The organism is Peribacillus kribbensis DSM 17871 (genome assembly GCF_000430765.1).
GTDB lineage: Bacteria > Bacillota > Bacilli > Bacillales > DSM-1321 > Paraperibacillus > Paraperibacillus kribbensis.
Map to the genome: position 1 here is coordinate 110459 of NZ_KE387237.1, position 57671 is coordinate 168129.

Annotated in this window: 57 protein-coding genes and 2 other annotated features (1 of these 59 cut by a window edge); of the genes, 49 read left to right on the forward strand and 8 right to left on the reverse strand. The window is 44.6% G+C overall.

Annotated elements, in window-relative coordinates; translation table 11 throughout:
* Window positions 1–204: 204 nt before the first annotated feature.
* The 6 genes from H539_RS0111635 to H539_RS0111660 all read left to right on the forward strand — a co-directional run bounded on the left by H539_RS0111635 (window position 205) and on the right by H539_RS0111660 (window position 5421).
* Window positions 205–819 (forward strand): DUF2953 domain-containing protein, encoded by a 615-nt coding sequence (locus H539_RS0111635; protein ID WP_026693653.1) that lies wholly within the window; start codon window positions 205–207, stop codon window positions 817–819.
* 33 nt (window positions 820–852) lie between these two features.
* Entirely contained in the window at window positions 853–1359 is a 507-nt protein-coding gene (ytfJ, locus tag H539_RS28400) for a GerW family sporulation protein (protein WP_035322490.1), read from the forward strand.
* Window positions 1360–1511: 152 nt separating this feature from the next.
* Complete coding sequence (locus tag H539_RS0111645; protein ID WP_026693654.1) at window positions 1512–2504, forward strand: class I SAM-dependent methyltransferase; 993 nt, start codon at window positions 1512–1514, stop codon at window positions 2502–2504.
* A 307-nt stretch (window positions 2505–2811) separates the two neighbouring features.
* Window positions 2812–4002: an acetate kinase gene (locus H539_RS0111650; protein ID WP_026693655.1), complete on the forward strand. Its 1191-nt coding sequence runs from the start codon at window positions 2812–2814 to the stop codon at window positions 4000–4002.
* A gap of 73 nt (window positions 4003–4075) precedes the next feature.
* The gene (locus tag H539_RS0111655) at window positions 4076–4918 is read left to right on the forward strand and encodes an EcsC family protein (RefSeq protein ID WP_342664010.1); all 843 of its coding nucleotides are present in this window, start codon (window positions 4076–4078) and stop codon (window positions 4916–4918) included.
* On the forward strand, window positions 4915–5421 hold the full coding sequence (locus tag H539_RS0111660) for a MogA/MoaB family molybdenum cofactor biosynthesis protein (protein WP_026693657.1): 507 nt from the start codon (window positions 4915–4917) through the stop codon (window positions 5419–5421). The genes H539_RS0111655 and H539_RS0111660 overlap by 4 nt, the downstream gene beginning before the upstream one ends.
* A gap of 29 nt (window positions 5422–5450) precedes the next feature.
* Here H539_RS0111660 and H539_RS0111665 read toward each other — a convergent pair whose 3' ends face one another.
* Window positions 5451–5750 (reverse strand): hypothetical protein, encoded by a 300-nt coding sequence (locus H539_RS0111665; protein ID WP_026693658.1) that lies wholly within the window; start codon window positions 5748–5750, stop codon window positions 5451–5453.
* 226 nt (window positions 5751–5976) lie between these two features.
* On the opposite strand from H539_RS0111665, the gene H539_RS0111670 reads away from it, so the two are divergent.
* From H539_RS0111670 to H539_RS33100, 3 genes are all read left to right on the forward strand, one after another.
* Window positions 5977–7182, forward strand: coding sequence for an argininosuccinate synthase (locus H539_RS0111670; protein WP_026693659.1), 1206 nt, complete (start codon window positions 5977–5979; stop codon window positions 7180–7182).
* The gene (gene argH, locus H539_RS0111675) at window positions 7179–8576 is read left to right on the forward strand and encodes an argininosuccinate lyase (RefSeq protein ID WP_026693660.1); all 1398 of its coding nucleotides are present in this window, start codon (window positions 7179–7181) and stop codon (window positions 8574–8576) included. Before H539_RS0111670 ends, argH begins: the two co-directional genes overlap by 4 nt.
* A gap of 148 nt (window positions 8577–8724) precedes the next feature.
* Window positions 8725–8856 carry a hypothetical protein gene (locus H539_RS33100; protein WP_281171414.1) on the forward strand — a complete coding sequence of 44 codons (132 nt, stop codon included), beginning with the start codon at window positions 8725–8727 and terminating at the stop codon, window positions 8854–8856.
* Window positions 8857–8902: 46 nt separating this feature from the next.
* Here the strand turns inward: H539_RS33100 and H539_RS0111685 are convergent, their stop codons facing one another.
* Window positions 8903–10000, reverse strand: coding sequence for a M24 family metallopeptidase (locus H539_RS0111685; RefSeq protein ID WP_026693662.1), 1098 nt, complete (start codon window positions 9998–10000; stop codon window positions 8903–8905).
* Window positions 10001–10247: 247 nt separating this feature from the next.
* On the opposite strand from H539_RS0111685, the gene H539_RS0111690 reads away from it, so the two are divergent.
* From H539_RS0111690 to H539_RS0111705, 3 genes are all read left to right on the forward strand, one after another.
* Window positions 10248–10928 (forward strand): metal-dependent hydrolase, encoded by a 681-nt coding sequence (locus tag H539_RS0111690; protein WP_026693663.1) that lies wholly within the window; start codon window positions 10248–10250, stop codon window positions 10926–10928.
* A gap of 186 nt (window positions 10929–11114) precedes the next feature.
* Entirely contained in the window at window positions 11115–11351 is a 237-nt protein-coding gene (locus tag H539_RS30775) for a hypothetical protein (RefSeq protein WP_081415862.1), read from the forward strand.
* Window positions 11352–11421: 70 nt separating this feature from the next.
* Complete coding sequence (locus H539_RS0111705) at window positions 11422–12741, forward strand: CBS domain-containing protein (RefSeq protein WP_026693664.1); 1320 nt, start codon at window positions 11422–11424, stop codon at window positions 12739–12741.
* A 68-nt stretch (window positions 12742–12809) separates the two neighbouring features.
* Here H539_RS0111705 and H539_RS0111710 read toward each other — a convergent pair whose 3' ends face one another.
* Window positions 12810–13115 carry a YtpI family protein gene (locus tag H539_RS0111710; protein WP_026693665.1) on the reverse strand — a complete coding sequence of 102 codons (306 nt, stop codon included), beginning with the start codon at window positions 13113–13115 and terminating at the stop codon, window positions 12810–12812.
* A 128-nt stretch (window positions 13116–13243) separates the two neighbouring features.
* On the opposite strand from H539_RS0111710, the gene H539_RS0111715 reads away from it, so the two are divergent.
* On the forward strand, window positions 13244–14188 hold the full coding sequence (locus H539_RS0111715; RefSeq protein WP_026693666.1) for a DHH family phosphoesterase: 945 nt from the start codon (window positions 13244–13246) through the stop codon (window positions 14186–14188).
* A gap of 478 nt (window positions 14189–14666) precedes the next feature.
* Here the strand turns inward: H539_RS0111715 and ytrI are convergent, their stop codons facing one another.
* Together ytrI and ytrH are read right to left on the reverse strand one after the other, a co-directional pair.
* Window positions 14667–15173, reverse strand: a complete 507-nt coding sequence (gene ytrI, locus H539_RS0111725; RefSeq protein ID WP_026693667.1) for a sporulation membrane protein YtrI — start codon at window positions 15171–15173, stop codon at window positions 14667–14669.
* Entirely contained in the window at window positions 15170–15511 is a 342-nt protein-coding gene (ytrH, locus tag H539_RS0111730; protein WP_026693668.1) for a sporulation membrane protein YtrH, read from the reverse strand. The genes ytrI and ytrH overlap by 4 nt, the downstream gene beginning before the upstream one ends.
* A gap of 169 nt (window positions 15512–15680) precedes the next feature.
* Between ytrH and dnaE the strand changes: the two genes are divergently transcribed.
* The 8 genes from dnaE (at window position 15681) to H539_RS0111775 (ending at window position 25550) form a co-directional block, all read left to right on the forward strand.
* On the forward strand, window positions 15681–19028 hold the full coding sequence (gene dnaE / locus H539_RS0111735; RefSeq protein WP_026693669.1) for a DNA polymerase III subunit alpha: 3348 nt from the start codon (window positions 15681–15683) through the stop codon (window positions 19026–19028).
* Between the two features lie 91 nt (window positions 19029–19119).
* Complete coding sequence (locus tag H539_RS0111740; protein ID WP_026693670.1) at window positions 19120–19338, forward strand: hypothetical protein; 219 nt, start codon at window positions 19120–19122, stop codon at window positions 19336–19338.
* Window positions 19335–19985, forward strand: a complete 651-nt coding sequence (locus H539_RS0111745) for a FadR/GntR family transcriptional regulator (RefSeq protein ID WP_051348552.1) — start codon at window positions 19335–19337, stop codon at window positions 19983–19985. The genes H539_RS0111740 and H539_RS0111745 overlap by 4 nt, the downstream gene beginning before the upstream one ends.
* A 112-nt stretch (window positions 19986–20097) precedes the next feature.
* Window positions 20098–20970 (forward strand): acetyl-CoA carboxylase, carboxyltransferase subunit beta, encoded by an 873-nt coding sequence (gene accD / locus H539_RS0111750; RefSeq protein WP_026693672.1) that lies wholly within the window; start codon window positions 20098–20100, stop codon window positions 20968–20970.
* Window positions 20964–21941 (forward strand): acetyl-CoA carboxylase carboxyl transferase subunit alpha, encoded by a 978-nt coding sequence (accA, locus tag H539_RS0111755; RefSeq protein ID WP_026693673.1) that lies wholly within the window; start codon window positions 20964–20966, stop codon window positions 21939–21941. The genes accD and accA overlap by 7 nt, the downstream gene beginning before the upstream one ends.
* Window positions 21942–22233: 292 nt before the next feature.
* Window positions 22234–23202 carry a 6-phosphofructokinase gene (gene pfkA, locus H539_RS0111760; protein WP_026693674.1) on the forward strand — a complete coding sequence of 323 codons (969 nt, stop codon included), beginning with the start codon at window positions 22234–22236 and terminating at the stop codon, window positions 23200–23202.
* A 93-nt stretch (window positions 23203–23295) separates the two neighbouring features.
* Window positions 23296–25056: a pyruvate kinase gene (pyk, locus tag H539_RS0111765; RefSeq protein WP_026693675.1), complete on the forward strand. Its 1761-nt coding sequence runs from the start codon at window positions 23296–23298 to the stop codon at window positions 25054–25056.
* A 110-nt stretch (window positions 25057–25166) separates the two neighbouring features.
* On the forward strand, window positions 25167–25550 hold the full coding sequence (locus tag H539_RS0111775) for an FxsA family protein (RefSeq protein ID WP_026693676.1): 384 nt from the start codon (window positions 25167–25169) through the stop codon (window positions 25548–25550).
* A 5-nt stretch (window positions 25551–25555) separates the two neighbouring features.
* Here the strand turns inward: H539_RS0111775 and ytvI are convergent, their stop codons facing one another.
* On the reverse strand, window positions 25556–26674 hold the full coding sequence (ytvI, locus tag H539_RS0111780) for a sporulation integral membrane protein YtvI (RefSeq protein ID WP_026693677.1): 1119 nt from the start codon (window positions 26672–26674) through the stop codon (window positions 25556–25558).
* 131 nt (window positions 26675–26805) lie between these two features.
* Between ytvI and H539_RS0111785 the strand changes: the two genes are divergently transcribed.
* From H539_RS0111785 to coaE, 11 genes are all read left to right on the forward strand, one after another.
* The gene (locus H539_RS0111785) at window positions 26806–27267 is read left to right on the forward strand and encodes a DUF441 domain-containing protein (RefSeq protein WP_026693678.1); all 462 of its coding nucleotides are present in this window, start codon (window positions 26806–26808) and stop codon (window positions 27265–27267) included.
* A 363-nt stretch (window positions 27268–27630) separates the two neighbouring features.
* Window positions 27631–28746 carry a citrate synthase gene (citZ, locus tag H539_RS0111790; RefSeq protein WP_026693679.1) on the forward strand — a complete coding sequence of 372 codons (1116 nt, stop codon included), beginning with the start codon at window positions 27631–27633 and terminating at the stop codon, window positions 28744–28746.
* 127 nt (window positions 28747–28873) lie between these two features.
* The gene (icd, locus tag H539_RS0111795; RefSeq protein ID WP_026693680.1) at window positions 28874–30145 is read left to right on the forward strand and encodes an NADP-dependent isocitrate dehydrogenase; all 1272 of its coding nucleotides are present in this window, start codon (window positions 28874–28876) and stop codon (window positions 30143–30145) included.
* A gap of 73 nt (window positions 30146–30218) precedes the next feature.
* Window positions 30219–31157 (forward strand): malate dehydrogenase, encoded by a 939-nt coding sequence (gene mdh / locus H539_RS0111800; RefSeq protein WP_026693681.1) that lies wholly within the window; start codon window positions 30219–30221, stop codon window positions 31155–31157.
* Window positions 31158–31291: 134 nt separating this feature from the next.
* Window positions 31292–31765, forward strand: coding sequence for a MaoC/PaaZ C-terminal domain-containing protein (locus tag H539_RS0111805; protein WP_026693682.1), 474 nt, complete (start codon window positions 31292–31294; stop codon window positions 31763–31765).
* Window positions 31766–32025: 260 nt separating this feature from the next.
* Window positions 32026–32742 (forward strand): response regulator transcription factor, encoded by a 717-nt coding sequence (locus H539_RS0111810; protein WP_026693683.1) that lies wholly within the window; start codon window positions 32026–32028, stop codon window positions 32740–32742.
* Complete coding sequence (gene pnpS, locus H539_RS0111815; protein WP_026693684.1) at window positions 32739–34517, forward strand: two-component system histidine kinase PnpS; 1779 nt, start codon at window positions 32739–32741, stop codon at window positions 34515–34517. Before H539_RS0111810 ends, pnpS begins: the two co-directional genes overlap by 4 nt.
* Window positions 34518–34869: 352 nt before the next feature.
* The gene (polA, locus tag H539_RS0111820; RefSeq protein WP_026693685.1) at window positions 34870–37497 is read left to right on the forward strand and encodes a DNA polymerase I; all 2628 of its coding nucleotides are present in this window, start codon (window positions 34870–34872) and stop codon (window positions 37495–37497) included.
* A 14-nt stretch (window positions 37498–37511) separates the two neighbouring features.
* Window positions 37512–38342 (forward strand): DNA-formamidopyrimidine glycosylase, encoded by an 831-nt coding sequence (gene mutM / locus H539_RS0111825; RefSeq protein ID WP_026693686.1) that lies wholly within the window; start codon window positions 37512–37514, stop codon window positions 38340–38342.
* A 63-nt stretch (window positions 38343–38405) separates the two neighbouring features.
* Window positions 38406–39044 (forward strand): sporulation membrane protein YtaF, encoded by a 639-nt coding sequence (ytaF, locus tag H539_RS0111830; RefSeq protein ID WP_026693687.1) that lies wholly within the window; start codon window positions 38406–38408, stop codon window positions 39042–39044.
* 16 nt (window positions 39045–39060) lie between these two features.
* Window positions 39061–39663 carry a dephospho-CoA kinase gene (coaE, locus tag H539_RS0111835; RefSeq protein WP_026693688.1) on the forward strand — a complete coding sequence of 201 codons (603 nt, stop codon included), beginning with the start codon at window positions 39061–39063 and terminating at the stop codon, window positions 39661–39663.
* 221 nt (window positions 39664–39884) lie between these two features.
* Here the strand turns inward: coaE and H539_RS31470 are convergent, their stop codons facing one another.
* Window positions 39885–40037, reverse strand: a complete 153-nt coding sequence (locus tag H539_RS31470) for a hypothetical protein (RefSeq protein WP_155890017.1) — start codon at window positions 40035–40037, stop codon at window positions 39885–39887.
* 498 nt (window positions 40038–40535) lie between these two features.
* On the opposite strand from H539_RS31470, the gene H539_RS0111845 reads away from it, so the two are divergent.
* The 15 genes from H539_RS0111845 to H539_RS28415 all read left to right on the forward strand — a co-directional run bounded on the left by H539_RS0111845 (window position 40536) and on the right by H539_RS28415 (window position 55089).
* Complete coding sequence (locus tag H539_RS0111845) at window positions 40536–41567, forward strand: glyceraldehyde-3-phosphate dehydrogenase (RefSeq protein ID WP_026693690.1); 1032 nt, start codon at window positions 40536–40538, stop codon at window positions 41565–41567.
* A 683-nt stretch (window positions 41568–42250) separates the two neighbouring features.
* Complete coding sequence (gene speD, locus H539_RS0111850; protein ID WP_026693691.1) at window positions 42251–42631, forward strand: adenosylmethionine decarboxylase; 381 nt, start codon at window positions 42251–42253, stop codon at window positions 42629–42631.
* A gap of 149 nt (window positions 42632–42780) precedes the next feature.
* On the forward strand, window positions 42781–43164 hold the full coding sequence (locus H539_RS0111855) for a hypothetical protein (protein WP_026693692.1): 384 nt from the start codon (window positions 42781–42783) through the stop codon (window positions 43162–43164).
* A 59-nt stretch (window positions 43165–43223) separates the two neighbouring features.
* Window positions 43224–43682 carry a transcriptional regulator NrdR gene (gene nrdR, locus H539_RS0111860; protein WP_026693693.1) on the forward strand — a complete coding sequence of 153 codons (459 nt, stop codon included), beginning with the start codon at window positions 43224–43226 and terminating at the stop codon, window positions 43680–43682.
* Between the two features lie 115 nt (window positions 43683–43797).
* Window positions 43798–45192 (forward strand): replication initiation and membrane attachment family protein, encoded by a 1395-nt coding sequence (locus H539_RS0111865; protein ID WP_026693694.1) that lies wholly within the window; start codon window positions 43798–43800, stop codon window positions 45190–45192.
* Between the two features lie 8 nt (window positions 45193–45200).
* The gene (gene dnaI, locus H539_RS0111870; RefSeq protein WP_026693695.1) at window positions 45201–46133 is read left to right on the forward strand and encodes a primosomal protein DnaI; all 933 of its coding nucleotides are present in this window, start codon (window positions 45201–45203) and stop codon (window positions 46131–46133) included.
* A gap of 138 nt (window positions 46134–46271) precedes the next feature.
* Window positions 46272–47147 carry a sporulation protein YtxC gene (gene ytxC, locus H539_RS28405; RefSeq protein WP_051348553.1) on the forward strand — a complete coding sequence of 292 codons (876 nt, stop codon included), beginning with the start codon at window positions 46272–46274 and terminating at the stop codon, window positions 47145–47147.
* Between the two features lie 93 nt (window positions 47148–47240).
* Window positions 47241–47481 (forward strand) — a binding site (T-box leader).
* 475 nt (window positions 47482–47956) lie between these two features.
* Window positions 47957–49888, forward strand: coding sequence for a threonine--tRNA ligase (thrS, locus tag H539_RS0111890; protein ID WP_026693697.1), 1932 nt, complete (start codon window positions 47957–47959; stop codon window positions 49886–49888).
* 699 nt (window positions 49889–50587) lie between these two features.
* Window positions 50588–51793 (forward strand): threonine--tRNA ligase, encoded by a 1206-nt coding sequence (gene thrS, locus H539_RS28410; RefSeq protein ID WP_051348554.1) that lies wholly within the window; start codon window positions 50588–50590, stop codon window positions 51791–51793.
* 260 nt (window positions 51794–52053) lie between these two features.
* Window positions 52054–52186, forward strand: a sequence feature (ribosomal protein L20 leader region).
* Window positions 52187–52297: 111 nt separating this feature from the next.
* On the forward strand, window positions 52298–52801 hold the full coding sequence (gene infC, locus H539_RS0111910) for a translation initiation factor IF-3 (protein ID WP_035322497.1): 504 nt from the start codon (window positions 52298–52300) through the stop codon (window positions 52799–52801).
* 21 nt (window positions 52802–52822) lie between these two features.
* The gene (rpmI, locus tag H539_RS0111915; protein WP_026693700.1) at window positions 52823–53014 is read left to right on the forward strand and encodes a 50S ribosomal protein L35; all 192 of its coding nucleotides are present in this window, start codon (window positions 52823–52825) and stop codon (window positions 53012–53014) included.
* A gap of 44 nt (window positions 53015–53058) precedes the next feature.
* Window positions 53059–53418, forward strand: coding sequence for a 50S ribosomal protein L20 (rplT, locus tag H539_RS0111920; protein ID WP_026693701.1), 360 nt, complete (start codon window positions 53059–53061; stop codon window positions 53416–53418).
* Window positions 53419–53546: 128 nt separating this feature from the next.
* The gene (locus H539_RS0111930) at window positions 53547–53816 is read left to right on the forward strand and encodes a DUF1294 domain-containing protein (RefSeq protein ID WP_281171415.1); all 270 of its coding nucleotides are present in this window, start codon (window positions 53547–53549) and stop codon (window positions 53814–53816) included.
* Window positions 53817–53891: 75 nt separating this feature from the next.
* Window positions 53892–54380 (forward strand): dUTP diphosphatase, encoded by a 489-nt coding sequence (locus tag H539_RS0111935; RefSeq protein WP_026693703.1) that lies wholly within the window; start codon window positions 53892–53894, stop codon window positions 54378–54380.
* A gap of 67 nt (window positions 54381–54447) precedes the next feature.
* The gene (locus H539_RS28415; RefSeq protein ID WP_035322499.1) at window positions 54448–55089 is read left to right on the forward strand and encodes a M50 family metallopeptidase; all 642 of its coding nucleotides are present in this window, start codon (window positions 54448–54450) and stop codon (window positions 55087–55089) included.
* A 297-nt stretch (window positions 55090–55386) separates the two neighbouring features.
* On the opposite strand, the gene sspI is transcribed toward H539_RS28415, so the two are convergent.
* Window positions 55387–55596 (reverse strand): small acid-soluble spore protein SspI, encoded by a 210-nt coding sequence (gene sspI / locus H539_RS0111945; protein WP_026693704.1) that lies wholly within the window; start codon window positions 55594–55596, stop codon window positions 55387–55389.
* A gap of 118 nt (window positions 55597–55714) precedes the next feature.
* Here sspI and H539_RS0111950 point away from each other — a divergent pair, with 118 nt between their 5' ends.
* Window positions 55715–56470: a TrmH family RNA methyltransferase gene (locus tag H539_RS0111950; protein WP_026693705.1), complete on the forward strand. Its 756-nt coding sequence runs from the start codon at window positions 55715–55717 to the stop codon at window positions 56468–56470.
* Between the two features lie 374 nt (window positions 56471–56844).
* Window positions 56845–57671: the 5' portion of a phenylalanine--tRNA ligase subunit alpha gene (gene pheS, locus H539_RS0111960; RefSeq protein WP_026693707.1), read on the forward strand. It continues 214 nt past the right edge of the window; 827 of the gene's 1041 nt are visible here — the first part of the coding sequence; the start codon lies at window positions 56845–56847; its stop codon lies off the right edge, out of view.

Sequence of the window (57671 nt, forward strand, 5' to 3'; positions counted from 1 at the left end):
CTTATGACTCGAGGGTCTCAGTCCGGAGCTTGCCAATAGAAGAGCGCAGGACGGTGCCTTCCAGCATAAACCGAATGAGAACACCATGATCATCAGATGAATTTTTTACTAAATCCATGGGAAGGCAAGCTGTACCCGGAGAAATCCGGGTTTATTTTTTTGCCTTTTAGGTCATAATGAGTCCCTGAAAGGATGGTAGAAACTATGATCTGGGTTCTTTTAATAATAGGACTGATTCTATTATTCATCATTATGGTTTTTTCAAAAATAAGGGTTGATGCAGGATGCGTGTTAAACAGCACAAACCGAAAGATTCAGTTTTCCATTTCTGCTTTTTTGGGCCTGGTGCGCATACATAGGGAAATTGAGCTGAATAAAAAAGACGGGACCAGGGAGCCTGCTGAACAGGGGGAGTCAAAAGCCCAGAGCCAGAAGGATATCAGTAATTTATGGAAACGGGTTCCATTTGAAGAAGCAGGTTCTATTATTAAAAAGTTTTTGTCCAGGTCATCAGTAAATCGGCTAAGCTGGCACAGCAAAATTGGGACAGGGGATGCAGCCCATACAAGTGTCCTTTCAGGAGCGGCTTATGGAATTAAAAGTACGGTGATCGGAGTGCTCCTTAAATATATCCCCTTTCAGAATCCCCCGGCCTATTCGGTTGAACCGCTCTACCACTATAAAGCCGTTAATACGGAGATTTCCTGCATAGTTGAATTTAGAATCGTACATGCTATATTTGCAGGAACCATGCTTGTAAAAAGCATTGGCACCCGAAATTTAATATTTAAGCAGGAATCATCTATTCCGCAAAATTAAAATATTGATTCAGCTATTAGGAGGTTTCACAGCATGTCAGAACATCCGCTTCAAGGCTTAATGAACTCAGCGATGGAGAATTTAAAACAGATGATCGATGTAAATACCATCATCGGAGATCCGGTTGAAACACCTGACGGAAGTGTGATTTTAACTGTATCCAAGGTAGGCTTTGGGTTTGCCGCAGGAGGCAGCGATTTTAAAGGAGGCAATTCATCAGGCAAGGACAGCCAGGATGCGCAGCTTCCTTTTGGAGGAGGCAGCGGAGGAGGAGTTTCCATTACTCCGATCGCTTTTTTAGTCGTCAGTTCAAATGAAGTTAAAATGCTGCATCTTGATCAAAGCGCCCACCTCATAGAGAAGCTGATCGATATGGCACCATCTGTTGTGGAAAAAATTCAATCCATGATGTCAAAAATGGGCGGCAGCCAGGATCAAAGCAAGTCCGGGAAATCCAATTCCTCTGATAAGGATAAATCTCAAAAAAAGGACAGCAGCCCCAAACAAAGTGAACCGGATGTTAAGGATTTTGATATTTAAACCGGAATCTTTTTTTGTTTGAATCCCTCCTCTTGTCTCAGGTTAATTGCCAAAAGGGCATGGAGCTTATAGGATTACAGTATAGAAAACTTGTATCCTGTTTGGCAAAAAGCTATGATGGTAAGGAATGAACGACCAGGAGGAACAATTTTTTGAATATAACGAAGGTAGAGACATTATTTAAGTTATTTAATGAAACAGCTGTCATTCTTCAGGAAGAGCTGCCTTGCTCGTATCTTGAGGCGCTTGCGGAGACAGGAGAGAATGTATTCCATGGAGATATTCTTCAGGATGAACTGAGCGAGCTGACAAAAAAACGCCTGATGAAGCATTATAATTCAATCAGCCTGCAGGGGTATTCTAAAGAAGACATCAGAAATGGATATCAGCTGGCGATTCTTAAAGGCATGCAGGAAAATGTGCAGCCCAATCATCAGATGACCCCAGACGCCGTTGGGATGTTTGTCAGCTATATCATGGATAAATTCCTTGAAGCAAAACAAGAGTATACCCTTCTTGATCCTGTAGTAGGGACAGGAAATCTGCTTTTCACCATAATGAACAATCAGCCCGGAAAGAATATTGCTTCTTTCGGAGTGGATATAGATGATCTTTTAATTAAACTGGCTTATATCGGGGCAAATCTTCAGGAGCAGGCTGTACAGCTCTATAATCAGGATGCATTAGAGCCCCTGCTGATCGACCCGGTGGACGCTGTCATCTGCGACCTGCCTGTGGGCTACTATCCTGACGATGTCCGGGCATCTGAATATGAGCTTAAAGCAGATGAAGGGCATTCCTATGCTCACCATCTCCTCATAGAAAAGAGCATGAATCACGTGAAAAGCGGAGGATATCTATTCTTGATCATTCCGAACTCGCTGTTTGAAACTAAGGAAGCCCCAAAGCTGAACCAGTTTATTAAAGAGCAGTCGTATATCCAGGGACTGATCCAGCTGCCGGTCTCTATGTTTAAAACTAAAGCGGCAGCAAAGAGTATTTTTATTCTCCAGAAAAAAGGAGATGCTATTGTGCCGCCGAAAAATGCCCTTTTAGTGGACCTTCCAAACTTTTCAAATGTCGAGGGTATGCAGGCTATTATGAAAAAAATCAGCGGCTGGTTTGAGGAAGAAAGAAAGAAATAAGTCAGCTCATGCTTTAAAAGGGGTTCAGAATGATATGTTCTGAACTCTTTTTGTTTTTCCCTTTTTATATCGAGTCAGCGCATGTTTAACAGAAGGGGAGTCAGGGCATAGCGCATAATGTATATAAAATAGAGAAGCCTTGTTCTTTTAATGAAGCGAGTGTTATTGTCTAGAAAAGAAGGCAGCTGAATGCCTAATGAGGCATGTACTCTTGCTTGAATTCATTTGCAAATGTTATACACTCAACATACATTCTCTAATATCAAAGTGGCCCTATGAAAATTCGAATGTTCAAAGGAGCGATTCTATGTCTAAAATTATGGCCATAAATGCAGGCAGCTCTTCCTTGAAATTCCAGCTTTTTAACATGCCTTCCGAAGAGGTAATCACAAAAGGTATAGTTGAGCGGATTGGCTTGAATGATGCGATTTTCAGCATTGCGGCGAATGGACAGAAAATGACTGAAACAGCCGATATTCCCAATCATGAAGCTGCCGTGAAAATCCTTTTGGCCCGTTTAATCCAGTATAAAATCATCCATTCCTTTGAGGAGATCACCGGAGTAGGACATCGTGTCGTCCATGGCGGTGAGTTATTCAGTGATTCCGTGATTATCACCGATGAAGTAATGGGAAAAATATTGGAGCTTTCTGAGCTGGCTCCCCTTCATAACCCGGCTAACTTAACCGGGATACGGGCATTCAAACAGATCCTCCCGAATATTCCTGCCGCCGCCGTATTTGATACTGCCTTTCACCAGACCATGCCGGAAAATTCTTTTTTATACAGCCTTCCATATCATTACTATAAGGATTACGGAATTCGGAAGTATGGCTTTCATGGAACTTCCCATAAGTATGTATCGGAGCGTGCAGCTGTAATGCTTGGACGCCCGCTGAAGCAATTGCGCCTGATTTCCTGCCATCTTGGAAATGGCGCGAGTATTGCCGCTATACAGGGGGGCAGATCCATTGATACATCCATGGGCTTCACACCGCTTGCGGGTGTTACGATGGGCACGCGCTCCGGGAACATCGATCCGGCTCTGATTCCATTTATTATGGAAAAAACAAACAAGACCGCCGAGGAAGTGCTGGATGTATTGAATAAGGAGAGCGGTATGCTTGGGGTCTCGGGCTTTTCAAGCGACCTGCGCGACATCGAACAGGAAGCAGGCAAAGGAAATAAACGTGCAGAATTGGCTCTTCAGGTTTTTGCCAGCAGAATCCATAAATATATCGGATCTTATGCGGCACGGATGTCTGGAGTGGATGCAATCATCTTCACCGCGGGGATTGGTGAAAACAGTGAAACCATCCGGGCAAGGGTCATGAAGGGATTGGAATTCATGGGGGTATATTTTGATCCAGCCCTTAATAGGACACGCGGGGAGGAAGCTTTTATCAGCTATTCTCATTCACCTGTAAAAGTAGCAGTCATTCCGACAAATGAAGAAGTGATGATTGCCAGGGATGTGGTCCGGCTGGCCGTAATTTGAATCGGAAGGATTTAAGCTTTCAATCCTTCCGTGCTATACTTGAAAAAAAGCAAGAAGTCTTGAGGAGGCATGTATGATGGCGTTAACTGAACGGGAGTTAATGGTATTCCAGGAGATATCAGATTGGGAGGAAAAGCTGTTCACTCAGAAGGCAGGGAATATTCAGGCGTTTTATGATAAGTGGCTGGATCAGGGGTTCTCCATGCTTCCCTCTTCTGCAAGGGAGCAGTTTTTTTCTAAGTTTGACAGCTGGCTGTTCCACTTGAATGCGATTATTCAAGGGTCCCAGATTCAATCGGATGCCAGAGACAGCATTTTAACCACGGGAAGGATCTTTAATCCGGAAATCGCAGTCCTGGAGGACATGAAGCGGCTTTCGATTGACCAGCTCATTTACATAGCGGATCAGCAGATTGCTAAACACCGTCTGTATTCCTTTACGCAGGGAGGAATCAGCGGCACAGGAGAAGTACTGCTGCTTGGAAGCGATATTCCGGCCATTGCCTTTATTAACGTAAGGCTTGTCCAATTGATTGCCATGGTTTATGGATATGAAGTGAATACCCCTGTGGAGCTCATGATCGCCCTAAAAGCATTCCATGGAGGGACGATGCCTAAGCGGATGCAAAAGGAAATGTGGCAGGAGCTTCTTCTCGATATCGAGGGAGATGATCCATTTTTTTATCAAGGAAAAGAGGAGCTGACCAATATTTCCTGGCTGGAGCAGCCTGCAAGGCAGATGTTTAAAGCCGCAGCCATCGCTTTGTTCCGGAAGCGGCTGATAAAGGGCATCCCTCTCATCAGTATGGTAATCGGGGGAGCCTCCAATTATAGGCTGACCAGGAATGTTTCAGAATTTGCCCATCATTTTTATCAATACCGATATTTAAAAGAGAAGAAGGAATACGAGAGATGAGCTATTTACAGCATAAAAAAGAAACACCCTCAGCTATTTCATGCAAGGTCATTACGGTAAGTGATACCAGAACGGATGAAACCGATAAGAGCGGGCAGACGATTATGCGCCTGCTGAAGGAGAATGGGCATGAAACGGCAGTGTATGAAATCGTGAAGGATGAGGCTGATTCGATCCGCAGATCTGTCTTGTCTGGATTAGAGGAAGCACATATAGATGCCATCATCCTTAACGGAGGCACCGGGGTGGCACCTCGCGATGTGACCATTGAAACCATTACGCCGCTATTGGATAAGGAGCTTCCCGGTTTCGGTGAAATTTTTAGAATGTTAAGCTATCAGGAGGATATCGGTCCCGGTGCGATCCTGTCGAGGGCGGCTGCAGGAACAGCCGGTGGAAAGGCCGTGTTTTCCTGTCCCGGATCTACAGGGGCTGTCCGTCTTGCCATGAATAAACTCATACTTCCTGAGCTCGGACATATTATAAGGGAATTAAAAAAATAATGGGGGCGGCCAAATCATGGGCCGTCCTTTTATTTCAATCCCTGACTGGTGCGATACCACAGCCAGAGATCATTGATAATGGAAGCAAGCTCGGCAATCTCGAAATTGATTGAGCAGCACACCGTAAAATTTTCTTCCTGGTCGAGCTGTTCCTGCTTTAGGCTGATAAGCCCTTCAAGCTCCTTGATTCGATCCGGGATTTTCCCCCTGATCGTTTCCCAGGCCAAAAGATATTCCTGCCGGGCCTCCAAACTGTAAAGATCCCACTCTTTCGCCAAACTGGGTATATCAATTCCTAGCCGTGAATCGTAAACAAAACAGGATTCCACAGGCAGCCACCTCATCTCCGGCGGTGCATCCGCCAGTTTTTATTCGATTGTTCTCATAAAAATACTATACCTGCTTATAATATCCTTCACAACTGCCTATCTAAAAACATATAAAATTATGTAAATTAATCGTTGCAATAGGTCTATAAAACTGGTAAAGTGTTTATCATAAAATGTATAAAAATAAACTTATATGAATTTTTATTCAATGGGAGGACTACTCAAAATGACTAAAGATAAAATTGTACTAGCTTATTCAGGCGGTCTTGATACATCTGTTGCAGTAAAATGGCTCCAAGAAAAAGGATATGATGTCGTTGCCTGCTGCCTTGATGTCGGCGAAGGGAAGGACTTGGAATTTGTTAAAAATAAGGCTCTGCAGGTTGGTGCGGTTTCTTCTTACGTAATTGATGCAAAAGAAGAGTTTGCAAAGGATTATGCACTGAAGGCCCTTCAGGCGCACACACTTTATGAAGGCAAGTACCCTCTGGTATCGGCACTGTCCCGTCCGTTGATTGCCAAGAAGCTTGTGGAAGTTGCGGAGCTTGAAAATGCGGTTGCGGTAGCCCATGGGTGTACAGGTAAGGGCAATGACCAGGTCCGTTTTGAGGTATCCATCCAGGCCCTGAATCCCAATCTGAAAGTGATTGCTCCTGTTCGTGACTGGAGCTGGTCAAGGGAAGAAGAAATCAATTACGCCATGCAAAATAATATTCCAATCCCAATAAATCTGGATAGTCCGTTTTCGATTGATCAAAACCTTTGGGGAAGAAGCAATGAGTGTGGAATCCTTGAAGATCCATGGGCTGCTCCTCCAGAAGAAGCGTATGAATTAACGGTCAGTCTTGAGGATGCACCTGATACTCCGGATATGGTAGAAATTGAATTCGATAAAGGAGTTCCAGTAATGCTGAACGGCGTATCCTACACTCCTGCTTCTCTGATCCTTGAGTTAAATAAGCTTGCAGGGAAACACGGAGTCGGCAGAATTGATCATGTGGAGAATCGTTTGGTAGGTATCAAATCCCGTGAGGTGTACGAATGCCCGGCCGCCATTACACTGATTAAAGCTCATAAAGAGCTTGAGGATATCACATTGGTAAAGGAAGTTGCCCATTTCAAGCCGGTGATCGAAAAGAAACTGACTGAACTGATTTATGAAGGGCTATGGTTTTCTCCGCTTAGAACAGCATTGGAGGCATTTCTTGAGGAAACCCAGAAAACTGTAACAGGTACAGTGCGTGTAAAACTGTTTAAGGGGCATGCAATTGTCGAAGGAAGAAAATCTGAGCATTCTCTATATAATGAAAAGCTTGCGACCTATACATCAAATGATGAATTCGACCATGCAGCTGCTGTAGGCTTTATATCTCTGTGGGGGCTTCCAACAAAAGTGAGCAGCATGGTCAATCAAAAGAAGGTGACTGTGTGAATAAGCTTTGGAATGGCCGCTTTACCAAAACTGCTGAAGAGTGGGTCGATGAATTCGGTGCCTCCATTGACTTCGACCAGGAGCTTGTATTAGAAGATTTACAGGGGAGCATGGCCCATGTGGCCATGCTTGTGAAATGCGGCATCATTGACGGACAGGAAGGTGAAAGGATCCAAAAGGGGCTTGAACAACTTCAAAATAAAGCGGAAAAAGGCGAGCTCGCCTATTCTGTTAAGAATGAGGATATTCATCTGAATCTTGAAAGTATGCTCATTGAGGAAATAGGGCCGGTCGGCGGGAAGGTTCATACCGGAAGAAGCCGGAACGATCAGATTGCAACCGATATGCACCTTTATCTCAGAAAACAGACTGGAAACATCGTTACTCTCATCGGTTCATTCCAGGAGGAAATCGTAAAGCAGGCCGAAAACCATGTGGAAACGATCATTCCGGGGTATACGCATCTGCAGCGGGCTCAGCCTATTTCGTTTGCCCATCATCTGATGGCTTATTTCTGGATGCTTGAACGCGACAAATCCAGATTCCTTGACAGTCTGAAGCGGATCAATGTTTCGCCGCTTGGGGCAGGGGCCCTTGCAGGGACAACCTTTCCTATTGAAAGGGAGTATACCGCTGCGCTTCTTGGTTTTGATTCGATCTATGAAAACAGCCTGGATGCAGTGAGCGACCGGGATTTTATCCTGGAATTCTTAAGCGCGGGCTCGGTTCTTATGATGCATCTGTCTCGTTTGAGCGAAGAAATGATCTTATGGTCAAGCCAGGAATTTAAGTTCATTGAGATGGATGATGCTTTTTCGACCGGCAGCAGTATTATGCCGCAAAAGAAAAATCCGGATATGGCTGAACTGATAAGAGGGAAAACGGGAAGAGTCTACGGCAGCCTGGTGGGTCTTTTAACGGTGATGAAGGGACTGCCTCTTGCCTACAATAAGGATATGCAGGAAGATAAGGAAGGCATGTTCGATGCGGTAAGGACAATAACAGGGTCCCTTAAGATTTTTGCGGGCATGGTAGCGACCATGAAGGTGAATGAAAAAATCATGGAAGACGCAACCAAAAAGGACTTTTCCAACGCGACAGAGCTTGCTGATTATCTGGCAGCAAAAGGGATCCCTTTTAGGGAAGCCCATGAAATTGTTGGAAAGCTTGTGCTTTTCTGTATCGAAAAGAACTGCTTCCTTGGGGATCTGCCTTTAGAGGTGCTGAAAGAGTCAAGCTCCCTGATCGAGGAAGATATCTTTGTGATATTAAATCCATATGAAGCCGTTAAAAGAAGGAACAGTGCAGGCGGTACCGGCTTTGAACAGGTAAAGCTTGCCTTGAAAAAGGCGAAAGAAGTTCTTGCGGGCAGCAAAGAACCATTAAATGTCTGATGCAGGAAGAGGGCTGTTTTACAAGGGATGACTCCTTGTAAAACAGCCTTTTTGCTGTACAGTAAAGAAGCGAATGAAGCATACCATTAATTACCTTGCACATCCAGAATCACTTCAGGAGAAAAATAAGAAAAAGGAGGCTGTTTGGATGAAAACAAATAAACAGGGTTATCTGTTTGAGGAAGATGGAATCCGCCAGGTTATTGATCAGATCACGGATGCCTATGAAAGCGGCTATCATAGTGAGGATACCAAAAAAGAGGATGGCTTTGAAGCGTAAGACAGGAAAAGAAGAAGCTGTCTCATTCGTGACAGCTTCTTTCATGTTATTTAATATATTGCAGGCTCTTAGGGAAGGAAGTAAGTACTTCACAGCCATTTTCAGTGACCAGGATATCATCTTCAATCCGGACCCCTGCAACGTCAGGGACATAAATGCCCGGCTCGATGGTGAATACCATACCTGGCTTTAGAACAAGAGAATTGGTCTCGGTCAAGGAAGGATATTCGTGGACGCTGATACCAAGCCCATGTCCAAGACGGTGTGGAAAATAGCTGCCGTATCCTTTATCGGAAATAATGTTTCTGGCAGTCAGGTCGAGCTCGGCGCATGTAGCTCCTGGTCTGCAGGCCTCAATGGCCGCTGTCTCAGCTTTAAGGACTGTTTCGTAAATTTCAATCTGCTTATCGCTGAGATCTCCAAAAGCAACCGTTCTTGTAATGTCTGAGCAATAGCCTTCGTAAACGACGCCAAGATCGAATAATACCAGGTCTCCGCGTTTGATCTTCGTTTTGCCCGGATTTCCGTGAGGAGAAGCTCCGTTGGTCCCTGTAAGGACCATTGTGGAAAACGCCATTTCATTTATTCCGGCTTTCTTTAGTTCATATTCGATCGATGCCAGAACGTCCAATTCTGTTTTTCCTTCTGCGATTTCGCTTACTCCAGTTTCAACTGCGAAGTCGGCCCATTTAACCGCTTCACGGATAATCTTTAGTTCTTTTTCATCTTTAATCATCCGCAGGCTTCTTAGTTTTTCCTCGGCAGAAACAAATATAGGACCTGCAAAGATGTGCTGAAGCATTTCATATCTTTCCACATTCAAGTGCTCTTTTTCAACAGCCGCTTTTTTTACGGATACACCCCGCTTTTTGACAGCTTCCTGGATCAGTTCCCATGGATTTTCAATGTCGGTATACCCAAGGATTTCATGATTCCAGCCAGAACGTCTGGCATCTGCTTTTTCCATCTGCGGACATACGAGAAATGGCTCTCCTTCAGGGAAAACAGCTACGGCAAGAAGTCTTTCGTGGGGGTCGCTCCGGAAGCCGCTTAAATAAAAAATGTTGTCTGATGAAGTTAAGAAGCCGATGGAAGTATCTTGTTCCTTCAGCCATTGCTGGAAATCATATATTCGGTGATTCATCCATTATTCCTCCTATGTACAGTGAAGCCGGCTGACCGCTGCACTTTTCTGGTCTCATTACGAGAGTATCAGGAGAAAAGAGGAATGTAAACTGTTTGAACATTTAAAAGAACCTGCAGGGTTAGTTGTTGGAACTAATTAAATTTTTATGTCAATATTAATGGGAAAGGCTCTTTCGCAGTCAAATGCTGCGATAGAAGAGCCCTAATAGAACGCTCTACTAAGAGCAGGAAAAGGAGTGTTATTAATGAAGGTTTCATTTCACGGCCATGCTATCGTAATAATTGAAACAAATGGGAAAACCATCTTATTTGATCCGTTTATAACAGGAAATGAACTGACGGATTTAAAAGTGGAAGACGTAAAGCCGGATGTGATCATTCTGACACATGGCCACGGGGACCATATAGGCGATACCGTCCAGCTTGCAAAAGAGAATGATTCTCTTGTCATTGCCAACGCGGAGCTAAGTACATATTTAAGCTGGCAGGGAGTCAAAACCCATGGTATGTCCATAGGCGGAGCCTATGAGTTTGACTTTGGAAAAGTAAAACTGACCCAGGCTTTCCATGGCACAGGCTTATCTACTGAGAATAATGAAATGATTTATCTTGGAATGCCTGCCGGAGTTTTATTTACGGCTGAAGGAAAGACCGTCTATCATTCTGGAGACACAGGTCTGTTTGGCGATATGAAGCTTATCGGAGAGCGCCATCCAATTGATTTGGCTTTCCTCCCGATTGGTGACAATTATACCATGGGGCCTGAGGACGCAGCGCTTGCTGCCAGCTTCCTGAAGGCAAAACTGGTTGTACCGATGCATTATGATACATTCCCAGTCATTAAGCAGGATCCGGAAAACTTCATCAAACTTCTTGAGGGTGTTGAAGGAAAGATTCTTAAGCCGGGAGAATCTGTTGAGCTTTAATAGATAAAAAACGTTTACCGATATAAGAGGCTGCTTTATTCCTTGGAGCGACCGCTTGCTGCTGCAGGCTTCTCCAGAGTATGAAGCAGCCTTTTCCCATTCTCTCTCCTCCCCCGGCAAGTTTTTACCCTGCGCGTCATATAATTACTGTAGACTTGCCATTTCAGGAAGAGAAGAGGGATAGGAATGAAACAAAGATATTTGCTTTGTTTACTGCTTTGCGGGCTCATGCTGTATTACGCACTGCCGCGTCTTGTTTTTCACCCAAGTGAAATAGAAGGGGTTTTTAGTATGATGTGGCTTTTGCTTGCCTTTTTTGCGGCAGCCGGGAATCTTGCTGCACTTTTGTTTTTGCCGGATAAACAAAGAATGAAGGCGGAAAATCTCCGGAAAAAGCAGAAACCCCGCCGCTATTATCAATAGTTCAATTGAAAGCGGGGGCTTTTCATTCTATAATGGGGATAATTAACTACCGGAAAAAGGGTGAAAAGGATTGGCAACAAAACATGAGCAGATTCTTAAATATATCGATGATCTTCCGGTGGGAGATAAGATATCGGTAAGACAGGTTGCCAAAGCGCTTTCAGTCAGCGAAGGGACAGCCTACAGGGCCATAAAGGATGCTGAAAATAAGGGCTATGTCAGCACCATTGAGCGTGTGGGGACCATACGGATCGAACGCAAGAAAAAGGAAAATATAGAAAAGCTGACCTTCGCAGAGGTAGTCAATATTGTGGACGGACAAGTACTGGGGGGGAGGGGCGGACTCCATAAAACTCTCCATAAATTTGTCATAGGTGCCATGAAGATTGAAGCCATGATGAAATACACGGGAGCCGGCGACCTGCTGATTGTCGGGAACAGGGGGAACGCACAGGAGCTTGCCTTAAAAGCGGGAGCCGCTGTCCTTATTACCGGGGGCTTTGATACAGAGGATCATGTTAAACGGCTGGCGGATGAACTCGAGCTGCCGATTATTCTGAGCAGCTATGACTCCTTTACGGTTGCTACATTGATCAACAGGGCGATTTATGACCAGCTGATCAAAAAGGAAATTCTTCTGGTGGAGGATATTTTGATCTCCCTGAGTGAAACCGCCTATTTGGACCTGGAGGATACGATAGAGAACTGGCATGAACTGAACCGTCAGACGAACCACAGCCGTTTCCCGGTAGTGGATTCCTCCCTTAAGGTTCAGGGGATGGTAACATCAAAGGATATTATCGGCCAGGATTTACATCTTGGAATCGAAAGGGTCATGACCAAAGCCCCCATGACCGTGGGCTGCAAAACCAGCGTTGCCTCTGCAGCCCATATGATGGTTTGGGAAGGGATCGAGCTGCTGCCGGTCGTAGATGAAAATCAGATCCTGCAGGGAATCATCTCCCGGCAGGATGTGCTGAAGGCGCTGCAGATGATCCAAAGACAGCCGCAGGTGGGAGAAACGATCGATGATGTCATCACAAGCCAGCTGGTGACCCCTGGCCTTCGTACGAAGGGAGAGGACATCTTCCGCTGTGAGATCACTCCCCAAATGACCAACTATCTAGGGACGATATCGTATGGCGTCTTTACAGCCCTTGTAACCGAAGCGGCTAACAGGACGATGCGTGCCTTTAAAAGGGGGGACCTGGTAGTTGAAAACATGACCATCTATTTTATTAAGCCGGTTCAAATGGACAGCATTATCGAGATCCACCCCAAAATTCTGGAAATTGGCAGAAAGTTTGGGAAGCTGGATGTGGAAGTCTTTAATGAAGGCAGATTAGTCGGCAAAGCCATGATGATGTGCCAGCTGTTCGACCGTACATAAGTTTTTGTGCACACTAAAAAAGGCCTCCAGTGCCAGGGGCCTTTTGCTCTTTGCATATAATCTTCGAATCAGTTTTTATAGGCTTCCTCGGCTTCTTTTATGGCAAAGGGAAGATAATGCTTATAAGATTTATAGCCAGCCCATAAATTAATGCCTCCAAGGAGGATGAATATGGCTGAAACCGTGTACGTAACGGTGCCTGAATACAGGAAAAGCTGATTAATCCCGAATAATACCACAAATAAACCAAGCGTCATGGAGGATTTTGAAGCAATCCATTTCTTTTCCGCGGCTTTTTGGGATCTGACATATTTAACTTTAAAATAAAGGTAAAAAGAAAAAGAGATTGAGATCAATACTACCAATACAGGCAAGGTGTACTCCTCCGATTTTCATAGTTTGTCTCATCCATTTTACCTGTAATTGCTTTTTTATTCTAGCTATTCTGAAATCTTTAGATTATAAATCTAAAAAAGACTTTCCAAATTAAAGGAGAATGTACATGAAGGCTGAAATCCTCGAAACCATCAAATCCTATGACACTATTATCCTGCACAGGCATGTCCGGCCTGACCCGGATGCCTACGGGTCACAATGCGGCCTTGCAGAAATTCTGAGGGAATCCTTTCCTCAAAAGAACATTTATGCAGTCGGAAAGGAAGAAGAATCTCTTTCATTTTTAGCGAAGCTGGATTCCATCCCGGATGATGTTTATCAAGGTGCTTTGGTCATCATCTGTGACACAGCAAATGAGGAAAGAATCTGTGATACACGATACAAACTTGGAGACAAAATCATAAAAATTGATCATCATCCGAACGAAGATCCATATGGGGACCTCTTATGGGTGGATACGGATGCGAGTTCCTGCAGCGAAATGATTTATGAGTTCTACCTTGCAGGGAGAGACAAGGGATTAAAGCTGTCTGATAAAGGGGCAAGATTGCTTTTTGGCGGAATTGTCGGTGATACAGGCCGTTTTCTGTATCCAAGTACCTCTGATAAGACTTTCCTGTATGTCAGTGAACTGATCAACTATAATTTTTCCAGGACTGAGCTGTATAATTCCATGTATGATGCAGACGAAAATGTCGTAAGACTGCAGGGATACTGCCTGGAGCAATTTGAAGCACTGCCAGAAGGCGTGGGGAAATTAATCATAACAAAAGAAATCCTGGACAAATTCAAAGTAAAAGTGTCAGATGCATCACAGCTTGTCAGCATTCTAGGGCAGGTTAAAGGCCTGAAGGCATGGGCATTTTTTATAGAAGAAGAAGACAACATCCGTGTAAGGCTTCGTTCCAAAGGGCCTGTCATCAATGGAGTAGCAAGGAAATACAATGGCGGGGGACATCCTTTGGCGTCAGGTGCTTCAATCTATTCCTGGGACGAAGTCGATTCTGTCATAAGAGATCTGATCGAGGTCTCCGTAAATTATAAAGGATAACAGAGGCATCCGCTTGATCACAGATGCCCGGCTGCAGGCAGACTCAGGCAGGAACAGAGTTTGCCCGCAGTCTTTTGTTTTGTTAAGGAACTCTTCTGCCTCTGAGTTTTTTCACAGATAGAGCAAAGGAGTTTGGCTTAGGTCCAGTTATGATCCGAAATGTCGAAAAAAAGATCCGTTTTTACACTTTTATGATCCGGTTTCTTCAAGAAATGGTCCGAAATGGAAAAATTTAGATCCAAACGGGTTTTGGGGCGCGGCTGGTGGTATGGGGAATGATCCGTCCACCTGCTTAATGATCGTGAAAAACCCAAAATGATCCGTCCGCCCGTTTAATGATCGCGAAAAAATCAAGAATGATCCGCGCGTCCGCAAACGATCGTAGAATCTATGAATGGATCTGAGTGTTCAAAACAAAGCCAGGAAATCCGGGCCGCCGTTAAATAATCTAGAACCTCTAAAGATCCGCAAGTACCTACTATCGTACCTGCTTCAATTTAACTTCAACCTGCAAATTGGTATAGTACAGGATTTCTGTGACCTCCAGCATATATTTCTTTTTATTGATTTCAAGAACTTTGTTTTCAATCGTTCTTTTCAAGAGGGACCTGGATTCATAGACGGTTTCCAGATCCTTGGATAAGAGGGTGGATTTTAAATCATCCTCGATTTTTTCTGCTGCCTCGGCAACGCTGAGGCGGTCCAGCCTGTAAGGGAGAAAGTTGGTCAGAGTAACATGTATTTCCTGTACAGTCAGCCTTTCCTGATTTTTGTCATTCAAACGGTTGTAGTCCGCCTCCCAGAGCCGGTTTTCTTCCTCCAGGTCCTTTATGGACTCCAGCTGCTCATGGACCTTGTTAATGAGCTTTTCCTGCATAATGCTGTACATATAAAAAAATACAAGCCAGGAGATGATGCCGCCGATTGCGGCACCCGCAAAGAAACGCTGCCAAAGAGGAGACTTGAAATAAGGCGGGATCCTCATGAAGACATATTCTGCTGGGTCAGCCAGTTAATCAGTGAGGATCCTGTCTGCGCTCCAGCAAGTGCGGATAAAATGAGCAGGATCTGCTTCACAATGTCCTTCGTTTCTCCATGGAAAATTCCCCTCTCGAACGAATATACCGTATCAAAGGTCCCGCCGATCGCCGCGATGATGGCCCAGATCCTTAAGGAATCCGCTAATCTGTAAACAACGGTAAGGGGAGGCTGCTCTGTAAAAAATGCCCCCAGCCCCCCAATCAGGGCACCGCCCAGCAGAACGCCCAATGAAATAAAATAACTGTTAACAAACGCCGGAAAAAAAGCCTCTTTCATACCCATCCGCCTTTAGAAAAGAAATTTTGGTTATTCCATATATATGGACAATCTACGGGGGATATGTTTGGCAGGAGGAATTCTGCGGCAGGGGATATGAGAACATATTTTCTTTTTTTCTGCAGAACCACTATAATGAAGACAAAGAAAAGCCTTGTTAAAGGTGGGGAAGAAAATGGCCTTTATTCATCTTCAGGTTCAAAGTGCCTTCAGTCTTTTATCTGGAACAGCCAGCATTGAGAAGCTTGTATCCAATGCAAAGGAAAAAAATTACTGGGCTGTTTCCCTGACAGACAGAAACACGATGTATGGAACCATAGATTTTTATAAAGAATGCATGAAACAGAAAATCAAACCTATTATCGGGATCACCGCAGATGTGGTACATGAAGGGGACGAAGTCTATCCGCTCGTCCTTCTTGCGGAGGATAATCAGGGATATAAGAATCTGCTGAAAATCAGCTCTGCAATTAAAACTCAATCCAGGGAAGGACTTCCATTAAAGTGGCTGAAGGCATATTCATCAGGCCTCATTGCCATCGTTCCTTCCGGTGAGTCTTTATTACCCCTCTTTAGGGAGGATAAGGAAAAAGCCCGGCAGAATCTAAAGCAGCTCCAAGGGATCTTCAGTCAGGCACATCTGTTTGCAGGCATCCAGCGTACAGGGCAAGGCATGGAGGATGCTGAGCATGAAGGGATCCTCGCCCTGGCGGAGGAATTGGGTGTAGCATGCACGGCGGTAAATCCGGTGTATTACTTAGATAAAGAAGACTCGCTTGCTTACGAAGTTATGCTCGCCATAAAAAATGGTCAGAAGCTGAGTGACGAAAACCGTACAAAACTTCCTGCCAATGAATATTATTTAAAGAGCATCCAGGAGATGTCCGAGGCATTCGGTGATCTCCCGGAGCTCCTGGAGAACTCAGTGAAAATCGCTGAGCGGTGCAATGTACTTATTGAGTTCAACAGACGGCTCCTTCCGCGCTATCCGTCCGGAGACCAAACCTCACAGCAGGTGCTGGAGGCTCAATGTGAATCGGGACTCAAGGAACGGTACGGAAACCCTTCCGAGGAACATGTCAAGAGACTTGAATATGAACTGCAGGTCATTAATAAAATGGGCTTCAGCGACTATTTCCTCATTGTGTGGGACTTCATGCGCTTTGCAAGAGAACAGAAAATCCTTACTGGTCCTGGAAGAGGCTCGGCGGCAGGAAGCATGGTCGCCTACGTCCTGCGGATCACAGATGTGGATCCGATTGAACATAATCTGCTCTTTGAGCGCTTCCTGAATCCCGAACGTGTGAGCATGCCGGATATTGATATCGACTTTCCGGATAACCGCAGGGATGAAGTGATTGCATATGTAGCCGAAAAATACGGCAGGCTTCATGTGGCACAGATTGCCACCTTCGGAACCATGGCAGCCAAGGCAGCCCTCAGGGATGTCGGCAGGGTATTCGGCCTGAATGCCAAGGAGCTTGAATCACTTTCAAGAATGGTGCCTTCAAAGCTTGGAATCAGCCTTGAAGCAGCGATGAAGGAATCGGCTGCACTTAAAAGCTTCGTGAATGAAAATGAGTTTAATCAGAAGCTCTTTCAAACAGCAAGGAAGCTGGAGGGGCTCCCGAGGCATACTTCTACACATGCAGCAGGTATCATCATCTCAGATCTTCCTCTCACTGAAATCATCCCTATTCAAGAAGGACAGGAGTTTGTATATCTGACACAGCTTCCAATGGAAAACCTGGAAGAACTGGGGCTGCTGAAGATGGACTTTCTGGGGCTCCGGAATCTGACACTCATTGATAATACACTTAATATGATCCAAAAAGGCACCGGAGTGCATCTTGAGCTCAACTCCCTTCCTTTACATGATAAAAAAACCTTCGAGCTTTTGGGAAAAGGGGAAACGACAGGGGTATTCCAGCTGGAATCCGATGGAATGAGAAATGTCCTGACCCGGCTTAAGCCCACCCGTTTTGAGGATATTGTAGCTGTAAATGCCCTCTACAGGCCCGGTCCTATGGAAAATATTCCGCTGTTCATTGAGCGGAAGCATGGCCAGCAGAAGGTGGAATATCCCCATGAATCACTAAAGCCAATCCTTGAGCCGACTTATGGGGTTATAGTTTACCAAGAGCAGATCATCCAGATTGCAGCCCGGTTTGCGGGGTTTTCCCTGGGAGAGGCCGACCTCCTGCGAAGAGCAGTGTCAAAAAAGAAAAAGGAAGTCCTGGATGAAGAAAGGACTCACTTTGTGGAGGGCGCTCTCAAACAGGGATATGATGCCGGAACTGCCAATGAGATTTATAATTTAATTGTAAAGTTTGCGAATTATGGATTTAACCGCAGCCACGCGGTCGCCTACAGCTTTATTGCGTATGAGCTTGCTTATCTTAAAACCCACTATTACCAGTTTTTTATGGCCGCACTGCTGACTTCGGTGATAGGAAATGAGGATAAAATTGCCCAGTATGTCAGGGAGCTGAAGGCAGCCGGCTACCAAGTGCTTCCTCCTTCTATAAATAAAAGCCATTTCGGCTTCAAAGCCGAAAAGGAACATGTACGATACAGCCTTGCAGCCATCAAGGGAATTGGGGGCGCGGCGCTCAGGGAGATTTTCCAGGCCAGAAGACAAAAGCCGTTTGAAGACTTATTTGATTTTTGCCTGAGGGTCTCAACCAAGGCGGTAAACCGGAAAGCGCTGGAAGCGCTTGTCCACTCCGGCGCGTTTGATGAGTTCGGGGAAGACCGGGCAACTCTTCTTGCCAGCCTGGATGTAGCGCTGGAGCATAATGAACTCGTCAATCCAGGAGATGAACAATTTGATCTGTTCGCAAACACAGAGTTCACCATAAAGCCAAAATATCTAAAAGTAGACCCCATCCGTATCCAGGATAAGCTTCTATATGAAAAACAGGCGCTGGGCCTATATCTCTCAGATCATCCCATAGCCCCTTACCAGAAGCTGTTCCACTATTTTGGTGCAGTTTCGCTGGAACAGGCTTTGCAAAAGGAAATGAAAAATGCTTTTGTTCCTCTTTACATCATGGAGGCTAAAACCATCCGGACCAAAAAAGGGGAAACCATGGCCTTTTTGACGGGCAGCAGTGAAACAGGGGAAATTGAGTGCGTTGTCTTTCCGGGGGTATACCGGTCGAGCCTTCCTCATTATAAAAAGGGGACTATCCTTCTGGTGCAGGGCTCTGCAGAAATCAAGGACGGGAAGAAGCAGCTTATTATCCAGAATTCCTATTCCATGGATCAGCTTGCTGAACTATACAAAGGCCCATGCCTGTATTTGAAAATTGAAAATGACAGACAGACAAAAACGGTTCTCACTCAAGTGAAAAAAGTGCTGCAAAGCTTTAAGGGTCAGACCAAGGTCATGCTCTATTATGAAAATGAAGACAAATATGTCCAGCTAGGAATGGACCACTGGGTAAAGTTCGATGATGAACTGAGATCAAGGCTGGAAGGAGTTCTTGGTGCCTCCAATGTTGTTTTGAAAAAAGGCTAAGTCTTTACAACATTAAAAGTTATGATATATTAAACAAGAGATTATGCTGGTCAGACCACTTACAAACTTCTATTTATTGGGAGTGAATTATTTGACGTTAAGAGAAGAAGCGCTGCAGAATCATTGGGTCATTCAGAGAGAATTGGGTATACAGCCAAAACCTCCTGTAAGAGACGCCGGTGATTTTAGCTCTGCTCACTCGCCATGGGCTGCAGAGGTCTGGAAAGCGATCCATCATCAGCCTGATGCAGTATATCCATATACCATAAAGGGCAATACTGTAGCTGTAAACAGGCATGTGGAAATATGACTGAACAGCAAAAGAACGCTGTGAATAGCAGCCAATCTAAAATTTACTTGAATATTGTTGAACAGCTGAGGCTCATGATTCAAGCTGACAGCCTGATGCCCGGGGATAAAATACCTTCCGAAAGGGAATTGTCTGAGCGCCTTCAAGCAGGGCGCTCTTCCGTAAGGGAAGCTTTAAGATCCCTTGAACTTCTGGGACTGATTGAGACAAGGCGCGGGGAAGGCACCTTCATCAAGGTCTTCCAGGAACACAGGCTGGTGGAGCTTCTTGGCGCGTTTTTTCTCATCGATAAAAGAACTAGAAAAGATTTATCCGATACAAAGCTTCTATTGGAAGAAGCATGCCTCAAAGCAATCACCGAAAGGGGCAGGACCGGCGACATTCAGGATGTTATCTGCTGGGCGGACACCCATACATGGGATGATCATGAATTTTTCCAACAGGTGTTCCGCTTGAACGGGAACTACCTGCTGGAAAGGATCTGGACTGTGGTGAACAGCTATGTCCATTCTTCAGGAAATGTTCAGGAAACTGCAAGCCTGCACCATTATATGGATATGCTTCAGGCTCTTAATAGAAAAGATCTGGACGAAGCCATTCGGATATACAGAGAATGTATCAGGAGCTGCAGCACAACTGCCAGCTAACGTCTTTCGGTTATTTCAGCCTGACAGGATAATCCTGCTGAAATGTGGAATAAATGTACAAGCTAAAAAGATCACATTTAATGATGCGATTGAATAAGGGGGAGGTTTCATCATGATAAAAGATTTGTTTTCAAAAACAACCAAAAAGAAAAAGTATGCGACTATCCCTTCAGAGCGCAGCAAGCAAGAGGTTCCAGAAGGGATCATGACCAAGTGTCCTAACTGTAAAAAAATCATGTATACAAAGGAACTGCTTAAAAACTTAAAGGTATGTATGCACTGCGGCTATCATCATTCGATGAGTTTTGAAGAAAGAATCGACAGCCTTTTTGATGCAGGAACCTTTGAAGAGCTTAATAAGGATATGGTGACGGTCAATCCTTTGGACTTCCCGGGCTATGCGGAAAAACTGGAGGCCGACAAGAAAAAGACCGGCATTAATGAAGCCGTAGTAACGGGAACAGGAACCATCAATGGTTTAAAGACGGCAGCTGCTATTATGGATGCACGTTTCCGGATGGGAAGCATGGGGTCCGTTGTGGGTGAAAAAATAACCAGAGCGATCGAACAGGCGGACGAGCTTGGGATTCCTTTCGTTATTTTTACGGCCTCTGGAGGAGCGCGCATGCAGGAGGGTGTACTCAGCCTGATGCAGATGGCAAAGACCAGCGTGGCACTGAAGAAATTCAGTGAAAACGGCGGGCTTTATATAGTGGTGATGACTCACCCTACAACGGGTGGAGTATCGGCTAGCTTTGCTTCCATGGGTGATTATAATCTTGCGGAACCCGGGGCCTTGATAGGTTTTGCTGGCAGAAGGATCATTGAGCAGACCATCCGGGAAGAGCTTCCGGAAGACTTCCAGACCAGTGAATTTTTATTGAAGCACGGACAGCTCGATGGTGTGATTAATAGAAAAGATCTGAAGGACACTCTGTCCAACATTTTAGATATACATTCTCCAGGTGGTGAACAGAAATGGTAGGGGAATTGGAATTTGAAAAACCAATTGTGGAACTGAAAAGAAAGATAGATGAACTGAAAGATATTTCAAAGACTGCGGATGTTGACCTTTCCTCGGAAATCGACAAGCTGGAAAACAGGCTGGCGAGGCTTGAAAATGAAGTGTATGAAAATATGCAGCCATGGGACAGAGTTCAGCTTGCCAGGCATTCGGCCAGACCGACGACATTGGATTATATTTCTGAAATATTTACTGATTTTTTTGAGTGCCACGGAGACCGCTATTATGGAGATGACGCGGCTATTGTCGGGGGAATCGCTAAATTTAAAGGAATACCTGTAACAGTTGTCGGACATCAGAGGGGAAAGGATACCAAAGAAAATATTAAGCGGAATTTTGGTATGCCTCACCCAGAGGGCAACAGAAAAGCATTAAGACTGATGAAGCAGGCAGAAAAGTTCAAGCGTCCCATCATCTGCTTTATTGACACAAAAGGTGCTTATCCAGGGAAAGCGGCAGAAGAGCGCGGCCAGAGTGAAGCGATTGCCAAAAACATTTATGAAATGAGCGGCTTGCGCGTTCCTGTCATCTGTATTGTCATTGGTGAAGGAGGAAGCGGCGGCGCACTGGCACTTGGTGTCGGAGATCGAATCCTCATGCTCGAAAACTCCACTTACTCAGTTATCTCGCCAGAGGGTGCGGCAGCCCTTTTATGGAAGGATTCTTCGCAGGCAAAGCGTGCGGCTGAAACCATGAAAATTACAGCTCCTGACCTGAAAGAACTGGGCATCATCGACGGAATCATTGATGAAGTTAAGGGCGGAGCACACAAAGATGTGAAGCTGCAGGCGGAATATATTGAGAGAGCCATCCTTTCAGCGCTGCAAGAGCTTCAAGGCAAAGGCCCTGAAGAAATATTTGAAGAGCGCTATGATAAGTATAAAAGGATGGGCGAGTATTCGTTTTCGCCTGAATATACAGAGGTAAAGTAGACGTGCATTTACTGCACGTTCTCTTTATTTTTGTTTCTATTACCTTGCTCGTACGGCATGCTGTATAATAAATACATCCCGGGTTTTCCGGAGGATGTCAGCACTTTATTACTTGTATGTTTTTTCACATAATACAGGCTGCAAAATTCTTTTTAGTATTTTAGCATGGCTGCGCTCGGCGTAAAACATCATGTATCTGCACCAGGGCCGGTATGGTTTTTATTACATAACTCATGTATTGTTATCGGATCATGAGATAATCCTGTTATTATCATGTAGAGGTGAGATACTTATGAAAAGGATAGGCGTACTTACAAGTGGAGGAGATTCACCCGGTATGAACGCCGCTGTACGGGCGGTAGTAAGAAAGGCAATCTTTCATGATATTGAAGTGTATGGAATTTACCATGGATACGAAGGCTTAATTAAAGGAGACATTAAAAAACTGGAATTAGGGTCTGTCGGTGATATCATCCAGCGTGGGGGAACGATGCTGTTTTCTGCACGCTGCCCTGAGTTTAAGACGGAAGATGGCCAGCTGAAGGGCATTGAACAGCTGAAAAAGCATGGTATTGAGGGTCTGGTCGTCATAGGCGGAGACGGTTCATATATGGGAGCCAAAGCACTCACTGAAAGAGGCTTTCCTTGTGTGGGCGTTCCCGGTACAATCGATAACGATATACCTGGAACAGAATTTACTATTGGATTTGATACTGCGATTAACACAGTGATTAACGCGATAGATAGAATCAGGGACACAGCCACTTCTCACAAAAGGACTTATGTAATTGAGGTGATGGGGCGGGATGCCGGTGATATAGCCCTTTGGGCGGGACTTGCCGGAGGTGCAGAATCAATATTAATCCCTGAATCCATTGGAGATAATGATATTGATGATGTTGTGGCCCGCCTTCAGCGCGGTCAGGAGCGTGGGAAAAAACATAGTATCATAGTCGTTGCGGAAGGAATAGGAAATGCCGTGGAATTTGGCAAGAAGCTTGAACAACTGACCGGATATGAAACCCGGGTATCTGTTTTGGGATACATTCAGCGCGGAGGCTCCCCAACCGTTGCAGACCGGGTGCTGGCAAGCAGGCTCGGCGCATATGCCGTAAGCCTGTTATTGGAAGGGAAGGGCGGCAGGGCAGTGGGCATTGAGCGCAATCAGCTGGTGGATTATGATATTATAGAAGCCTTGACGCAGAAAAAGCACACGCTCGATCAGTCCATGATCACGCTGGCAGAGGAGCTGTCCATCTGACGGCTCCTGCGGCATCAATACTTATTGCAGGCAGTCTGCCAGACAATCATGAGTTGGACAAAATTCTTATTAAGAAGTAATGGAGGCATATACATGCGAAAAACAAAAATCGTTTGTACGATAGGACCGGCAAGTGAAAGCCTGGAAAAACTCACAGATTTAATGGAAGCTGGAATGAATGTATGCCGGCTGAATTTTTCACATGGAAGCCATGAAGAACACGCTGGAAGAATTACGACGATCCGTGAGGCTGTTGAAAAGACAGGTAAACAGGTAGCCATTCTTCTGGATACAAAAGGCCCTGAAATCCGGACTCATAATATGGAAAATGACGCTATTGAACTGGCTGCCGGCAATACCGTTGAAATTTCAATGACTGAAGTGCTCGGTACACCGGAAAGATTTTCTATTACATACGAAGGACTTATAGATGATGTCCACCCTGGATCAAAAATTCTTCTGGACGATGGATTGATCGGACTGGAAGTAACAGATATCCGGAAAGAGGATGGCATCATTGAAACTCGCATTTTGAATCCAGGCACGCTGAAGAATAAAAAAGGTGTGAACGTTCCTGGGGTAGCTGTAAAGCTTCCGGGTATTACCGAGAAAGATAAACAGGACATCATTTTCGGAATCGAGCAGGGAGTTGATTTTATTGCAGCTTCATTTGTGAGACGCGCTTCTGATGTCCTTGAAATACGTGAACTGCTTGAAGCACATGATGCGGGGCATATCCATATCATTCCTAAAATTGAAAACCATGAAGGTGTAGAGAAAATTGATGAAATCCTTGAGGTTTCTGATGGCCTGATGGTGGCAAGGGGAGACCTGGGTGTAGAAATTCCGGCAGAAGAAGTGCCGCTTGTCCAAAAGGAATTAATCAGAAAATGTAATTTCCTTGGAAAACCTGTTATCACTGCAACCCAGATGCTGGATTCTATGCAGCGTAATCCGCGTCCTACTAGAGCGGAAGCTAGTGATGTTGCCAATGCAATTTTTGATGGAACAGATGCCATCATGCTTTCAGGAGAAACAGCAGCAGGAGCATATCCGGTCGAAGCGGTTAATACCATGCACAACATTGCATCTCATACAGAAACAGCTCTTAATTACAAAGAAATTGTGACTGCCAGAAGCAGGACCAGCGAATACAATGTGACAGATGCCATCGGGCAATCGGTTGCGTATTCTGCCTTAAACCTTGAAGCAGGGGCAATCATCACTCCGACAGAAAGCGGCCATACGGCACGTATGATTTCAAGATACCGCCCGAAAGCGCCAATAATCGCTGTCACAGCCTCTGAAAAGGTTTCTAGGAAGCTTGGTTTGGTATGGGGTGTTTATCCTCAAATAGGCCGTCAATCCTCTTCTACGGATGATATGCTGGACGATGCGATTGAAAAGAGCCTTGAATCAGGAATCGTAAGCCACGGAGACCTTGTAATCATCACTGCTGGTGTTCCTGTTGGAGAAGCCGGAACAACGAACCTCATGAAGATTCATGTTCTTGGCGATGCGATGATTAAAGCACAGGGAATTGGCCGGAAATCGGCAAAAGGACAGGTAGTCATTGCAAGAACAGCTGAGGAAGCTAACCAGAAAGTGACAGATGGCTGTATCTTAGTGACTTATTCATCAGATAAAGATATGATGCCGGCCATCGAGCGCTGTGCTGCTCTGATTACGGAAGAAGGCGGATTGACCAGCCATGCTGCCGTTGTGGGGGTCAACCTTGGCATACCGGTGATCGTAGGTGCAGAACGCGCACTATCCATTCTTAAAGATGGACAGAGCGTGACAGTCGACGCACGCCGCGGCACAATCTACGAGGGTCACACCAAGGTACTATAAGAATGAACAGGTGGCAGGGGAGGCCTTATGGGGCTCTTCTCTGCCGCTTTTTTTATGGCGGGAAGCGGAAGGAAAGGTAAGGCACATGAAATGAACAGGAGGGATGTAAGGTGAAGTGGATAGCCGCGATCATTGTGTTAGGTGCTCTTGAAATCGGAACTTTTCTGTATGCAGAAAGTCTTGCGGGTGCTTTTCCCGTTATTTTATTCATGGTTTTAACAGGCATTGCGGGTGCCTATATAGCCAGGAGGCAGGGATTGGCCGTACTTGAAAAGATTCGTATGAGTATCAGCCAGGGCAGAGCTCCCGGCGGAACATTGCTGGATGGCGCCTGTATTCTTGCGGGTGCCTTCCTGCTTATACTTCCGGGCTTTTTTACGGATATAATGGGATTGCTTTTTCTAGCCCCGCCTCTTCGTGCTTTTATAAAACCATGGCTCCTTCGTTATTTCAGAAAGGTCATTTATAAAAAAATAACGATCAGGAGAAGATAAAAATATCAAACATCGTTTCCTTTGATGTAGGTCCATATATCATGGAACACACCTGCCCGGTGCAGGGTGGTTAATATGACAAGGACGACTGGACCGACAATCAGCCCGGGAAAGCCAATGGATTTAAATCCGATAAAGAGCGCAGCGAGTGTCGCTAACGGATCGAGACCGATACTGGAAGAAAGCACTTTAGGCTCCATGATCTGCCTCTGTAACAGTACAATGAGATATAATATGCCGAGGCCGAGTGCAATTCCCGGATCTTTATCTACAATGGCTTCATAAAAGATCCAGGGGACAAAGATGGTGCCAGTGCCGAGGTAGGGAAGAATATCCACCATCCCGCATAAAAGGGCAATGGTGATGGCATACTCTACACGCAGGAACAGCAGGCCGGCAAGTACAATAACGGTAGTCATGGAAATGAGTGTTAACTGAGCTTTTATAAACCCGAAAAACGCTTTTTTTAAATCAAAAAACACTCTTCTGCCGCTTGTATTGGCTTTATGCGGCAAAAAACGCGATGCAGCGGAGGAGAGCTTGTACCAGTCCTTGCTGATGAAAAAGGTAGCCATGAATAAGATGGCGAAAACGGCAGCGGCATTGGGAAACCAGCCAAGCACAGCCGGTATGCCCTGGAAGGTGCTCTGAATAAACTCCCCGGCACTGTCCGCCATTTTATTGCCTGCAAGCCTTACATTATCCATCACGGTATCCTTTTGGCCGGGATTAAGGCTGTCAAAGTAGAGCGAGAGCTTATTATATTGCGGGATGACATAGGATGCGATCAGCTGCTCCAGATATTGGGCAGCACTTGCGATATGCTGGGGTATTTCTGCTGCGAGATAATAAAATCCGGAGATAATCTCGGTAATCATGAGGGTGAGTATCCCCGCAATCATCCCAAGAATACCGCAGATTGATATCAAGACGGCGAGGGCTCTTGGAAGCCTGGCTTTTTCCTGAAGGAAGCCGACGAGTGGATTCATGAGGAATGCTGCAAAAAAAGCAATGACAAATGGATAAATATATCTCCACAAAAAAATTCCTGCCAGAGCGGCACCGATTATAATCCCCGCCGTGATGCCAAATCGGATGAATCGCCCCATCAAAACAGAGTTCAAGAAATCTCCCCCCTATAGAATGCCTTAATCCTGCCCGATCCCGCACCAGATGCATAGTATGTGAAAAAGCTGTAAAATATACATTTGAAATTGTTTTATTAAAATAATTTATATGAAATGAGTTGAACAATATGCTAGCAGGTTCTTCATTATTCCTTTGTTTATTGATAGGAATTGGGCTGATAGCCAAGAACTATTCTCTAGCCTTTTCCGCCGGATTCCTCTTATTTGTAAAGGCCGCCGGGCTTGGCTCGAAGATTTTCCCCCTGCTCCAAACGAAGGGAATCAACTGGGGTGTCACCATTATTACCATCGCAGTACTTGTGCCTGTAGCCACTGGTTCGATTGGTTTTAAGGATCTGGGAGAAGCTTTAAAATCCCCTTATGCATGGATCGCTCTCGGTTCCGGGGTCGCTGTCGCGCTTATCGCCAAAAATGGGCTTGTCCTCCTTTCGGAGGACCCTCACCTGACCGCCGCGCTCGTTTTTGGGACCATCCTTGCTGTCGCCCTTTTTAAGGGTGTGGCTGTTGGCCCGCTGATTGGAGCAGGGATTGCCTATTTATTCATGAAACTGGTTGAAATCATTAAATAAATCTCCTTCTAAATTCTATTAAGAAATATAATAATTAGACTACTTCTTTATATTAAAAAAATAATTTTTTCTAAAAATAATGCGTTTTCATTCACAAATATCTGATAATTGTTTATAATATGTCATGTAAGCGCCTACCCTGCTAGATTCGAAATTCCAGGGAAGGCAGTGCCTTTTGGATGCGGATTGAGCAAGCGCTCGGCAGGTTTTAGAAATAGGCAGCAAGGGTAAAATATAAAGCGTTTTCTATACAGTGGGAAATGGTCTGTGCCTGGCTTCCGCCAGACATAGGATTGATATTTTGCCGTCATACAACATTATTATTTAATATATGTAGGTAGTTTTAGAAAAGGAGAGGTTTATATGTCAGTAACTAAAGGTCTTGAAGGGATAGTTGCAACAACTTCATCCATCAGTTCTATCATTGATGATACCTTAACATATGTCGGGTATGATATTGATGATCTAGCAGAAAATGCTAGTTTTGAAGAAGTGTTCTACTTATTGCTGCACCGCAGGCTTCCTACGTACAGTGAGTTAGAGGAGCTTACTGCACAGCTTGCTGAAAATTCTGCTCTTCCCGCAGAAGTGCTTCAGCACTTTAAAACGTATCCTATCCATGATGTCCACCCAATGGCTGCCCTTCGCTCTGCTGTATCACTGCTTTCTCTTTACGATTCAGAAGCGGATGTAATGGATAAAGAAGCAAATTACCGCAAAGCAATCCGCATTCAGGCAAAAATACCTGCAATCGTTACAGCATTTTCCCGAACCAGAAAAGGCCTTGAACCTGTTGAGCCCCGCAAGGACCTCGGCTTTGCTGCGAACTTTCTTTACATGCTGAACGGTACAGAGCCTTCTTCTATTGAGGTAGAAGCGTTTAATAAAGCCCTTGTCCTTCATGCGGACCATGAATTGAATGCTTCCACCTTCACTGCAAGGGTTTGTGTGGCAACTCTGTCTGACATTTACTCTGGGATTACTGCTGCCATCGGAGCATTAAAAGGCCCGCTGCATGGGGGAGCCAATGAAGCAGTCATGAAAATGCTGAGCGAAATCGGCACAGAGGACAATGTGGAAGACTATATCCAGGATAAGCTGAAAAACAAAGAAAAAATCATGGGCTTCGGGCACAGGGTTTACCGTAAAGGAGATCCACGCGCAAAGCATTTGAAAGAAATGTCAGAAAAGCTGACAAAATTAACAGGACAAGCCAAGTATTATAATATGTCTGTCAAGATCGAGGAATTGGTGACTTCCCAAAAGCCTCTTCCGCCAAACGTGGATTTCTATTCCGCATCTGTTTACCACAGCCTCGGAATCGACCATGATTTGTTTACACCGATCTTTGCTGTAAGCAGGACTTCAGGCTGGATCGCCCATATCCTTGAACAGTATGACAACAACAGACTGATCCGCCCGCGTGCAGAATATACGGGCCCGGATATGCAGAAATACATTCCAATTGAACAAAGATAATACAGAATAATGCGAAAAGTTTTATATATACTTAAAAATATAGTAAATTAAAATAGTTGGAATGAATTTGCAAGGTTAGGCGGCTACAAGGTTCCTAACCTTCGAGTTTGAATAGGAGGAGCTTTAAATGACTCAAGGCCAAAAAATCACAGTACAAAACGGAACATTGAATGTGCCTAACAATCCGGTAATTCCTTTTATCGAAGGAGATGGAATCGGTCCTGATATCTGGGCTGCTGCTTCAAGAGTGTTGGAGGCTGCAGTTGAGAAGGCATATAACGGAGAAAAGGAAATTGTGTGGAAGGAAGTACTTGCTGGTGAGAAGGCTTTTAACCAGACAGGCGAATGGCTTCCAGCAGAAACTCTTGATGTAATCCGCGAATACATAATCGCAATCAAAGGACCGCTTACAACTCCTGTAGGCGGAGGGATCCGTTCCCTGAATGTTGCGCTTCGCCAGGAACTTGATCTTTTCGTATGCCTTCGTCCGGTGCGCTACTTCGACGGTGTTCCATCACCTGTTAAACGCCCTGAGGATACCGATATGGTGATCTTCCGTGAAAACACTGAAGATATCTATGCAGGAATTGAATACAAAGAAGGATCTGACGAAGTTAAAAAGGTGATTCAATTCCTTCAGGATCAAATGGGAGTAAACAAGATCCGTTTCCCTGAGACTTCCGGAATCGGCATCAAGCCTGTTTCTAAAGAGGGTACTGAGCGCCTGGTACGCGGTGCCATTAATTATGCCCTTAAAGAAGGACGTAAGTCTGTTACCCTTGTACACAAAGGCAATATCATGAAATTCACTGAGGGAGCCTTCAAAAACTGGGGCTACGAATTGGCTGAAAAAGAATTCGGCGACAAAGTGTTCACTTGGGCGCAATATGACCGCCTTAAAGAAACTGAAGGTTCTGAAGCAGCAAACAAAGCCCAGGCAGAAGCAGAAGCTGCTGGGAAGCTGATCATCAAGGATTCTATCGCTGATATCTTCCTTCAGCAGATCCTGACCCGCCCTAAAGAGTTTGATGTGGTAGCCACTATGAACCTTAACGGAGACTATATCTCTGATGCTCTTGCTGCACAGGTGGGCGGCATCGGAATTGCTCCCGGAGCAAACATCAACTATGAGTCAGGCCATGCGATCTTTGAAGCGACTCATGGAACTGCACCAAAGTATGCAGGACAGGATAAAGTGAATCCTTCATCCGTTTTATTGTCTGGTGTACTAATGCTTGAACACCTTGGCTGGAATGAAGCAGCTAAGATGGTTATCAACTCTGTAGAGCAAACCATCTCGTCCAAAGTTGTAACATATGACTTTGCGCGTCTGATGGACGGAGCTACTGAAGTAAAATGCTCTGAATTTGCAGATGAGCTAATCAAAAACCTTGGCTGATAATATGTTTTTTGGACTTGCCGGGCTTTGCCAAACAAGTCTCTATTATATATGAGTATGGGAGGAAGATCAGATGACTTTTAGACGAAAAAAGATCTCTGTAATTGGCGGAGGCTTTACCGGAGCTACGACTGCATTCCTGCTTGCCCAAAAAGAATTGGGAGATGTAGTATTAGTCGATATCCCTCAGGCTGAAAATCCCACCAAGGGCAAGGCCCTTGATATGCTGGAAGCAAGCCCTGTGCAAGGATTTGATTCAAGCATAATAGGGACGTCCAGCTATGAGGATACGAAAGACTCGGATATTGTAATCATCACAGCTGGGATTGCCCGTAAGCCCGGCATGAGCAGGGATGATCTGGTTCAAACCAACCAGAAAGTCATGAAGTCTGTCACAAAGGAAATCGTCCAATACTCCCCAGAATGTACGATCATTGTGTTGACAAACCCAGTTGATGCCATGACCTATACTGTTTTCAAAGAGTCAGGGTTCCCTAAAAACCGAGTCATCGGTCAATCCGGTGTACTGGACACCGCTCGTTTCCGTACCTTTATTGCTCAGGAACTGAATATTTCTGTAAAGGATATCACCGGTTTTGTGCTGGGCGGACACGGGGATGATATGGTTCCATTGGTTCGCTACTCTTATGCCGGTGGTATTCCGTTAAACACCTTGATTTCAAAGGAGCGCCTTGATGAGATTGTGGACCGGACCCGGAAAGGCGGAGCGGAGATTGTAAACCTTTTAGGGAATGGAAGCGCCTACTATGCACCTGCCGCTTCATTGGTTGAAATGTCAGAAGCCATTCTAAAGGACCAGCGCCGCGTCCTGCCCAGCATTGCGTACCTTGAAGGAGAATACGGATTCGAAGGAATTTATCTTGGAGTTCCAACTGTCCTTGGCGCCAATGGAATTGAACAAATTTTTGAACTAGAGCTTACTGAGGATGAAAAAGCCGCACTTCAAAAATCTGCGGGTTCCGTCAAGAATGTCATGAGTGTGCTCGCTTAGACCAATTTAAGGAAGACAAGACTGGCCATGCACTTCAGCCAGTCTTTTTCACATTTTTAAATGGTTGAATCTTAATCGGGTTGGCAAAACTAGATGACAGCCATGGACATGAAAAATGGGAGGTTTTATTTTGCATGCTGGGAAAGATGAGAAAGATTGGAAAAAGGATTGAAGAAATTAAACCAGGGGAAAAAATCACTATAACCGAAAAAATAGAAGATAAAGATCTGCTTCTTTACCTTGGACTGACCAATGATGCAAATCCGCTTTATATACAGCATGACTATGCATCGCAGACCAAATACGAAAAACCCATTGTACCTCCGGTCATGCTTACAGGGATATTGGCTTCAGCGGTGTCCAAATATCTTCCAGGGCCGGGAAGTCATCTTCTTAAACAAGAATTGGAATTTCTTCGTCCCGTCTATCATTATGCTGTCGTAACCTTTCTCCTTGAAGTATCAGAAGTAGATGTTGAAAAGAAGACGATCTGTATCTCAGCAACTGGAGAGAATGAAAATGGTGAGAGAGTCATCCATGGAGTATTTACAGTAAGTCCCCCGGCTTATGAGCTCCAGACGGATGAAAGAACAAGGGAAAATGCCTGACAATCAAGAGAATATGGATGCTGCTGCCTGGTAAAAGGCAGTTTTTTTATTCTCTCTTTTTCTAAAGGATTGCGCTTTATTCATTTCAGTGAGGCGATTCCAATCTTTTTGTTCAAAATTTAAAATTTTATAAAAACGGATCTTTTTTTTCCGGTTCCTTAAATTATAGCAATGTTCTTTGTTGTTTATATGGAATTGTTTATAATAATAATGTAATGATGGCTCTTTGTAGGGGAATTTATTTTCTTTGGGAGGATTCTATGAGCAAAAAGGTATTGGTAGTAGATGATGAGGAATCGATTATTACTCTCCTACAATATAATTTACAACAATCAGGATATGATGTGATCACCGCTATGGATGGGCGGGAAGGGCTCACAAAAGCATCAGAAGAAGAGCCGGATATGATAATTTTGGATGTGATGCTCCCAGAAATGGATGGCATTGAAGTCTGTAAGCAGCTGAGGCAGCAAAAGATGGATGTTCCTATTTTGATGCTTACAGCAAAGGATGATGAATTCGATAAGGTGCTCGGCCTGGAGCTGGGTGCAGATGATTATATGACGAAGCCTTTCAGCCCAAGGGAAGTCATTGCGAGGATCAAGGCAATTCTCCGCAGGACCCAGGTGCAGAAGGAAGCACTCGAACAGGATTCCGGAGATGGAGAACTTTTAAAATTGGGGGATTTGAAAGTATATCCAGAACGCTACGAGGCCTACTTTGAGGGAAATCAGCTGGAGCTGACTCCGAAGGAATTTGAACTCCTTTTATATCTTGCCAGGAATAAAGGACGTGTTCTGACAAGGGACCAGCTGCTCAGTGCCGTTTGGAATTATGATTTTGCAGGCGATACCAGGATTGTCGACGTGCATATCAGTCATCTCCGTGAAAAAATAGAAACAAATACCAAAAAGCCGGTATATATCAAAACCATCAGGGGGCTTGGGTATAAGCTTGAGGAGCCGAAAGCGGAATGAGTAACTTCCGCTCAGGGCTTTTTTTTGCTCTCGTATCGCTGCTCCTGGCTGTGTTCCTGAGTCTGGGTTTGGTTCTGGGAGGGCTTTTTAAAAATAATTATAATACGACCTATAATGATCGTCTGCAAAAGGAAACGGAATTTGTCTCTAGCTATATTGATGAAAAAGGTGGAGCTGAAAATGCGATTAAGAGCGGCAAAATCAATAAGCTGAAGGACATTCTGGGTTCTAATATTACGATTGTAGACGAAAATAAACATATTACTTACAGTACTCCTTTTGACAATGGAAAGGATGATAATCGGCATACAGAAACGATTGAACGCATCGTTACTGAAAAGATCGGCAAAAAGCAGCAGGAGGGCTACGAGGTCATAGAAGGGCGGAATAATCAGCATTATTACTGGGCGAGACTTGGTTCAAGCGGTTCCTGGGAGGGATTCGTCATTCTGAGCAATGAGATGGATCTCATAAACCAGGCTAACCAGAAAATGTGGCTTATTCTTGCATTCAGCCTTGGGACAGCCTTAATTGTCATTCTGCTTCTGGCCTCGAGGATAACAGTCCGTTACACAAAGCCGATTGAAAGCGCAACAAGGGCTGCAATCGAGCTTGCCAAAGGGAATTATAAAGTAAGGACCTACGAGGAGGATTCGGATGAAACCGGTATGCTCAGCAGTTCTATTAATATCCTTGCGAGAAATCTTCAAGAAATGGAACAGCTGAGGGAAATGCAGCAGGACAGGCTCGGCACTCTTGTGGAAAACATGGGAAGCGGTGTTTTGCTGATCGACAGCCGGGGATACATTACATTAATTAATAAAACGTATCGAGATCTCTTCGGCGTAGATCCCTCCTATTTCCTATACAGATTATATTATGAAGTGATTCAGCATAAAGATGTGATCGGGATGATCGAAAATATCTTCATGACGGAACACAGCATAAAAAAGCAGCTCGTTCTGCCCTTAAAACTGGAAAGGAAGTACTTTGAAGTCTTTGGCGCACCTATAATCGGGAATCAGGATGAATGGAAAGGCATTCTGCTGGTTTTTCATGATATCACTGAACTAAAAAAGCTGGAACAGATGAGGAAGGACTTTGTGGCGAACGTTTCCCATGAGCTGAAGACTCCGATTACTTCTATTAAAGGATTTACGGAGACCATTCTCGATGGGGCCATAAACGATGAAAAATCACTGAGTCATTTTTTATCCATCATCCAAAAAGAAAGTGACAGGATGGAACATTTGATACAGGAGCTCCTTGAATTATCCAAGATTGAACAGCAGGGCTTTTCCATGTCCATCCAGAAAATCGACCTGGCAAAATTATCGCTTGAGACTCTGCCCATCTTTGAACAGCGTGCTCAGGAGAAAAGGATCCAGCTGTCCTCCAAGGTGCCTGATGCTCCTGTCTATATAGAAGGAGACACATACAGGATCAAGCAGGTCCTGATCAATCTTATCAGCAATGCAATAGCGTATACGCCGGCAGGAGGCGCTGTTTATGTAGAGATTATGGACAGCGGTGAAACAGCTCAGCTCAAAGTTGGAGATACGGGGATTGGGATTGCAAAAGAAGAGCTTCCCAGAATATTTGAGCGCTTCTATCGGGTTGATAGGGCCAGGAGCAGGAATTCAGGGGGAACCGGACTGGGCCTGGCGATTGTAAAGCATCTGGTAGAAGCACACAAAGGACATCTTCATGTTGAGAGTGAGCCAGGAAAAGGGACAGTGTTTTTTGTTGAATTCAATACGAGATTCAAGTATTAAATGAAGAATGAATTTCTCCGCGGAGAAGGGGCTTTACATTTCTTTAACAAATCTCATGCTTTTCATTTACATAGAGATGATAGTATAAAAAATGAAAGACCCCTTCATCCAAGGAGCCATTAGAAAAAGCGAAAACTACCCCGTTTTCGCTTTTTCGCTTTTACCGCCGTTGTTTTTCTTTCTTCATCATCTCATGATAGAATGAAGAAGGAAACATACGGCTTTTTTGATATAAGGCTTTTATTAACATATAGAGTTTATAGCAGTTATTTTCATTGCAAAACATACTAAGAACAGCATTCTATTGATAACACCTTATATAGCAATCGCAGCCTTTAAAGGAGGAATCATTTTGGACAAAAAGCTGGTATTGATAGATGGTAACAGCATTGCTTACAGGGCCTTTTTTGCCCTGCCGCTCCTGAATAATGACAAGGGAGTCCATACCAATGCCATCTATGGATTTACAATGATGCTTTCGAGGATTTTGGAGGAAGAAAGGCCTACCCATATTCTCGTGGCATTCGATGCCGGAAAAACGACATTCAGGCATGCAACGTTCACCGAATATAAAGGAGGAAGACAGAAAACACCTCCTGAATTATCGGAACAGTTCCCTTTTATCAGAGAGCTGCTGGATGCCTATAAAATTTCCAGATATGAGCTTGAAAACTATGAAGCGGATGATATCATCGGGACCTTAAGCCTCCAGGCTGAAAATAACGGCTTTGAAGTAAAAGTCATTTCTGGGGACAAGGACCTTACCCAGCTGGCTTCTGAAAAAACGACAGTCAGCATTACCAGGAAGGGCATCACAGAAATCGAGGAATATACTCCTGCACATATCCAGGACAAGTATGGAATTTCTGCAGAGCAAATCATCGATTTGAAAGGCCTTATGGGAGATGCTTCAGATAATATTCCCGGAATTCCCGGTGTCGGAGAAAAAACTGCATTGAAGCTGCTCCACGAATTCAAGACCGTTGAAAACGTAATTGCTTCCGTCTCGGAAGTGAGCGGGAAAAAGCTGCAGGAAAAGATCGAAGCAAACAAAGAAATGGCCATAGTTTCCAAGGAGCTGGCCACCATCACGAGGGAAGCCCCCGTCGAGGTTAAGCTTGAAGATATCAGCTACAGCGGTCCTGACCAGCAAAAGCTGATTGGTATATACAAAGAGCTCGGCTTTAATTCACTCCTTGATAAGATGGATACGGCGGAAACGGAAGACATTGAGCTTCAGGATCTTGAGGTTACCCAGCTGACTGAAGTGACAGAAGACATCTTTGCGGATGAAAATACTCTGTACATTGAAATATTAGATGATAATTATATAAAAAATGATATGGTCGGAATTTCTTTGCTCAATGAAAGGGGAAGCTTTTTCATCCCGGCTGATGTGGCGTTCGCGTCCAAGGAATTTAAAGCATTCGCAGAAGATCATAAGAAAAAGAAAGCCGTGTATGATGCGAAAATGTCCATCGTAAGCCTGGGGATTAAAGGGGTCAGCCTCAATGGAATCACGTTCGATCTTCTGATCGCTTCCTATATTCTGAATCCTGCGGAAAGCTCAGTGGATATTGCGGATATTGCCAAGCGTCATTATTATACGCAGATTCAGTCGGATGAATCCTTCTATGGCAAGGGAGCTAAAAGAAAGGTGCCTGAAACAGCCGAACTGTCCCTGCACCTGGCCAGAAAGGCGAAGGCGATTGATTCTTTAAAAGAAAATATTCTCGAAAAGCTTAGAGAGAACAGCCAATATCGGCTGTTTAAAGAGCTTGAGCTTCCATTGTCCTTTATCTTGGCCGAAATGGAGCTTCAGGGAGTGAAGATTGATATTCCGCGCCTGAAGGAAATGGGGGCTGAAATATCCAACCGTCTTAAAGCGATAGAAGAGAAGATATTTGAACTCGCAGGGGAAGCCTTTAACATCAATTCCCCTAAACAGCTGGGAGTCATTCTTTTTGAAAAGCTCCAGCTGCCTTCTGTCAAAAAAACGAAAACGGGATACAGTACATCAGCTGATGTGCTGGAAAAGCTTGAACAGGAGCATGAGATTGTCCGGGAAATATTGCATTACAGACAGCTCGGGAAAATTCAATCGACGTACATTGAAGGGCTCCTGAAGGTAGCAGATCCCAAAACGGATAAGGTCCATACCCGGTTTAACCAGACCCTTACCCAGACAGGGCGGCTCAGCTCGACCGATCCGAACCTTCAGAACATCCCGATCCGCCTGGAGGAGGGAAGAAAGCTCAGGCAGGCATTTATTCCTTCAGAAATGGGCTGGATCATGTTTGCCGCCGATTATTCCCAGATTGAACTGAGGGTGCTTGCCCATATCTCACGGGACGAAGGATTAAGTGCGGCCTTCCACCATGGCATGGATGTCCATACTAAGACGGCCATGGATGTTTTTCATGTTTCGGAGGAAGAAGTAACTTCGAATATGAGGCGCCATGCAAAAGCGGTCAACTTTGGGATCGTCTATGGAATCAGTGATTATGGCCTTTCCCAAAGTCTCGGCATTACCCGAAAAGAAGCGGGACAGTTCATTGAGCGCTACCTGGACAGCTATCCAAGGGTCAAAGAGTACATGTCAGAGAGCATTCTCGAAGCAAAGGAAAAGGGCTATGTATCCACCCTGCTGCAGAGAAGAAGATATATTCCTGAAATAACGAGCCGGAATTTCAATATTCGAAGCTTTGCGGAGAGAACTGCAATGAATACACCTATACAGGGAAGTGCGGCCGATATCATCAAGAAAGCCATGATTAATATGAGTGAACGGCTGAAGGAAGAAAAGCTGCAGGCCAGGCTGCTCCTCCAGGTGCACGATGAATTGATCTTTGAAGCTCCCAAGGAGGAGCTTGAAATCCTGATGAGGATCGTGCCTGAGGAAATGGAAAATGCAGTCGAACTGGATGTGCCGCTAAAGGTTGATTATGCATATGGGCCGACATGGTTTGATGCGAAGTAAGGAGGATATGAGGGATGCCGGAACTCCCAGAGGTTGAAACAGTAAAAAGGACCCTCGTAGAATTAGTCACGGGTAAAGTCATTGAAAATATTGAGATTCACTGGCCGAAAATCATTAAGCGGCCGGAGGAAATCCAGCAGTTCAAGGATGCCCTGATCGGACAGACCATCAGGGGTGTCGGCCGGCGGGGGAAATTCCTGATATTTTATTTAGATCAATACTCGCTGGTCTCTCATCTCCGGATGGAAGGAAAATACAGGGTGTCTCCTGAGGAAGAGCCCTATGATAAACATACACATGTCATTTTTACCTTTACAGATCATTCGCAGCTCAGGTACAGGGATGTCAGAAAGTTTGGCACCATGCATGTATTTAAAAAAGGCGACGAAGAAAATCATCCTCCCCTGAATCAGTTGGGGCCGGAACCGATTTCCGAAGAGTTTACCGCAGAATACTTAAAGGCAAGGCTCTCCAGGACAAAAAGAAAGATCAAGCCCGTTCTCCTGGATCAGAACGTCGTCGTGGGAATCGGCAATATTTATGTGGACGAGGCCTTATTCAGGGCGGGGATCCATCCAGAACGAACCGCTTCAGAACTGAATTTTGAAGAAGTGGAGCGTCTGCACAAAGAAATTATTTTAACCCTTTCCGAGGCGATCGAAAAGGGGGGAAGCACCATAAGGTCCTACGTGAATTCACAGGGGAAGATCGGGAGCTTCCAGGTGGAGCTCAATGTTTACGGCAGACAGGGAGAAAACTGCAAGGTCTGCGCGGCTCCCCTCATAAAATTGACTGTAGGCGGCAGGGGCACACATATCTGTCCTGTCTGCCAGAAGCTTCCTTAATCTGCATTAACCATGAATAGGCTCTCCCCATATACTATGGTAGTTTTGGGAGGGAGCATCATCATGGTAAAGAGCTTAGCGCTGCTCTGGCTCGCATTTGCGGTGAGCCTTGACAGCTTTAATGTGGGTTTCACCTACGGATTAAGAAAAATTAAAATTCCTTTTTTATCGATCGCCATAATTGCAGGGTGCTCCGCTATAAGCTTATATGCCGCCATGCTTTTCGGAAATGTATTCGGGAGGATCTTCTCGCCGGCTGCTGCTGGAAAGCTTGGCGGGGCTATCCTGGTCTGCCTGGGGATCTGGGTGGTATATCAGGCAGTAAAAAAGGAAAACAGCCTTGAAGGTCATGCAGAAGAAAAGATGCTGATTAAATTTGAAATAAAATCGATTGGGCTTATGATACAAGTCCTTAAAAAGCCCTTGTCTGCAGATTTTGACCGGTCAGGCTCCATTACCGGGGTAGAGGCGCTCATTCTGGGGTTTGCCCTATCGCTTGATGCCTTCGGGGCAGGAATAGGCGCCTCCATACTTGGATATTCACCGCATATCCTGGCCCTGGCTGTCATTGTTATGAGCTCTTGCTTGATTTGGCTGGGCTCAAGGCTTGGGAAAGTACTCTCTGTAAAAAGATGGGTGCATCAACTAAAGGTTATGCCGGGCATCATACTGGCGATCATTGGCATATGCAAACTTTTTTAAAGTATAGGATGATTGGATGAAGAGAGTAATAGGAATAACAGGCGGAATCGCAAGCGGGAAAAGTACGGTCACCCGATATCTGAGGGAGCTTGGCTTTACGGTCGTGGATGCGGATGCCGCAGCCAGAATAGTGGTCAAACCCGGTGAACAGGCGTATCACGGCATCTTGGAAGAGTTTGGTAAAGATATTTTATTGGAAGACGGGACCATCAACAGACCCCTCCTGGGCTCCATTATTTTTAATGATGAACACAAAAGAACAAAGCTGAATTCAATCGTTCATCCGGCAGTACGGGGCTGGATGAACGAACAAAAGGAGCGCGCATTTGCTGCAGGGGAAAAAACGGTTTTCCTGGATATACCGCTTCTCTTTGAAAGCAGGCTGACCCATATGGTCGATGCTGTCATTCTGATCTATGTTTCGAGCCATATACAATTGCAGAGGCTGATGAAACGGAACGGCTATACGGAGCAGGAAGCCCGCTCCAGAATCCTTTCCCAGATGCCCCTGGAGGAGAAAAAAATCTTAGCTCAGGCTGTCATTGATAATGAGAGCGATGTAGAACAGACTTATCTGCAGGTCAACGAGCTATTGAACCAATGGGGAATCGAACGTTAATTCTTTATATCCTGAGGCTGTCTCGAACAAAGAGACAGCCTTTAGCTGTTTATAAATACATATGGATCATCTTTTTTGTGACTGCTATAGGACTAGAGCTGCTGAAACTGTTCGGAGGAGCTCAAGCTTTCGCGGATAAGTTTTTGGGCTGAAGTTAAATGCATGATCCGGCAGCAGCAACAGGTTGAACGCCCTCAAGCAGTCATTTTGCACTAAATCGGTTATTTTCCTTCCCTTGCCTTTCGTTCACTTAGTTCTAACGCGTATTCATATTTCTCAGTCGGCAGCAAGGTTGATATTTCTGCTTTTATTAATTGAGCGGCTCCATCTTCATCTATCTCTCCAGTATCGAATTTCCTGAATATAGTCTGCATTTTTCTGCTCACTTCGTAAAAAAAACAGCTGTTTGATGCTTTTTCTTTAGCATCTGGATTTTTAAAAACATAATGGGATGGCACGGATTGCGGAATTTTTTCCTTAGCGGACACGGGAGAGTGGAAATACAGGCATATTCCTGCCATCAGCCCCGCATGTCATAATATTTTCATCATTTATTTCTCCTAAGAAGTCTTTTGTCGAATATAAGTATTTGTATTAATCTCTCAGTTATGATTGATTACTGATTTTCTTGCAGGTATGAGAATTTATAGGCGGAGATTTTTTAGCAAATGTACATAGAGGCCGCTTAAGAAGCAGAGATGTTATGATTAACTGCTGTATTAATAATGGAATAGCTGGAAAAAAGGTGATAACCCATGTGTCTTTTAAATAAAAATAAACGCTTTCATTATGGTGTTCATAAATAAATGTGTTATACTAATTTTGGGTTAAATGCATATTAAGTATAACTTAATTTCAGGAGGAGCCGGAATATGAGTGTGAAAGTAGCGATTAATGGTTTTGGACGCATTGGCAGAATGGTATTTAGACGGGCGATCAGTGATGGAGGACTGGATATTGCGGCGATCAATGCCAGCTATCCCGCAGAAACACTGGCTCATTTAATTAAATATGATACAACCCATGGGAGATTTGACGGAGAAGTGATACCAGAGGACGGTTCCCTCATCGTGAACGGAAAGAAAATTCTGCTGTTAAACAGCAGGGATCCCAAGGAACTGCCATGGGGATCCCTGCGGATTGATATCGTCATAGAGGCAACTGGAAAATTCAATTCCCGGGACCGTGCGGCAGCTCATTTGGAGGCTGGCGCGGCCAAGGTGATTCTGACAGCCCCTGGAAAGGATGAGGACATTACGATCGTCATGGGAGTCAATGAGGAGCGGCTGGACATCGATAGGCACGCCATTATTTCCAATGCTTCCTGTACAACGAATTGTCTCGCTCCTGTCGTGAAAGTCCTGGATGAACAATTTGGGATTGTGAATGGATTAATGACAACTGTCCACTCCTATACCAATGACCAAAGAAATATCGATAATCCGCATAAAGACCTGCGGAGAGCAAGGGCATGCGCCCAGAGCATCATTCCGACGACAACAGGTGCTGCAAAGGCGCTTTCACTTGTTCTGCCCCATTTAAAAGGGAAACTGCATGGAATGGCATTGAGGGTGCCGACCCCGAATGTTTCTCTTGTGGATCTTGTCGCAGACATTCACCGGGATGCTTCCGTACACGAAATAAACGAAGCCTTTATCGCAGCTTCACAGGGAAATCTTGCGGGTATTCTGGACTTTACATCAGAACCCCTCGTTTCTGCAGACTTTAACACAAACCCTCATTCTGCCATCATTGACGGACTTTCGACCATGGTCATGGGCAGGAATAAAGTAAAGATTCTCGCCTGGTATGATAATGAATGGGGCTACTCCAGCCGCGTCGTCGACCTCACCAAACTAGTCGCGGCAGAAATACATGAAAAGCTGAGAGTTAAGGCTGTATAAAGGTTTAATGAAAAGTTCCTAGTTTTTTATTTAAAAGGGAGATTCGGATGTTAATATTTCGAATCTTTTTTTTATTTACCTTTTTTAGGATTAAATCGGTTGTGCATACCCTATTTTATCTTGAGGAGGTTCCTTAGGTTAGCTGTTTTCTAATCATTGGAGTGAGCCATATAATATAAAAATTTTTTTATCGCTTGTTGGTACTGCCATACAGGATTTATAAACCCTGCCTAAGTGGAGTGGAAGGCGTGTAAACTCCTGCGGGAGGCTCCCCGGGCCGCCCGCGGAAAGCGTAACGCCTGGAACGGAAATTAGGCAGCCTCATTTTAAAAAACAGGCTCTGTTAATCCTCGATAAAGGGAACTGCAAGGTAACACCCTGCCTAATGCATACATATATACTTTTTAGGGAAAACCCCATTGAGACCAATAAAGGAGGTCTGACAATTTAAATGGGAATTACCTGATAAAATAAGGCTCGAATTAAATTCGTCATTTTTTTTAAAAAAGATATATTGCAAAAAAAATATAAAATTAGTATACTATTTTTCGTGAACTTCTTATGAAGTAGTGAATAGCTACTTAAAGGGTTAGGACCTCTTCGGACTAACTTTCCCCCGTGGTGGTTATTCTTGTTTCGCAGAATTTTGGAAAACTAATCATGTTAAAGGGGGAAACTTAAACATGGAAACAATGGGTCGTCATGTTATTTCTGAGCTTTGGGGTTGTGACTTTGAAAAATTGAACAATATGGAACAGATTGAACAAATTTTCGTTGATGCAGCACTTAAATCTGGTGCTGAGGTTCGCGAGGTTGCCTTCCACAAGTTTGCTCCACAGGGAGTAAGCGGCGTGGTGATTATATCTGAATCACATTTGACTATACACAGCTTTCCAGAACATGGGTATGCCAGCATTGACGTATATACATGTGGTGAATTAGATCCTAACATCGCTGCTGATTATATTGCTGAAGCGCTTGGTGCTCAAACTCGTGAGAATATTGAACTTCCTCGTGGCATGGGTCCGGTGCAGGTGGGGCAATCAAAAGTCAAGGCGCTGTAATACTTACAAACTGAAAACAAACAAGAGGTGTAGTCATACATCTCTTTTTTTATGGAAAAAAAGAATAAGCCTGTACCATTCCTAAAGTTTTGCATTTGAACACGTTTTAAAAATTAGGTAAACTAAAGAAAAAGGTACGGGGGTAACCAATGGGATTGCTAACACGATATAATAAAGTCTGTGAAACCAGTGATAAACAAAGGATGCCGGAATTAAGAACTCATTATTATAAAGCTTCTTCAAACAAAACGTTTTCTGCTGTGGAGGATATGCTGAATTCTATGCAGTCCTGCCGGATAATCAATGTTTCAAAGGAGCATGGTGAAATATCGGCTGAAATCCAATCCTCGCCACAAGCATTCTTGGTTGCTACGATCGTTTCCGTTCAGCCAAATGAAACCGCAGTTGATTTAATTATTTCCTCTGAAAAAATATCTCTCACAGGGATTTTTCCGTCACTGAAAAGGATTGCTGTATCCGTTTATGAACGATTGGATCAGATCCTGCCTTTTGTTTCTTCAGGAAGGAATTAGGATGGCGCCTGAAATAAAATAACGATGATGTTCTAAGATTTTTTAATGGAGCTGATAGTATGAAATGCCCCACCTGCCAATATAACGGCACACGCGTTCTGGACTCCAGGCCAGTGGATGAAGGACGTTCCATCAGGAGAAGAAGAGAATGCGAAAAATGTAATGCCCGGTTTACTACATTTGAAAAGGTAGAGGAAATTCCTTTGATTGTAGTGAAGAAAGAGGGTACCAGAGAAGAATTCAGTCCTGACAAAATATTGCGCGGCTTGATTAAGGCCTGTGAAAAAAGGCCGGTCTCTTTAAAACAGCTGGAGGATATTACCCGTGATGTGGAAAAGGAGCTTCGCAGCCAGGGAGTATCGGAGATTAAAAGCGAGGATATCGGCGAGATGGTCATGGACAGGCTAGCACAGGTTGATGAGGTAGCCTATGTCCGTTTTGCGTCTGTGTACCGGCAGTTCAAAGATATAAATGTTTTTATTGATGAGCTGAGGGAACTTATAAAAAAGGAAAAGTAATACAGCCTAAAGGTTAGCATCTTTTTTGAGCTAAAGTGATTTTTAGCTCTTTTTATTTGAGGCGGCAGATCAGAAGCACAGATTTTTTTAGTTTGATTCGAAAGGTTTGAATAGTATGCACAAGCACTGGCAGGAAATATTGCCCGTTGACAGATATCAGGTAAGCGCAAATGGACTTTTACATTCTTATGATAAACGAGTGCTGGCTTTACTGTATCAGCCTTTGATCGGCCCTGTTTGTTTAAGCCTTTATTTAACGCTGTGGAGTGAAATCGAGGATAAACGATTATGGTCGCAGTCCTCTTCCCATCACGCTCTAATGTCGGCCATGGCAGTGAACCTAAAGGAAATCTATGAAGCAAGGATTAAATTAGAAGGAATCGGCTTGATGAAGGTGTGGAGGAAAAAAGAAGGTGAGGAAAACTCATTTATCTATGAATTGATGCCTCCATTATCTCCTGACCAATTTTTTACCGATGGAATGCTTAATATATACTTATATAAAAAAGTCGGGAAGCTCCAATATTCAAAACTGAAAGCCACATTCAGCGACCAGAGGATTCCGCATCAGGAGTATGAAAATGTAACAAAGTCGTTCCAGGAAATCTTCGTTTCCAGCCATGCGGAATCCTTATACCTATCGGAGGAAGCAGAGGATGATATTGGGCAGCAGGATGACACGAGATTCATAAGCCGTCCTGAGCCAGAGCCGATAAAGGGCTTTGAGGATTATTTTGATTTTGAACTGCTGCTTTCAGGTTTGAAGGATTCCTTCATCCCTAAAAAGGCGTTCACTTCCAGAGTCAGGGAAACGGTGGCCAAGCTTTCATTTTTGTATGGAATTGATACGCTGCATATGAAGAATCTGCTTCTGGATGCCATCGACCCAAGTGATGAAATTGACTTGGATGAGCTTAGAAAAGGAGCAAGGGACTGGTATCAGATCGAATATCATGAACAGCTTCCTTCCCTCAGCAGCAAGGTTCAGCCGCCGCAGCTCCAGACACAGCTGTCAGAGCCTAAAACGCCTGAAGAAGAGTATATCCGGTATCTGGAAACCGTTTCTCCCCGTCAGCGCCTGATTGATTTATCCGGAGGTGCGGAGCCTTCAAAATCCGATTTGCAGATTGTGGAGGACATCCTTCTGAACCAGAAACTGACACCTGGTGTGGTGAATGTTTTGATTGATTATGTCATGATAAAGACCGATATGAAATTATCCAGGTCCTATGTTGAAAAAATAGCTGGCCACTGGGCCCGCAAGGATGTTAAAACCGTCAGGGATGCCATGGAGCTGGCAAAAAGTGAGCACAGACAGTACCAATCGTGGGCGAGCGAAAAAAAGACCAAGAAAAGTACGGGGAAAAAGCCGATCCGGACCGAGATTGTGCCTGACTGGCTGAAGAACGAAGATATGAACGAAAACCAGAAGGAACAGCCTGACGGTGAATTAGAGGAAAGAAAACGAAAACTGGAAGAACGTCTTAAGAAATTCCAGGGTCGGGGGTGAATGCTGCTTTGGAACGCATAAATGAAACACTCGGAAAGCTCGCTAACCGGGGACAGCTCAATGAAAGATATAAAAAGCTTGAGGAAGAAACCATGAAAAACCCGGATATTATCCATTTTTTAAATGAAAATTCCTCACGGATCACGGAAGATATGATCAAGAGGAGCATGGGCAAGCTCTATGAATATACAACCCAGAGCAAGGAATGCAGCGGATGTCCATCTCTTGAAAAATGTGTGAATATGATGGAGGGCTACCATCCCCATTTAGTGCTTAAGGGCAATTATATCGATCTCAATTATGACCGCTGTCCAAGAAAAGTGTTAACCGATGAAAAGAGAAAGCGGGAAGATCTGATCCAAAGCCTGTATGTTCCAAAGGATATCCTTTCCGCCTCGCTTTCAGAATTTGACTTTAATTCTGGGGAGAGAATGGATGCCTTTGAAAAAGCGATGGAAACCGTGGAAAAAATCACGGCCGGAAAAAAAGCGAAGGGACTCTATCTCTTTGGTAAATTCGGTGTGGGGAAAACCTATTTGCTGGGAGCTATCGCCAATGAACTGGCGAAAGAACGAATTTCCTCGCTTTTGGTCTATGTGCCTGATTTTATGAGAGAAATAAAGAACGCTATCTCGGACAATACCTTGTCTGAAAAAGTTGATCTTGTCAAAAAGGCCCCTGTCCTTATGCTGGATGATATGGGAGCGGAAACCATGTCCAGCTGGGGAAGGGATGAAGTGCTCGGGCCTGTGCTTCAATTCAGGATGCTCGAGGATCTTCCTACCTTCTTTACATCCAATTTTGATTTCGCTTCGCTCAAGAATCATTTGACCGTTTCGCAGCGGGGAGAAATTGAAGAAGTAAAGGCAGCGAGAATCATGGAACGCATTAAATATCTTGCCGATCCTGTGCTGCTTGATGGAATCAATAGGAGAAGCTGATTTTTATTACCCGCCGGACATTGGCGGGTTTTTTTGCGGCCTCTTGAATCTTTTTGTTTGCCTGGAATGCCAATAACTTCTAAACCCTCCTCTTCTTCCATATACATAGACAAGGAAGCTGGATAAGGGGGGGTATCGTTGGTATCCATTTTTTTTGAGCATGACCGAGAAGCATGGAAAATTTATCAGCTTGTTCTTCATGGAAATAAAAGCACGGAAATAGATGAATGGATTCGTTATATTCCCGGCAAAGGGCTGGATATAGAAGAATTGGATGAAAACTTGCAGGAGCGGGTAGAACGCTTAAGCTGGGCCCTCCAGAAATTCATTACGGCCGCCAAGGTGTTTTCCTGGATCGAAGGTATCATCAGAGCGAAATTCTATTATCAGGATCAGCATGAGATTGACCAGATTGCTTATATCGCCCGCAGTATCTATGAAACAAGTGAAACGTACCAGAATAATAAAACACATACAGAGGATCGTATAATTATTGCGGAGCATCTTAGGGGTATGCTGCTAAGCGGAGTATCATTTTCATTTGATTCCTTTGCCACCTTCAGGCTGAAGGGGAGGCAGGAAGCGCTGCTCCCAGTTGTGGAGCAGGCCATTGATGAATATAAGCTTGAACAGGATTATCAAAACTTTATTCAGACGCTCAGGGAGTATATGTGCGCGCAGACGAGCAAACTGAGTGCTTTGCATCTCCTCCATGACGGCCTCCTTCATTTCTATACCGATTCTTTTAAAAAGCTTGAAAGCGGTGAGCTGTTTAAATTCATCGACAGGAAGCTGCTATCGGAAAACCCTATGTATATCGACTCCGGCACCATTGCTCCTTTAATCTCCATTGCACCGCAAAAGCTTTTCGTATATACCGATGAACTTGAGTCGGGACTGATTCAAACGATTACCAGGATCTTTGAGGAGCGCTCTGTCCTGAAATCAAAGAAGAGTTTTTTTAAAGAAAAGGCGTACTATGAGAGGTTAAGCAATAAGAATAAGGTGCTGTAACAATCGAATATCTTCCCGGTGCAAAAAATCCTAATATCCTCTTGCATTAGCTTACATAACAGCATATAATATCCTACATACTAATCATATTTATAAAAAGTAATGATAAGGACATGGGTATTCTGCTTCCATTTTCAGAGAGGGAAGGCCGGCGCTGAAATCTTCCTATTGTGAAAAGAATGCTTACCACCTTTGAACTTCAGCTGTGAAATTGACAGTAATAGCTGACGGAGAACCGCCGTTAAAAGGTCACGAGTGTCATTCCTCTATGAAGGCGGAATGAAACAAGGGTGGAACCGCGGGTTTTTAAAATGAAATAAAGCTCGTCCCTGTATGCATATACAGGGGCGGGCTTTTTGTATTTTTATTTGGCTCTTTTAAAAGACTGTTGCTTTCTAGGAGAATTTCTTTATAAACACAGGTTGATTGGGGTGGAAGGTGCGAGACTCCTGATCCAGCTCCAAGGCATTAGACCCTCGAGTCATAAGCCAATCCGTCTATGGGAAGAAAACCACTCCCCACAGCCGGCTCGTCTTATGCTTGTCGGATCTCTGCCTGCCAAGAGATTCTTCACTGTTTATATTAATATAGATGAACATTGAGCTCTTAAGATTGTTATATTTAGCAGGCACCGCTTTCCGCATTTCTAAGCGGGCTCACCGCCCGCCCCGCGGAAAGCGAGCATCCTGGAGCGGAAATCAACCTCTTTGTTCCAAAGCCGCAAAGATTGCAAAAACATCCTTTTATTAAGATGCTATATCTGTTTTGCTAAATGACCCAGCACCTCAAAACAACAAGGAGTGAAAGAAATGTCAGAAGTGATGAAAGTAACTTTCCCTGATGGAGCAGTAAAGGAGTTCCCAAAAGGAACTAGTACAGAGGACATCGCTTTTTCAATCAGCCCAGGGTTGAAAAAGAAGGCAATCGCCGGAAAGGTCGATGGGGAGCTTTATGATTTAAGACGCCCGATCGAGAAAGACGGTGCGATTGAAATTGTGACCCAGGAAAGCAAGGATGCATTGGAAATCATGCGCCATAGTACAGCCCACCTGCTTGCTCAGGCCGTAAAGCGCCTGTATAAAAATGTGAAGCTGGGAGTGGGGCCTGTCATTGAAGGCGGTTTTTACTATGACATCGATTCAGAGCAGTCATTGACACCTGAAGATCTCCCGCTGATCGAGAAAGAAATGAAAAAAATCATCAATGAGAACCTGGAAATCATCCGTGAAGAAGTGAGCCGTGATGAAGCGGTTCAAATGTTCAAGGAAATTGCTGATGAGTATAAGCTTGAACTGATTGAAGCCATCCCTGCTGACGAGACGGTTACTGTTTACCGCCAGGGTGAATTCTTTGACTTGTGCCGAGGGGTGCATGTTCCTTCTACGGGTAAAATTAAGGAATTCAAGCTGCTAAGCATTGCCGGAGCTTATTGGAGAGGCAACAGCGATAATAAGATGCTTCAGCGTATATATGGAACAGCCTTCTTTAAGAAGGAAGACCTTGCTGAACACTTAAGACTGCTGGAAGAAGCAAAAGAGCGCGATCACCGCAAGCTCGGCAAAGAGCTCAGCCTGTTTACCAACTCCCAGAAAGTCGGCCAGGGGCTTCCGCTTTGGCTGCCTAAGGGAGCGACAATCCGCCGGATCGTTGAGCGCTATATTGTAGATAAAGAAGTGAGCCTTGGCTATGACCATGTGTACACTCCGATTATGGGAAGCGTCGATCTGTATAAAACATCCGGCCACTGGGACCACTACCGTGAAGATATGTTCCCTGTGATGGATATGGATAACGAGCAGCTTGTTCTTCGTCCGATGAACTGCCCGCATCATATGATGGTGTATAAGAATTCCATTCACAGCTACCGTGAGCTGCCAATCCGCATCGCAGAGCTTGGAACCATGCACCGTTACGAAATGTCCGGAGCTCTATCAGGACTTCAAAGGGTCCGTGGAATGACTCTGAATGATGCCCATATTTTCGTCCGTCCGGATCAAATCAAAGAGGAATTCAAGCGGGTAGTCAATCTTGTATTGGCCGTTTATAAAGACTTTGATATCAATGATTATTCCTTCCGCCTATCGTACCGTGATCCAGAGGATACGGAGAAGTACTACGATGATGATGATATGTGGGAAAAAGCGCAATCCATGCTGAAGGAAGCCATGGATGAGCTTGGACTCGATTATTTTGAGGCAGAAGGCGAAGCAGCTTTCTATGGCCCTAAGCTTGATGTGCAGGTACGTACAGCCCTTGGAAAAGATGAGACTCTTTCCACTGTCCAGCTTGATTTCCTTCTTCCGGAACGCTTCGATCTGACATATGTCGGGGAAGACGGCAAACAGCACCGTCCAGTTGTTATCCACCGCGGAGTGGTTTCTACGATGGAACGTTTCGTCGCATTCCTGATTGAAGAGTATAAAGGTGCATTCCCTACATGGCTTGCTCCTGTACAGGTACAGGTCATCCCGGTTTCTCCGGAAGTGCATCTTGATTATGCGAAAGAGGTCCAGGAAAAGCTGCGGGCGCAGGGGCTTCGTGTAGAGCTTGACCACCGCGACGAAAAGATCGGCTATAAGATCCGTGAAGCGCAGATGCAGAAGATTCCTTATATGCTTGTTGTAGGGGATAATGAAGCCGCAGATGGAGCTGTAAACGTCAGGAAGTATGGCGAACAAAAGTCAGAAACCATGAGCTATGACCAGTTTGAATCCATGATTGTAAATCAAGTCAGAAAATAAAATTCATAACTTAGAAGCAATGAAGAGGACAAGATCCATTCCTTCCTTTCTTTCCAGAGAACAGGGCCAAGAGCTGAGAGCCCTGAAGAAACAGGAATGGTTTACCGCCTGCCTGAGCTGCCGCGGGGAACTTAAAGTATCCGCGGCCGGTTAAAATCCGTTATCTGACCAAGAAGGCTTCTGATCAGGAGTCAGCCCTTATTACTGTATGTATCGCTTTTCACCATAACTGCAGGATGTCCGGGATGACTTTTAGAGAGACAGCCTTGAACCAGGGTGGAACCACGGCGCACACGTCCCTTTCGGAGGGATGGAGTGCGCTTTTTTTATTACCTGGAAGATTTTGAAACTGAATATCTGTAAATAGCGATGAAGAGGACAATAATTATTCCTGCCCTTCTTGACAGAGAACAAGGCCGCGGCTGAGAGCCTTGAAGACAGGGAGATTAATTTACCGCCTGCAGAGCTGCCATGGTGAACGATACTAGCTGTGGCCGGGTACACCGTTACATGTGCCAGAGGATATGGACTCTGGGGTCAGGCTGGCAGCCTTATCCCGGGGTAAAATTGAATTAGGGTGGAACCACGGCCGCGCTCGTCCCTTGCTTAGGGATGAGCGCGGCCTTTTTATATTTCGGGGGACTGACCCTTTTTCCCCGGGAAAAGGGGTCAATTCCCACAAAAAAAGGAGGAATTTGTATGAAATCAAAACATGTAAAGGAAACTGAAGTGCCGAATCACCGAAAGATTGGACAGGAATTGGAATTATTCACAACTATGGAGGAGGCGCCGGGAATGCCATTTTTCCTTCCGAAGGGGATGGCCATCAGAAATGAGCTGGAAAGCTTTTGGAAGAAGCAGCATCAAATGGCGGGCTACATGGAAATCAAGACTCCTGTCATGATGAAGCAGTCTCTATGGGAGCAGTCAGGCCATTGGGATCATTACCATGAAAATATGTATTTTTCCCGTGTCGATGAACAAAATTACGCCATTAAGCCGATGAGCTGTCCGGGAGCTGTTCTGGTTTTTAACAGCAAACGAAGAAGCTACCGTGAGCTCCCGCTCCGCTATGCCGAGCTCGGACTGGTCCACCGTCATGAATTGTCGGGATCCTTAAATGGCTTGTTAAGAGTCAGAGCTTTCACTCAGGATGATGCCCATCTCTTTGTCCGGGAAGATCAGGTGGATAGCGAGCTTAGCGCTATCCTAGATTTGATTCACTCTTTTTATTCCAAATTCGGTTTCAGCTATAAAGTGGAGCTTTCCACTCGGCCGGAAGATTATATGGGGTCCTCTGAGCAGTGGGATAAAGCGGAGGCATCCCTTGAAAATGTTCTTAAAAATAAAGGGGCGTCCTACCAGATCAATCCTGGGGATGGGGCATTTTACGGTCCGAAGATTGATTTCCATATCATGGATTCCCTTGGGAGGAGCTGGCAGTGCGGCACTGTCCAGCTCGATTTCCAAATGCCCGAAAATTTCAATTGCACGTATATAAACGAAGATAATAAAGAATCCCGTCCGGTCATGATTCATCGGGCGATATACGGCTCCATTGAACGTTTTATGGCTATCTTGATCGAGCATTATGCAGGAAACTTCCCGTTTTGGCTTGCTCCTGTCCAGGTGAAATTGATCCCCATTTCTGAAAAGCAGGCAGTTTATGCAGAGGAAGCCAAAAAAAGGCTTGAGCAAGAAGGAATCCGTGTGGAGGTGGATGCCAGAAGTGAAAAGCTCGGATTAAAAGTAAGGGAAGCCGAGCTTCAGAAGGCGGCCTTCATGGCGGTCATCGGAGACAGAGAAATAGAACAGTCTTCCCTCGCCCTCCGGAGGCACCAGGAAAAAGAACAAAACGTACTGGGGTTGGATGAGGCTGTAGAATTCTTACTAAGCTTTATCTAATCCAGCAGGTGTGACTCCCGAAGCCTTGCGGAGGACCGCCCGCCCGCCAAAATGGGTGGTATCCTGGGGGAGACATCTAACAGCATGGTTTCGGGCACCATCTTAAACGGAGTTTAAAAGATAAATTCACAGTTTTTTTGAAAAGCCCTTGCATTCGAAATGAGTATCTGATAAGATAATTTTTGTTGTGAAAATAATTTATCGGTTGACAGCAATTGTTATCCATGATATATTTTCTAAGGTGAATTGAATACGTGTTTGAGAGAAAGAAGAGGCACCCGCTTCTCACCTGGCTGACGCAATTGCAGTTTGCAGGTTCATGATGATTATTTGACTTTGTCTACTTAATTAATCAGTGTGGGTGTGCCTGAACACCCACACTTTTTTATTTGCTTTTTAGTATGCATCTGTAATCATGGTGAATGGGAAAGGCGTTAGTTGATTCTGGCTCACGCGCTGTATTCGCCTAATAAACCTTGGAGGTGGCTAATTATTAGCAAAGACATGATGGTAAACGAGGGTATCCGTTCCCGCGAGCTTCGTCTTATTGACCAAAATGGAGAGCAATTAGGCATCAAAACTAAATTTGAAGCTCTAGATATTGCTGCACGTGTTAATCTTGACGTTGTATTGGTTGCTCCAAATGCAAAGCCTCCAGTAGCCCGGATCATGGACTACGGAAAATACCGTTTTGAGCAGCAAAAGAAAGATAAAGAAGCACGCAAAAACCAAAAGATCATTAATCTTAAAGAGGTTCGCTTAAGCCCTACCATTGAGGAGCATGACTTCAATACGAAGCTTAAAAATGCCCGCAAGTTCCTTGAAAAAGGGGACAAGGTGAAGGCTTCCATCCGATTCAAAGGACGTGCGATCACTCATAAAGAAATTGGTCAACGGGTTCTGGACCGTTTTTCTGAAGCATGCAAAGACATCTCTACGATTGAAACACATCCGAAAATGGATGGCCGGAGCATGTTCATTCTATTAGCACCTAAAAACGAAAAGTAATGTAATGAGGAGGAAACCCTTATGCCAAAAATGAAAACTCACCGCGGATCTGCAAAACGTTTTAAGAAAACTGGTTCTGGTAAACTTAAACGTTCACATGCTTACACAAGCCACTTATTCGCAAACAAATCAACTAAAGCAAAGCGCAAGCTTCGCAAAGCTTCTCTAGTAAGCAAAGGCGATTTCAAACGCATTCGCCACATGATCGGATAATAATAAACATAATCGCGTGATCGATTTATATAGGAGGGAAACACATGCCACGTGTAAAAGGCGGTACTGTTACTCGTAAGCGTCGTAAAAAAGTTCTTAAATTAGCAAAAGGTTACTATGGTGCGAAGCACATTCTATTCAAAGTTGCTAACCAGCAGGTAATGAAATCTCTACAATATGCTTTCCGTGATCGTCGCCAGAAAAAACGCGACTTCCGTAAGCTTTGGATCACTCGTATCAACGCAGCAGCACGCATCAACGGTCTTTCTTACAGCCGTTTAATGCATGGCTTAAAGCTTGCTGAAATCGATGTGAACCGCAAAATGCTTGCTGAACTTGCAGTGTCTGATGCAAATGCATTCGCTGAGTTCGCAAACGCTGCTAAAAAACATCTTGAAAAATAATCAACCCCTATAATGGGATGAATAAAAGGATGCTCCCGGGCATCCTTTTTTATTTATCCGGCCCTGTATACATGGCCATCAGGACTTCCAGGCGGAAGTACTATTTCAGCTAGAAAGATGTGGTCTTTTTGAACCCAGCATCCATACTGATTGGATATCTACTATGTATCAATATCATTTCACTGCTGACTATGAGGGCGGACAAAAAAAGGGCAATTATGCATAAATACCGCATAGCAGAAAGCACCCTGTGGCTTTTAGCAGCTGCTGGGGGCTCCATAGGGGCTGTCATTGGCATGCAGATGTTCAGGCATAAAACCAAGCACGTTTCATTTGTGCTGGGATTTCCCCTCCTGGCTGCCGTCCATCTATATCTTTTGTATTTATGGATTAAATAAATGAAGATCTCTGATTCAAGTCATACATCAAATAGAATTCAGCTGGCTTAAGCAAACATGGGGGGAGCACTCTAAATGGATTATAAAAAACTATATGATATGCAAACGGGGTTGGATTCTCACATAGAATCCCAGCATGGTTTGGATAAAAAAGATTTGTTTGAGGAGAAAGTGCTGGCTCTGCTTGTGGAATTAGGAGAGCTGGCCAATGAAACAAGATGCTTTAAGTTTTGGAGTGTAAAGGAAGCTTCCCCAAGAGAGACCATCCTTGCGGAGTATGTAGACGGCATTCATTTTATCCTCTCACTGGGTATAACGGAGTCTTACACGGAGGAAACACCCCAGGTTCCTGGAAATAAAAAAGATGGCCTGACCGTCCAATTTCTAGTATGCAATGAAAGCATCCTTCATTTCAGGAAGACACGAACCAAAGATTCGTTTTTGGATATGTTCTCTGAGTACTTACAGCTTGGCAGACTTTTAGGCTTCAGCACCTCGGATATAGAAGAGGCCTATGTGAAAAAAAACGAAATCAATTATCTGCGCCAAAAGCAGGGATATTAAGTATGTAAATGGGATTGATTGGTAAATCTATTAGCAGCAAAAAAACACGGTAAGAGGTGCAGTTCATTTGATATTAGCGATCTATATCATTGCGGCTTTTATCTTGTGCCGCATACCTTGGATTGGAAGATATCTCTCCATCCTCAATACGCTTATACATGAATGCGGCCATGCGCTTTGTTCATTGCTTTTTGACGGCAAAGTCAGAAGCATCTCCCTGTTTTCAAATGGAGAGGGGCATATTCTCACAGGTTCGAGAAGCTGGTTCGGCATGGTGATTACAAGCATTGCCGGTTATCCCTTTTCTTCCATTTTCGCTTTATTCTGCTTCTTATTAATTCACTGGAATCATAGTGAGTGGATATTTTATCTAATTGCAGGAATTTCGATCCTGGCACTTGTGCTTTGGGTAAGGAATCTATATGGTATCGTCTGGTGCCTGTCCTTTATTGTTCTGCTTGGTGTCATAGACTACTATGGAAATGGGGCCTGGATTACCGGCAGTTCCCTCCTTCTCGCGTCTTTATTGCTTATTCAGTCTGCAGAATCAGCTTTTGCGATTTTCCTCTTAAGCTTTAAGACGCCGGGAGAGGCAGGAGACGCATCCAATCTGGCTCAATTCACCCGCATACCAGCCCAAATTTGGGGACTGGTTTTTCTCGGCATTGCAATCTTTGCCTTAACAAAGGCGCTGCTTATTTCCTATTAATATTTTGATAAGCAGTATATAAAAAGGCTATTTTCGCAAACTTTGTGGCATTGGAACAAAGAGGTTAATTTCCGCTCCAATCAACCTGTTTTTATAATGGAATCGTCCTAGAAAGCACAATCTTTTAGAAAAGAGCCTAAAAAAGACGTGATGTGCTATGCACACCACGTTTTTAGAAGGCTATTTAAATCTTGTGCCTTTAAAAAGCGGGCTCCTGGAAAGGAAATCAACCTGCTTTTTTAAGAGCAGTAACGAGTTAAATCAGACTTTCATAAAGCTGGTAAGAATAGTGCGGCATTATCTGCTCAATACATTCTCCAAAAGATGGAGCATATCTTTTCGATCGTTCTCAGTAGCATTCTGCCAGATGATTTCGAATAAGACTCCAAGTCCTGGTAGCATTTTTTCTTCACCGCTCTGGATGGCATCCACAATCGTATCTTCCAGCTCTGCCTGTGAATTCCCGGTTACGTTGTGGATGACTGCATTCCGAAGGTTAATATTCATAAACATGTCCTCCTATTACAAGATTTCCCCCATAGTTTTCTCAGATCCTTCATTTATTATGTACAAAGATTAGGCTATAATAGGAAAATCGAAAAGAGAAATGGAAGGAGAGGATGAGTTGAAATTTATAGAATCACCCAAGAACCCGGCAGTCAAACAATGGAAAAGGCTTTTAAATAAAAAAGACCGGGATAAATCGGGCAAGTTTATTGTAGAGGGCTTTCATCTCGTGGAAGAGGCCCTTCTTGAGCGGGATCTTGTCAGCGAAGTAATCGTGCAGGAGGATACCGAGCTTCCTGCTGGTTTTCCTCTGCAGGATGTGGAACTTATCTATGTGACCCGGGAAGTGATGGTGTCCATTTCAGATACGGAAACTCCCCAGGGAATAGCAGCGGTTTGCAGCCAGCGAAAATATGAATGGAATCCGGAATGGAAGCAGTTTCTGTTAATTGATGCAGTCCAGGATCCAGGCAATATCGGAACCATGATCCGGACAGCCGATGCAGCAGGTCTGGATGCGGTCATTCTGGGAGAAGGCTCTGCAGATCCATACAGCCCGAAGGTGATCAGGTCCACTCAGGGCAGCCTGTTTCACCTGCCTGTTCTAAAGGGCAGCCTTGGAGAATATATCCCGAAATTAAGCGAAAGCGGCGTTTCTGTGTTTGGGACTTCTCTTGAAGGAGGAGTTTCCTATGAAACCCTGCAAAAGCAAATGGCCTTTGCCCTGCTTGTAGGGAATGAAGGAAAAGGTGTCAGTGGGGAATGGCTCGCGCTGACGAAGCAGAATCTGTACATACCATTATTCGGGCGCAGTGAATCGCTAAATGTGGCTGTTGCTGCAGGAATCCTTCTTTATCATTTGAAGATGGGCTAAAAACAGCTTATTTGGGTTTGAAACCGATGTAAAAGTATTATATAATAGGATGTAATTTTATAAGGAAAGACGTTGACAGAGAAGAGTAGCTGCTGCACAATCCTTTTTTAGGGAGAAAATGCCTTGACTGAAAGCATTTTTAGGGGATGGCCAGTGAAGTTCACCTCTTGAGTCGGCGCCGGGACCTTGGGCACAAGCCCCAAGTAAAGGCGCATCGGCCTAAAAGCCGTTATCTCAATGAAGTTGAGCGGGAAGGAGCTGTCCTTCACGCTAACAAGGGTGGTACCGCGAAGTTATACCTCGTCCCTTTTAGGGGGCGGGGTTTTTTTGTTGTCTTTTCCGCTTTTCTTATATTGTTTTAAGGAGGAAAAAAAATGAAGGAACGTTTGCAGGAACTCCAGGCGGAAGCTCTGACAAAGGTGGAAGAAGCCGGAAGTTTAAAAGAACTAAATGATATCCGCGTTTCCTATCTGGGAAAAAAGGGTCCGATTACCGAGGTGCTGAGAGGGATGGGCAAGCTCTCTGCGGAGGAAAGGCCGGTCATTGGCGCACTCGCAAATGAAGTGCGCGAAGCTATCGCGGCTGAAATCGAAAACAAGCAGGTCCATTTGGAAGAGGCGGCCATCGCTGAGAAGCTTAAGGCAGAAACCATTGATGTAACGCTGCCGGGAAGTCCGGTCCGTACAGGAGCCCGCCATGCCCTTACTAAAGTCGTGGAAGAAATTGAAGATCTCTTTATCAGCATGGGCTATACGGTAGCAGAAGGGCCGGAAGTGGAAAAGGATTATTATAATTTCGAAGCCCTTAATCTTCCTAAAGGACATCCGGCACGGGATATGCAGGATTCCTTCTATATTACAGAAGAAACCCTGCTTCGCACCCACACTTCCCCGGTCCAGGCAAGGACGATGGAAAAGCACCAAGGAAAGGGCGCTGTGAAAATCATCTGCCCGGGTAAAGTTTATCGCCGTGATAATGATGATGCCACACATTCGCACCAATTCATGCAGATTGAAGGACTTGTGGTGGATGAAAATATCAGGATGAGCGATTTAAAAGGCACACTTGATGTATTTGCAAAAAAAATGTTTGGGGAAGATCGTGAAATCCGCTTAAGACCTAGCTTTTTCCCATTTACAGAGCCTTCTGTCGAGATGGATATCTCATGCAAGGTATGCGGCGGAAAAGGCTGCAGCGTGTG

Bases quoted from the DNA above. Each gene is read 5' to 3' on its own strand.
- H539_RS0111635 (WP_026693653.1), top strand. From the start codon at position 205: ATGATCTGGGTTCTTTTAATAATAGGACTGATTCTATTATTCATCATT.
- ytfJ (WP_035322490.1), top strand. From the start codon at position 853: ATGTCAGAACATCCGCTTCAAGGCTTAATGAACTCAGCGATGGAGAAT.
- H539_RS0111650 (WP_026693655.1), top strand. From the start codon at position 2,812: ATGTCTAAAATTATGGCCATAAATGCAGGCAGCTCTTCCTTGAAATTC.
- H539_RS0111655 (WP_342664010.1), top strand. From the start codon at position 4,076: ATGATGGCGTTAACTGAACGGGAGTTAATGGTATTCCAGGAGATATCA.
- H539_RS0111660 (WP_026693657.1), top strand. From the start codon at position 4,915: ATGAGCTATTTACAGCATAAAAAAGAAACACCCTCAGCTATTTCATGC.
- H539_RS0111670 (WP_026693659.1), top strand. From the start codon at position 5,977: ATGACTAAAGATAAAATTGTACTAGCTTATTCAGGCGGTCTTGATACA.
- H539_RS33100 (WP_281171414.1), top strand. From the start codon at position 8,725: ATGAAAACAAATAAACAGGGTTATCTGTTTGAGGAAGATGGAATCCGC.
- H539_RS0111685 (WP_026693662.1), bottom strand. From the start codon at position 10,000: ATGAATCACCGAATATATGATTTCCAGCAATGGCTGAAGGAACAAGAT.
- H539_RS0111690 (WP_026693663.1), top strand. From the start codon at position 10,248: ATGAAGGTTTCATTTCACGGCCATGCTATCGTAATAATTGAAACAAAT.
- H539_RS30775 (WP_081415862.1), top strand. From the start codon at position 11,115: ATGAAACAAAGATATTTGCTTTGTTTACTGCTTTGCGGGCTCATGCTG.
- H539_RS0111715 (WP_026693666.1), top strand. From the start codon at position 13,244: ATGAAGGCTGAAATCCTCGAAACCATCAAATCCTATGACACTATTATC.
- ytrI (WP_026693667.1), bottom strand. From the start codon at position 15,173: ATGAGGATCCCGCCTTATTTCAAGTCTCCTCTTTGGCAGCGTTTCTTT.
- ytrH (WP_026693668.1), bottom strand. From the start codon at position 15,511: ATGGGTATGAAAGAGGCTTTTTTTCCGGCGTTTGTTAACAGTTATTTT.
- dnaE (WP_026693669.1), top strand. From the start codon at position 15,681: ATGGCCTTTATTCATCTTCAGGTTCAAAGTGCCTTCAGTCTTTTATCT.
- H539_RS0111745 (WP_051348552.1), top strand. From the start codon at position 19,335: ATGACTGAACAGCAAAAGAACGCTGTGAATAGCAGCCAATCTAAAATT.
- accD (WP_026693672.1), top strand. From the start codon at position 20,098: ATGATAAAAGATTTGTTTTCAAAAACAACCAAAAAGAAAAAGTATGCG.
- accA (WP_026693673.1), top strand. From the start codon at position 20,964: ATGGTAGGGGAATTGGAATTTGAAAAACCAATTGTGGAACTGAAAAGA.
- pfkA (WP_026693674.1), top strand. From the start codon at position 22,234: ATGAAAAGGATAGGCGTACTTACAAGTGGAGGAGATTCACCCGGTATG.
- pyk (WP_026693675.1), top strand. From the start codon at position 23,296: ATGCGAAAAACAAAAATCGTTTGTACGATAGGACCGGCAAGTGAAAGC.
- H539_RS0111785 (WP_026693678.1), top strand. From the start codon at position 26,806: ATGCTAGCAGGTTCTTCATTATTCCTTTGTTTATTGATAGGAATTGGG.
- citZ (WP_026693679.1), top strand. From the start codon at position 27,631: ATGTCAGTAACTAAAGGTCTTGAAGGGATAGTTGCAACAACTTCATCC.
- icd (WP_026693680.1), top strand. From the start codon at position 28,874: ATGACTCAAGGCCAAAAAATCACAGTACAAAACGGAACATTGAATGTG.
- mdh (WP_026693681.1), top strand. From the start codon at position 30,219: ATGACTTTTAGACGAAAAAAGATCTCTGTAATTGGCGGAGGCTTTACC.
- H539_RS0111805 (WP_026693682.1), top strand. From the start codon at position 31,292: ATGCTGGGAAAGATGAGAAAGATTGGAAAAAGGATTGAAGAAATTAAA.
- H539_RS0111810 (WP_026693683.1), top strand. From the start codon at position 32,026: ATGAGCAAAAAGGTATTGGTAGTAGATGATGAGGAATCGATTATTACT.
- pnpS (WP_026693684.1), top strand. From the start codon at position 32,739: ATGAGTAACTTCCGCTCAGGGCTTTTTTTTGCTCTCGTATCGCTGCTC.
- mutM (WP_026693686.1), top strand. From the start codon at position 37,512: ATGCCGGAACTCCCAGAGGTTGAAACAGTAAAAAGGACCCTCGTAGAA.
- ytaF (WP_026693687.1), top strand. From the start codon at position 38,406: ATGGTAAAGAGCTTAGCGCTGCTCTGGCTCGCATTTGCGGTGAGCCTT.
- coaE (WP_026693688.1), top strand. From the start codon at position 39,061: ATGAAGAGAGTAATAGGAATAACAGGCGGAATCGCAAGCGGGAAAAGT.
- H539_RS31470 (WP_155890017.1), bottom strand. From the start codon at position 40,037: ATGCAGACTATATTCAGGAAATTCGATACTGGAGAGATAGATGAAGAT.
- H539_RS0111845 (WP_026693690.1), top strand. From the start codon at position 40,536: ATGAGTGTGAAAGTAGCGATTAATGGTTTTGGACGCATTGGCAGAATG.
- speD (WP_026693691.1), top strand. From the start codon at position 42,251: ATGGAAACAATGGGTCGTCATGTTATTTCTGAGCTTTGGGGTTGTGAC.
- H539_RS0111855 (WP_026693692.1), top strand. From the start codon at position 42,781: ATGGGATTGCTAACACGATATAATAAAGTCTGTGAAACCAGTGATAAA.
- nrdR (WP_026693693.1), top strand. From the start codon at position 43,224: ATGAAATGCCCCACCTGCCAATATAACGGCACACGCGTTCTGGACTCC.
- H539_RS0111865 (WP_026693694.1), top strand. From the start codon at position 43,798: ATGCACAAGCACTGGCAGGAAATATTGCCCGTTGACAGATATCAGGTA.
- thrS (WP_026693697.1), top strand. From the start codon at position 47,957: ATGTCAGAAGTGATGAAAGTAACTTTCCCTGATGGAGCAGTAAAGGAG.
- thrS (WP_051348554.1), top strand. From the start codon at position 50,588: ATGAAATCAAAACATGTAAAGGAAACTGAAGTGCCGAATCACCGAAAG.
- infC (WP_035322497.1), top strand. From the start codon at position 52,298: ATGATGGTAAACGAGGGTATCCGTTCCCGCGAGCTTCGTCTTATTGAC.
- rpmI (WP_026693700.1), top strand. From the start codon at position 52,823: ATGCCAAAAATGAAAACTCACCGCGGATCTGCAAAACGTTTTAAGAAA.
- rplT (WP_026693701.1), top strand. From the start codon at position 53,059: ATGCCACGTGTAAAAGGCGGTACTGTTACTCGTAAGCGTCGTAAAAAA.
- H539_RS0111935 (WP_026693703.1), top strand. From the start codon at position 53,892: ATGGATTATAAAAAACTATATGATATGCAAACGGGGTTGGATTCTCAC.
- sspI (WP_026693704.1), bottom strand. From the start codon at position 55,596: ATGAATATTAACCTTCGGAATGCAGTCATCCACAACGTAACCGGGAAT.